Here is a 56,507-nt window from a genome sequence, read left to right on the forward strand (position 1 = left end):
GCCGCAGATCGTGCCAGCCCGACCAGTAGACGAACTCGCTGGACACCACGAAGCTCACCGGCGCGATCCAGCGCACGCCGGGCACCCAGTGCGGTGTCTGGCTGGTCGTCTGGGTTCGGAACGCGGCGACGGCCACCGCGGAGGCCGCGTAGACCAGCAGGTACATGTCGCCCATCACGGCGACGATGTTCTGCCATCCGCCGAACGGCAGCAGGAACACCATGATCACGGCAAGGTTCAGTGCCAGTGCCCGGTGCGGAACACCATGGCGCGGGTTGACCTGCATGAAGAAACGCGGCAGCAGCCCGTTCTTGGCCAGCGCGTAGGTGTGCCGCGCGTCGATCGCCACACCGACGTAGGCCGAACCGCCGGGCGACAGCACAGCGTCGGCGTACAGCAGGCTGGACAGCCACTGGAGATTGAGGATCAAGGCCAACTGGCCGAAGGGCGATTCGAAGTCCACACCGCGCCAGCCGTGACCGAGGAGGTTGTCCGGTACGGAGAACAGGAACGCCAACTGGAGCCCGAGGTACATCAGCAGGGCCAGGCCGATCCCGGTGAGCACAGAAGCGGGAACACTGCGCCGGGGGTTGCGCGCCTCGCCGGAGAAGTCCAGGGGCGCCTGGAAACCGTTGACCGAGTACACGATGCCGCCGCTGGCCAGCGCGCTCAGGCAGGCCGCGTACCCATAGGGCGCGAAGCCGCCATGACCGGTGAGCCGACCGGAATGCCAACCGGAGGCGAACAGCGCGGCCATGGTGACGATCGGGACGAGGATCTTGAATATCGACACGAGGTTGTTCAGCCGCGCGAACATCCGTACCGCGAACCAGTTCAGCGCGGTGAGCACCACACTCAGTGCGATCGCCAGCCCCAAACCCGGCAGAGTCAACCGGTGCCCGTGGTAGATGCCCGGCAGGTAGTGCGCCGCGTACTGCATGATCGCGCTGATCTCCGCCGCGGTGCCGCCCACCGACAGCAGCGCCGACCAGCCGATCAGCGTGCCCACCAGCCGTCCGCTGGCGTACAGCGGCCAGCGCACGGTGCCGCCGCCCTCGGGCCGTGACGCGCCGAGCTCGACCATCACCAGTGCCACCAGGGCGCACAGCGCACCCGCGGCCAGCCAGGACAGCAGCGAGGCCGGACCGGCCGTCTGCGCCGCGTACATGGCGGCGAACAGCCAGCCGGAGCCGACGATGTTGGAGAAGCCGATCGAGGTCAGACCCCAGAACCCGAGATCGCGGCGCAACCGGTGCTCCTGCGCGGCCACGGTTGACGCATCGGCCTCGCCCATCAAGTGTTCCGACACGGAACGGTCTCCTCCGTCGTTGTTCGCGGGTGGTCAAGACTGCCATGGGTGCGGTGCCCCGCCGGGGACCGTCCACGATGAGGACGGCGTTCACGAACCTGATCGGTGGTCAGCTTGGTGGTATCCGGATCCGCCGCTTCCCTGGACATCGCCTCACGGGCGGGCTAACTTCTCCTCTGCCCGTTACGCATACATGACAACCGTTCGGCTATCTGAACGGTCGGCATGGCAGGCACATCGCCGCACCCACCTCCCAAGGAGCGAGATGTCCCGTAACTCCCGTCGGCAGGATCCCAGGAAGCGCCGGACGGCTCTCGTCGCGACGGCGATCGCGACGCTCGCCGCCACGGTCACAGCGGGATCGATGACCGCCGCACCCGCCCGGGCCGCGTCCGGACCCTGGACCGGTCAGTTCACCGGCTACAACTCCTCTGCGTGGCAGCGTTCCTGGGGTTACGCCTCCCAGGGCTCATGGGGCCGGTCCGACCTCAAGGAGGTCTCCGACGCCTCCGCCCCCGGTGACGGCTCGGCGCTAAGGGTGACGTACGGCGCCGGATCGTCCGCCAACTCCTGCTCGGACTGCGCCAATCCGGGCGGCGGCCAGTTCTACACCCAGTTGAGCAAGCTCGGCCGGTCCGATCTGGCGAAGTCCAGCACCCTGGACCTGAAGTACGCGGTGAGGTTCCCCTCCGGCTTCGACTTCGGCAAGGGCGGAAAGCTGCCGGGGCTGTACGGCGGGAAGATCGGCCAGGAGTCCGGTGGCAACCACGGCGACGGCTGGTCCACGCGGTACATGTTCCGCGCCAAGTCCGCGCCCAACGAGGGCGAGGTCTACCTCTACACCCCGACCAACTCCGGGCCGACCGGATACGGCGTCGACCTCGGTCTCGGCGCGTGGAAGTGGGCGGCCGACGGCTCCTGGCACACCGTGGAGCAGCTGGTGAACCGTTCCACCGGCGACATCACCGTCTGGTACGACGGGCGGCGGGTGCTCGGCGCAACGGGTGCCGCCTCGGGTATCTCCGGCATCACGTTCGGCGGTGTGTTCTTCTCCACGTTCTTCGGCGGTCATGACACCAGTTGGGGGCCGAAGAAGACCGAGAGCGCCGAGTTCGCCGACTTCTCCCTCGCCACCTCCGCGCAGCACTGACCGCCTGGCGCGGGGCAGCCCGGCCCGCCCGGGACGGTCACGGCGCGGGTGGCGGTACGGGCGCGGCCAGCCCCTCCAGCAGGGTGCGGGCCGCGCCCAGTACCAGTTCGCAGATCTCGTCCGGGTCGGCGCTGGCCAGCGGTTCCTTGCCGACCACCACCCGCATCAGCCCGATGCCGAGCAGCCAGGACAGCACCAGATCGGCCCGCAGGTCGCTGTCCTCCCGGTCGCTGAGGCCGGCCAGCACCCGGGCGTACTCGTCCCCCAACAGCCTTCCGGTGGCGGCCACTTCGTCGCTGCCGCCGGTGGACCGCAGGAACGCCTCCAGCGAGCGGTCGCCCAGCCGCCCGTCATCGGCCAGCAGCATTCCGCGCAGCGCGGCCTCCAGCAGGCTCTCCGGCGCCGTGGCCTTCAGCTGCTCGCGGCCGTTGCGTTCCAGTACCTCGCCGAACAGGGCCTTCTTCGAGCCGAAGTAGCGGAACAGCAGCGCCTGGTTGACGCCCGCGCGGGCCGCGATGTCCCGTACGGTGGCGCGCTCGAAGCCCCGCTCGGCGAAGAGCGCCGCCGCCGCGTCCAGCAGCGCCTGGCGGGTGGCCTGGGCGTCGCGCGGCCGCTTCGGCTGGATCTCGACCATCTGTGCATCCCTCCCCGGAAGTCCGTCAGGATAGCGGCCCGTCCGGGCCGTTGACTGCCGCCATCGGCGGATCTACGCTCTATGTAAGCACGTGCTTACACTTGGAGGTCCAAGGTGACCACAGCCGACATCGAGCCCCTGACGTACCCCTTCAACGAATCGATCGGCCTCGGGCTCTCCGAGACCTACGAGAAGGCCCGCGCGAGCGACGGCCTGCTGCGCGTACGCATGGCCTACGGCGAACCCGCCTGGCTGGTCACGCGGTACGCGGACGCCCGGCTGGTGCTGGGCGACCGGCGGTTCAGCCGAGCCGAGGCCGTCCACCACGACCCGCCCCGGCAGGGCGAGGCCCGGCAGCATTCCGGCATCCTCAGCATGGATCCGCCGGACCACACCCGGCTGCGCACCCTGGTGGCCAAGGCGTTCACCGTCCACCAGGTGGAGAAACTGAGGCCCGCCGTAAAGGAGTTGGCCGAGGGGTTACTGGACGGGCTGGAGGCGGCGGGACCGCCTGCGGACCTGGTGGAGGACTACGCGCTGCCGATACCGGTCGCCGTCATCTGCCGTATGCTCGGGGTGCCCACCGAGGACCGGCCGCAGTTCCGGGTGTGGAGCGACGCCGCGCTGTCCACCAGTTCGCTGACGGCCGAGGAGTTCGAGGTCCAACGCGAGGAACTGCGCGCCTACATGCGGCAGTTGGTGGAACGCCATCGCGCTGAACCGCAGGACGACCTGATGACCGCGCTGATCGAGGCGCGGGACGTGGACGACCGGCTCTCCGAGCTGGAACTGGTCGATCTGTGCGTGGGACTGCTGGTCGCCGGTCATGAGACAACGGCCACGCAGATCCCCAACTTCGTCTGCACTCTGCTGGATCACCCCGACGAACTCGCCCGGCTGCGGGCCGACATCGACCTGATCCCCACCGCCGTCGAGGAACTGATGCGGTTCGTACCGCTGGGCAGCGGCGCGGGCTTCCCCCGCTACGCGACGGAGGACATCGAGATCGGCGGCACCCTGGTGCGAGCGGGAGAGCCGGTGCTGGTGGCCGTGGGCGCGGCCAACCGTGACGCGCTGCGGTTCAGCGAGCCGGGCAAGTTGGACGTCGCCCGCCAGAGCAACCAGCACCTCGGGTTCGGGCACGGAGTGCACCACTGTCTGGGCGCACCCCTGGCCCGCCTGGAGCTGCAGGAGGCGCTACGGGCCCTGATCACCCGCTTCCCGGGACTGCGTCTGGTGGGCGACATCGAGTGGAAGACGCAGATGCTGGTCCGGGGACCACGGAGCATGCCGGTGGGATGGTGATATGCGATGACCTGGCACATCGAGATAGACAAGCACCAGTGCATGGCCTCCGGGATGTGCGCGGGCATAGCGCCCGAACTGTTCGAGCTGGACGACGACCACGCTCACCCGCTGCGGCCCGACGGGCCGCCGGACGAGCGCGCGCTGGACGCCGCCGACTCCTGCCCGGCGATGGCCATCACCGTGACCGAGGGGGAGGAGGTCATCGGACCGCGGCCCTGACCCGGAACTGCGCTTCGGCGCGGTCCGAGTGACCATGGATCCATGCTGCTGTCTGATGTCGCCCGGACCTCGCAGGAGGTGGCTCAGGCCGCCGCGCGCTCCCGCAAGGTGGAACTGCTGGCCCGGCTGTTCCGTATGACGGAGCCCGCACAGGCCCCGATCGTGATCACTTATCTGGCCGGGCGGCTGCCGCAGCGCCGTATCGGGGTGGGCTGGAGCACGCTGGCCGAGCGGGTACCGGCGGCGGCAGAGCCCCGGTTGGACGTGGCCGAGGTCGATGCCGCGCTCGGCCGGATCGCGGCCATCACCGGCAAGGGCGCACAGGGCGAGCGGCGACGGCAGGTACGGGAGCTGATGTCCGCGGCCACCGAAGAGGAACAGCGCTTCCTGCTCGCCCTGATCGGCGGTGAGCTGCGCCAGGGCGCCCTCGATGCCCTGGCCGTCGAAGGCCTCGCCGCGGCGGCCGATGTGCCGGCACCGGAGGTGCGCCGGGCGGTGATGCTGGGCGGAACGCTGGGCGCGGTCGCCGAGGCGCTGCTGGCCCGCGGCCCCGGCGCACTGGCCGACTTCCAACTGGAGGTCGGCCGCCCAGTGTTGCCGATGCTGGCGCACACCGCCAAGAGCGTGGAGGAGGCACTGGACAGGCTGGGCCCCTGCGCGATCGAGGAGAAGCTGGACGGCATCCGCGTCCAGGTGCACCGCGCGGGCGAGACCGTACGGATCTACACCCGCACCCTCGATGAGATCACCTCACGGCTGCCCGAAGTGGTGAGCGCCGCCCGACAACTCCCCGCCGATCGGCTGGTGTTGGACGGGGAGGTGATCGCGTTGGGCGCGGACGGGCGGCCCAAGCCGTTCCAGGAGACCGCGGGGCGGGTCGGTTCCCGACTGGATGTCGCGGGCGCGCAGGCCGCGCTGCCGCTGTCGCCGGTCTTCTTCGACCTGCTGTCCGTGGACGGCCGCGATCTGCTGGCGTTGCCCACCACCCAGCGCCATGCCGAACTGGCCCGGGTGGTTCCGGAGCCGCTGCGGGTCCGTCGCCTGGTCGCCGACGACCCCGGTGACCCGGAAACGCGGGAAGCGGCAAAGGACTTCACCGCGGCGACACTGGCCCGCGGCCACGAGGGCGTACTGGTCAAGGCGTTGGACGCGCCGTACAGCGCGGGTCGGCGCGGTGCCTCCTGGCTGAAGGTCAAACCCGTACACACCCTCGACCTGGTGGTGCTGGCCGCCGAGTGGGGACATGGGCGGCGCACCGGAAAGCTGTCCAACCTGCACCTGGGCGCCCGGCGGCCGGACGGCGGCTTCGCCATGCTGGGCAAGACCTTCAAGGGGATGACCGACGTCATGCTCGACTGGCAGACGGACCGGCTGCGGGAGTTGGCGGTGCGCACCGAACCCTGGGGTGTGGTGGTGCGGCCCGAACTGGTGGTGGAGATCGCCTTCGACGGCGTGCAGCGCTCCACCCGCTACCCGGAAGGGGTGACCCTGCGGTTCGCCCGCGTACTGCGCTACCGCGAGGACAAGCCGCCCGAGGAGGCGGACACCGTGGAGACGGTGCTCGGATTCCGGGCCTGAGGGCTACCGGCCCGGGGCCCGAGTCCCTGGGCCTTCGGCGGCGGGTGTGGCGGCTTGGCGGCCTGTGGCGGGACCCTGGTCCCGGACACCGATGAGACGCCCCCTGACGTGGTGGTGGTCGGCGGTGCGGGCCCCGAGTTCGACTACCGGGCGCTGAACCGGGCGTTCGGCCACCTGCAGCACGGCGCCCGGCTGGTGGCGATGCACCGCAACCTGTACTGGCGCACCGCCGAGGGGCTCAGCCTGGACACCGGCGCCTTCCTGCTGGGCCTGGAACAGGCGGCCGGGGTCGAGGCGGAGATCGTCGGGAAGCCCGCCGAGGCGTTCTTCGGCACCGCGCTGGCACATCTGGGCGTCGCACCGCGGCAGGCCCTTGTGGTCGGCGACGACATCGAGTCCGATGTGCTGGCGGCCCAACGCCACGGCATCACAGGGGTGTTGGTCAAGACCGGCAAGTACCTGCCGCGCACCCACCAGAACGCCTCCGGGACCCCTGATCATGTGCTGGACTCCATCGCCGACCTGCCCGACCTGCTGGGGCTGCCCGATCGCTGAGGGCGGTACGGCAGGCGCATGCCGTACCGCCCTCAGCCGCAGGTCACTTGATGCCGATCACCATCGAGTCCGGGCCGGCGAGGTGCTCCACCCGGCTCTCACGGAATCCGGCCTCCGCCAGCCACCCCCGGCACTCGGCGCCGGTGTAGTCGAATCCGCCCCTGGTCTCCACCAGCATGTTCAGGCTCATCAGCAGCCCGAAGTCGTTCTCCCGGCGCTCGTCGTCGATCAGCGACTCGAAGACGACGACCGCGCCCGCTTCGGGTAGCGCCGCGTACGCCTTCTCCAGCAGCATCCGCTTGGTGGGCAGGTCCCAGTCGTGCAGGATGTGCCCGAACACCAGCACATCGGCGGTGGGCAGCGGATCGGTGAAGAAGTCACCAGCCCTGAACGACAGCCGGTCGGTGAGGCCAGCCGCGGTCACGTACTCCTCGAAGTGCCGCCGCATCGGCGGAAGGTCGAACCCGGTGCCGGACAGCTGGGCGTGCCGCCGTAGCACCCCGGTGAGCAGCGCGCCCTCGGAACAGCCGATGTCGGCCACCGTACGGTACCTCGACCAGGGGAAGCGCTCGGCGATCCTCGCTATGGGGCCGGACGACAGCCCGGTCATGGCGCGTGAGAAGGTCTTGCTCTGGTGGTCGTCGGCGTAGGCGCCGTCGAAGAAGTCGCTCTGCTTGGCCTCCTCGCACTGCGGCTCCCCGGTGCGCAGCGCCTCGGTCAGCCGCGCCCAGGACGAGTACAGCTGCCCAGCGGCCAATTCCAGCATCCCGCCGACATAGCCCGGCGCCGAGCGCACCAAGTAGCGTGCCGTGTCCGGGGTGTTGGCGTACCGGCCGGTCCCCTCCCGGTCCAGGAGGCCGAGCGCCACCAGGGTGTCGAAGAAGTCCCGTGCGCCACGCGGATGTACACCTGTGCGGGCGCGTAACTCCTCGTAGTCCAGCGGTCCTTCGGCGAGCGCGCCGAAGACGTCCAACTCCACCGCGCTCAACAGCGCCTTGGCGTCCCAGAATCCCAGCCCCACCCGCAGGATCCGCTCCGGTGACCCGGAATCCCGGCGACTGTCCTGGTCCGTTACCTGGTTAACCATCAGTTCGATCCCCTCTCGGACGCGCCCTGCGCCACGCCCGCTGGCGCGACAGGAGTGATTCTGGTGGACGCTACTGACTCCCGCCAGACCGCCTCTCGGTTGCGAGCCGGTCAACGGAATTGAATTTCCGGCATGCGGGATGCTTGTGGGCGCAATGTGGCAGTGGGTGCCCATGCTCACGAGATCACCGCAGTCCAGGGGCTGCGGCTCGGGGCGAAGCGGAGAGAGGATGGAGCGAAGTCTGACGCAGCGCACCGGGGCGCGCGCCGGGCCATGGCCGTCCTCGACGGGCGAAAGGGGTGACCGGGAATGAGTGCGACAGACGCGTTCCCGGCTGGCCTGGGCGGCCCCGAGAGCGCGGACGCCGCCGCCCCACCGGGCGGGCTGCTCGACGTGCTGAGCGTCGCCGCGGTGGTGCTGGACGCCACCGGGCGGATCACCCTGTGGAGCCCCCAGGCCGAGGAACTGTTCGGCTACAGCGCAGAGGAGGCGCTGGGCCGGTACGCGGCTCAGCTGCTGGTGGACGAGCGGAACCGGGAGCAGATCCTCAAGCTGTTCGCCGAGGTCATGGCGGTCGGCCAGAACTGGGCCGGGGTGTTCCCCATCCGGCACAAGGACGGCAGCACCCGCCTGGTCGAGTTCCGCAACATGCGGCTGCAGGACGCCCACCACGGCTTCTACGCCCTGGGGATCGCCACCGACCAGGCGACCCTGCGCCGGTTGGAGACCGAGCTGTCGCTGTCCATGCGGCTGGTCAGTCAGTCGCCGATCGGCCTCGGCATACTCGACACCGACCTGCGGTACGTGACCGTCAACCCCGCCCTGGAGCGGATCAACGGCATCCCCGCCGACCAGCACATCGGCCGCCACGTCCGCGAGGCGCTGCCCTTCCTCGACGTCGACACGATCGAGTCCTCGATGCTCGCGGTGCTGGAGAGCGGCGTGCCGCTGCTCGACCAGTTCGCCACCGGCCGCACCCCCTCCGACCCGGACGAACACGCCTGGTCGGTGTCGTACTACCGGCTGGAGGACCCGGCCGGAAGGGTGCTGGGCCTGGCCACCTCGGTGGTGGACATCACCGAACGGCACCGCGCGGCCATCGCGGCCGCCCAGGCACGCGAACGGCTCACCCTCATCGCCGACGCCACCGTACGCATCGGCACCACGCTCGACCTCGACCAGACCGCCCGCGAGCTGGCCGACGTCTGCGTCCCCGAGCTGGCCGACGTGGCCGCGGTCGACGTGCTGGACTCGATCACCGACGACCGGCGCGGCAACTCGGGCTTCGAGCGCGACCGCCTGGTCTTCCGCGCCCTCGCCGTGGCGGCGGCCTACCACACCGAGGCCACCCGGGCCGCGGACCCCACCGGCGAGGTCGCCGCGTACGACCCGGACCGCTTGGTCACCGAGTGCGTGCGCACCGGTCGTCCGGTCCTCGTGCCCCGGGTGCGGCCGGAGGACCTGCCCCGCATCGCCCGGGATCGGACCGCCGCCGAACTGCTGGCCCGCTGCGGACTGCACTCCTACCTCGCGGTGCCGCTGATCGCCCGGGGCGCGGTCGTCGGCGCGCTGGACCTCAAACGCGCCCGCAACCCGGTGCCGTTCACCGAGGACGACGCCGTGCTCGCCTGCGAGTTGGCCGCCCGCGCCGCGGTGTGCATCGACAACGCCCGCTGGTACCAGACGCAACGCCGGGCCGCCCTGACCCTGCAACGGGACCTGCTGCCGCCGCCCCCGCCGCGCCGCCCCGGACTCGACGTGGCCTACCGCTACCAGCCCGCCGCGGGCACCAGCGAGGTCGGCGGCGACTGGTTCGACGTCATACCGCTCAGCGGCGACCGCACCGCACTCGTCGTCGGCGACGTCATGGGCAGCGGCATCAACGCCGCGGCCACCATGGGCCAGATGCGCACCGCCACCCGCGCCCTCGCCGGACTGGGCCTCGACCCCGCCGACCTCTTCGGCCACCTCGACCACATAGCCGACGGCCTGGGCCGCTCCACCACCTGCGTCTACGTCGTCCACGACCCGCAGCGGGCGCAGTGCAGGATCTCCAACGCGGGCCATCTGCCGCCGGTGTTGATGCGCCCCGGCCAGCCCCCGCAACTGCTGGACCTGCCCACCGGCGCCCCGCTCGGGGTAGGCGGTGTGCCCTTCGAGACCACCGTGCTGGACCTGGCCCCCGGGGACCAACTGGTGCTGTACACGGACGGGTTGGTGGAGACCCGGGACACCTCCATCGACACCCGGCTCGGAGCCCTGCTCGACGTTCTCTCCGGGCCGCCCCGGCCGTTGGAGACCACCTGCGACGTGCTGCTACGGGTGCTGCGCCACCCCGAGGACCACGACGACGTGGCGCTGCTGATCGCCCGCTCAACGGGCACCGCCGAGGACTGACCTCAGCTCCGCACGCCCATCGCGCCGAGCAACAGCGGTAGTGAGCGGTGCAGTTCACGTTGCCAGTAGGGCCAACTGTGCGTGCCGTGGCCGTAGAAGTCGGTGACCAGGCGGTGGTCGCCGAGCGCGTGCAGCCGGTCGGCCACATGGCGGCCCTCGGCCAGGAAGAGGGTCTCGTACGGGCTGGTCACGCCCGGCGGATCGAACGGCCCCGCGGTGCCGTCCCCGCAGGACAGGAAGACCGGCAGCCGTCGCAGCACCCCGGCCAGCGCGTACGGATCGTGCTCGGCCCAGATCTGCCGGTCGGCCACCGGATCGCCCCACAGCGCGTACGGGTCGGCGCCCTGGCCGCGCACGATGGCCAGCACGTTGGCCGGGCCGCCGTGCGGATAGAGCGGATCGGCGACCCCGCTGTAGGAGGCGGCGGCGCGGAACATGCCCGGGTGCCGGGCCGCGTAGGACAGCGCGCCGAAGCCGCCCATCGACAGCCCGGCGACCGCCCGGTCGGGTCCGGCGCCGTAGGAGCGCTCCAGCAGCTGCCGCAGCTCGGTGAGGTGGAAGGTCTCCCAGCGCGGCGTGCCGCCGGTTCCTTGGTTCCACCAGTCGCTGTAGAAGCCGGTCGTGCCCGCCTCCGGCATCACCACCAGTACCCGGCGCAGCGCCGGGATGCTGGCCACATCGGTCTTCGCGGTCCAGCCGGTGTAGTCGTCGCAGCATCCGTGCAGCAGCCACAGCGTGGGCCAGCTGCGGTGCGGCCGGGGCGTCCAGCCGTCGGGGGTGAGCAGCCGGACCTTGGCGGTGCGGCCGAGCGCGGGGGAGGAGACGGTCAGATCGAGTTGCCGGGCGGCGATCCGCCGCTCGGCAACCACCCGGGCCGCTCCACCGACCTGGGCCTGGGCGGGCACGGCGGACAGCGCGAGTGCGGCGATGACGCCCAGCAGGGGCAGTACGCGAACGAGTCGTCTCACCGCTGGTATCCGATCCCCGAGCCGAAGGCGAACAGCGTTCCGCCGCCCGTCACCTGACGCACCGAAACCGGCAGCTTACCGGTCGGCGCGGTGCCGAGCAGGGTGTTCGCCAACGCGGTGACGGAGACCGGCTGGTAGTCGTAGGCGGCCAGATATGTTGTGGCGGTGGGGAAGTAGGCGATGTCGTACGGGCCGCCGACCGAGGCGACCACGATCGGCCGCCCGGTGGCCAGGAGTTGCCGCACCAGGCTCTGCTGGGCGGAATCGCTCCAGGCGTTGTAGCTGGTCACCACGGTGACGTCATGGGCCCTGGCCGCGGCCACAGCGGTGTCGATGGCGTGCTGGTCCGGTGAGCCGGTCCACAGACGGTCGGTGGCCAGCCCCTGGGCGGCCAGGGCGTTCGCCAGGTTCAGCGTCGTGGCGGTCCCCCATCCGGTGACCAGGACCCGCGTCCCGGAGTGCGCTGTCAGCGGCAGCACGCGGCGGGTGTCGCGCAGCAGGGTGATGGAACGGCGGGCGATCCCGGCCATCACACCCGGGGCGTCGAACGGGTTGCGGGGCGCGGCCGGGTAGCGGTGCTGGAGCAGGCCCAGTTGGGCCTTCATCCGCAGGATGCGGTGCACCGACTGGTCGATGCGCGCGGTGCTGATCATGCCGGTGCGCACGGCGTTCAGCACCGCGTGCACCGCGCCCGGCAGGTCGGGTGGCATCAGCAGTTCGTCGTCGCCCGCGCTGATGGCGTCCAGCACCACCTGGTCCGGGGCGATCCCGGCCAGCGCGGCGGCGCTGAGCGCATCGGTGATCACCACTCCGTCGTAGTGCAGCGTGCCGCGCAGCAGGCCGGTGACGATGGGCCGGGAGAGGCTGGCGGGCAGTCCGGACGGGTCGAGGGAGGGCGCCACGATGTGCGCCGCCATGATGGACGGCACGCCCGCCGCGATGGCCGCCCGGAACGGCGGTACGTCCCTGGCCATGATCTGGGCCCGGGTCTCATGGGTGACCGCCACACCGTTGTCGGTGTTGACCGTGGTGTCGCCGAGTCCCGGGAAGTGCTTGGCCTGCGCGCCCACGCCGCTCGCCGCGTAGCCGCGTACCGCGGCGGCCGCGAAGCGGGCGGTCCACCCGGTGCGGTCGCCGAACGCCCTTGGTCCGTCAGCGCTGTTGAGCGGGTTGGTGTTGACGTCCACCACGGGCGCGTCGTCCGTGTTGATGCCCAGCGCCCGCAGTTGCGCGCCGCTGACCGAGGCGGCGCGGTAGGCGGCGGCCGGGTCGAAGGTGGCGCCTATGGCCATGTTGCCCGGCGACACGGCGAGCGGTGCGCCGATCCGGTTGACGGTGCCGCCCTCCTGGTCGGTGCTGATCTGCAGCGGGACGCCGCCGGGGGCGGCGGTCGCGGCGTGCTGTAGTCCGGCGGACAGCGCGGTGATCTGCCGGGGGTCGTTGAGGTTGTCGCTCCAGGAGAAGTAGATGACGCCGCCGAGGTGGTACCTGGACAGCAGTTGCGCGCCGTTGCCCACGTCGGCGCCGTACAGCCGGTGGTTGGCCGCTACGTCCACGGGGTCGGTGGTGGTGGCGGTGGCGCCGTACACCTCGGAGACGAACAGCTGGCTGACCTTCTCCGGTAGCGTCATCCGCGTCATCAGCATGTTGACCTGGTGGTCCGTGGCGGTGGCGAGTGGCGCGGCGGCGGTGCCGACGGTGACCGCGGCGGCCGTCAGCAGAACGGTCGTGACCGCACCAGCACGCATCAGCGCCTCCCGGCGACGAAGTGACGGACCGTGCGCGGCATTGCACCGCGTCGCTGACGCGGTGTCAATATCCTGCGCCGGCAGGCGGATCCCGGCCGCGCGCTCATTGACCGGGACCCGTCACATGCGTACGTTCCCAGGCATGTCACCGATGAGCAGACGCGGGTTCGTCGCCGCGACCGCGCTCGGTGTCGGCACCGTCGGCGCCGCTGCCCCGGCGCACGGCCGGGAGCCGGTACTGACCGGTGCGGACGTACTGGCGGCACAGGGCTGGCGGGCGCTCGCCGGACGCCGGACGGGCGTGCTCACCAACCCCACCGGTGTACTGCGCGACCTCACCCACATCGTGGACGCCATGACCGCCGCGAACGCCCGACCGGTCGCCGCGTTCGGCCCGGAACACGGCTTCCGCGGCACCTCCCAGGCCGGTGGCTCCGAGGGCGACTACACCGATCCGCGCACCGGCATCCCGGTCTACGACGCCTACGGCGCGAGCGCGGAGCAACTGGCCGCGATGTACCGCAAGGCGGGCGTGGACACCGTGGTGTTCGACATCGCCGGCGTCGGCGCCCGTTTCTACACCTACACCTGGACGATGTACGTGGCGATGGTGGCGGCGGTGCGCACCGGCGCCGCGTTCGTCGTGCTGGACCGCCCCAACCCCAACGGCGGCCAGGCATACGGCCCGCAGCTCGACCCGCGATTCGCGACCGGTGTCGGACTCAAACCCGTCGTGCAGCAGCCGGGCATGACCGCTGGTGAACTGGCCAGGATGTTCGACGCGATCTTCGTGCCCGGTGACACCGGCGGCCGACGGCTGAGCAGTCTGGACGTCGTACCGGTGCGCGGCTACCGGCGCGACATGCTGTTCACAGACACCGGTCTGCCCTGGGTGCCGCCCAGCCCCAACATGCCCACCGGCGACACCGCGCTGCTCTACCCCGGAACCTGCCTGTTCGAGGGCACCCTGCTCTCCGAAGGCCGAGGCACCACCCGGCCGTTCGAGATGATCGGCGCGCCCGGCATCGACTGGCACTGGGCGGAGACGCTGAACGCGATGGGCCTGCCGGGCGTGCGGTTCCGGGAGAACTACACGGTTCCCACCTTCGACAAGTTCGCGGGCACCACCTGTGGCGGTGTCCAGGTGCATCTCACCGACCGCCGCGGGGTGGACCCCATCACCACCGCGGCGGCCATGATCGTGACCGCCCGCCGGCTGTACCGCTCGGTCTTCGGCTGGCGGCCCGACCACTGGATCGACGACCTGACCGGCTCCAGCAGGCTGCGCACCATGGTCGACGCGGGCGCCCCGGCCGACGAGGTGGTCGGCGCCTGGCACACCGAACTCGAAGTGTTCCGCGAGCGCCGCGAACCGTTCCTGCTGTACCGCTAGCCCGCGCGCACACCGAACGAGGGGAGAACCGCGATGTTCGCCCGCCGAGCCGCCCTCGCGGCCGTGGCACTGGCCGCCACCGTGGGGCTGGTCGCCGCTACCGCGCCCGCCGGCGCCGTAGCGACTCATCCGGCCCGGCCCCCCGCCAACGGCCGCTTCGACCAGCCGCACCGGGACTTCGCGCCACCGTGGACCGTACTGCGCGGCGGTACCCCCGAGCAGGCCGGGCTCGACCCGGCCCCGATCCGCACCGCACTCGCCGAAGAGGACGCCTGGACCAGGCCCGACCCGGCCACCGGCCACCCGATGTTCTCCGGCCAGGTCACGCTGCTGGCCCACGACGGAGTCGTGGTGGCCGACCACGCCAGCGGCTACGCGCTGCGCTACGCGGACCGCCAGGGCGATCCGCTCCCCGCGGCCCGGCAGATCCCCATGCGCACCGACACCATCTTCGACCTGGCGTCCCTTTCGAAGCTGTTCACCTCCATCGTGGCGGTGCAGCAACTCCAGGCCGGGCGGCTCCAGCTGAGCGCCACCGTCGCCAGCTACCTGCCGGAGTTCGCCAGCCACGGCAAGGGCTCGATCACCATCGAGGAACTGCTCACCCACACCTCCGGCCTGCCATCGGACCCCAGCCCGCCGCTGTGGCAGTACCCCGACATGCCCTCCCGGGTCAGGGCCATCCTGGACACCACCCCGCAGAACCCGCCGGGCAGCACGTACCTGTACTCCGACCTGAACATGCTCACCCTGCAACAGGTGCTGCAACACATCACCGGCGAACCGCTGGACACCCTGGTGCGAGACGGCATCACCGGGCCGCTGGGCATGCGCGACACCATGTACAACCCGCCCGCCCCGCTCCGGACGCGGATCGCCGCCGAGGAGTACGAGGACGGCCCTGGCGAGCCGCAACGCGGGCTGGTGTGGGGGCAGGTGCACGACGAGAACGCGTGGGCGCTGGGGGGTGTCGCCGGACACGCCGGTGTGTTCTCCACCGTCGCAGACGTGGCGGTGCTCGCCCAGACCGTCCTCAACGGCGGTACGTACCGCGGGCATCGGATCCTGAGCCAGTACTGGGTGCGACAGATGCTGACCGACTTCAACAGCCGGTTCCCCGGCGACGGGCACGGTCTGGGCTTCGAACTCGAACAGCGCTGGTACATGGGCCGGTTGGACAGCCCCGCCACCGCGGGGCACACCGGCTTCACCGGCACGACCATCGTCATCGACCCCGAATCCCGCTCCATCGCGCTGCAGTTCAGCAACCGCGTGCACCCCACCCGTGACTGGGGCTCCACCAACCCGGCCCGCCGCGCCGCCGCCGACGGCCTGGCCGACGCGATGGCGATACGCGCACCGCACGGCGTACCGTCCTGGTACTCCGGCATCGGCGACGCCGGCACCGCGACGCTCACCGTCTCCGTCACCCCGCGCGGCGGTCCGCTGGCCATCCGCTACGACACCTTCGTGGACACCGAACCCGGCAGCGACTTCGTCCACCTGGAGTCCAGCACCGACGGCGGCGCCACCTGGCAGCCGGTCCCGGTCACCGTCACCGGCCCGGGCGCACCGCCCGGAACGCAACTGGCACTGTCCGGCGGCACCCGTTCCTGGTGGCGGGCATCCGCCCAACTCCCGGCGCACCAAGGCGCGGTGCTGCTGCGCTGGCGCTACACCACGGATCCGGCCTACACCGGCCGGGGGGTGAACGTCTCCGGTGTGCGGATTCACGACGGCCGCGGGCTGCTGTTCAACGGCGACCAGGACCCGGGCGCGTTCACCCCCGACGCGTGGACGCTGAGCAGCCGCTGAGGATGCGACTCGCCCGATGTGCCGAATAATGTCCGACTGATCGCCATATGTGAGTCTAGGAGGGATATCGGTGGTATCAGGCTGCCGCCATTGAGGAACGAAGAGGGTGAGTGACTGGTGCGTCTGTCGGCTCGCTATACGACGTCCGCCTGTATCGCCGCCGCACTGCTCGGGGTCCAGGGGCTGCTCATGCCCTGGTCCATCGCCGCCGGCGGACCGCTGACCGTACCGCTCGACGATTCCGGGGCCACCGCCGGTTCGCCCTTCTGGGTGGATCCGCGCAATCGCGCCGACGAGCAGGCCGCGGTGTGGCAGGAGCGGGGCCGGGAGGACGACGCGGACCTGCTGCGGCGGATCGCCGACCAGCCGACGGCGACCTGGCTCGGCGAGGGCGATCCGACCGAACGCGTCCGGCGGGTCACCATGGAGGCCCAACTGTCCCGCCGCGTACCGGTGTTGGTCGCCTACAACATCCCCCACCGCGACTGCGGACAGTACTCCGCCGGTGGGGCCGCGGACGGTGCCGCCTACCGCGCGTGGATCGACCGGCTGGCCGACGGGATCGAGAACCGCAGGGCCTGGGTGGTACTGGAGCCCGACGCGGTGGCCCAACTGGTCACCTGCCCCGCCAACCAGGGCGATCGCGAACGGCTCGACCTGCTGGCGTACGGCGTGCGGACGCTCAAGTCGCTGCCCAACACGGCCGTGTACCTGGACGCCGGAAACGCGGGCTGGATCCGCGATCCGCGGCAACTGGTGGACGCGTTGCGCAAGGCCGACATCAAGGAGGCCAACGGGTTCGCCCTCAACGTCTCCAACTTCCAGACCACGCAGGCCAGTGAGGAGTACGGGCATCGGCTGTCCGCACTGCTGGGCGGTACCCACTTCGTCATCGACACCAGCCGCAACGGCGGCGGTCCGCTGGTCCGCGCCCAGCAGGCGGCGGAGCAGGAAGGCGCGCAGTCCTGGTGCAACCCGCCGGACCGGGCGCTGGGCCGCCCTCCGACCACGGCGACCGGCGACCGCCAGGTCGACGCCTATCTGTGGGTCAAGCGCCCCGGCGAGTCCGACGGCGCCTGCCGGGGCGGCCCGCCCGCGGGTCAGTGGTGGCCGGACTACGCCCTCCAACTGGCCCGCAGGTCAGGCAACTGGCCGTCGGTCACCGAACGTGAACCCAGCGGGCCTGCGAAGGAGTCCCGCGCCGGTCGGTGAGGAACAGCATGTACCAACCGGACGGCACCAGCGACGGATCCCGCGGCACGGTGACGGTCACCGAACGGTCGTGCCGCACCAGGTCCAGGGCGATCGAGCGCTGTTCCACATCGGTGACGTGGGTGACCGCGCTCGGCCGCATCAGCCGCGCCGCGCGCACCCCGCCGGCCGACCCGCTGCGGAAGGTCACCGACTGTCCGCGCTCCACTTCCACCGGGCCGGAGCCCAACTCCGGCCTGGTCCGGCCGTAGAGGTACGGCGGGCTGTAGACCTCGATGCGCTGCTCGAAGGGGGCGTCCTCGGTGTTGGCCTTGTCCGCGAACAGCGGGTTGGAGCCGAAGACGGCGATCCGCCCGTCCGGCAGCAGCAGCGCCTCGGAGTGGTAGTCCCGCCCGACGGTCGGCGCGGCGGCCGGACGGAACGTGCCCTGGGCCGGGTCGTAGAACTGCGCCCTGAGCACGTCGCTGGCCTCCTTGCCCCGGTAGTCCAGCGATCCACCCGAGGTGAACACGGAGTCGTCCGGGGTGAGCACCGCGTTGAGGTAGCGGGTGCCCTGCGGCAGGTCGGGGCCGTCCTCGTAGCGCGGACGTTCCTGACCGAGGTCCACGACAGCGGTGCGCCCGGTCGACCGGTGCGACTCGCCCACCCCGCCGCCGCCGAGGATCATCACCGACTGCCGCTGCGCCGGCGGCAGCAGTACGGACGCGGAGGTCTCGGTCTGGTCGGGGTCGTGCAGACCCGGCACCGGGGTGAAGGTGTTGGCGCGCGGATCCCACACGCCGGGGGTGCGGCCCTGGTCGGCCGGACCGTAACCGGCGTTGGAACCGGAGTAGAACAGCTTGCCGCCCTTGGTGAGGAACAGCGCCGGATAGGTGGGGAAGTAGCGCGTCGGCCCCGGCGACCACCTGCGCGTCGCAGGGTCGAAGATCTCGTTCTTGCCGGGGATGATCTGGCCCATGTCGTCCAGGCCGGAGACCGCCATCACCCTGTTGTCCGCCAGTGTGACCAGCGTCGGGTACCAGCGGGCCTCTGACATGGACGTGACCTGGACGTAGCGCTCGGACTCCGGGTCGAAGAGGTAGGACTCCCGCAGTCCCTGGAAGTCCTTCTTGTCCAGGCCGAGTTTGGTCGCCAGGCCGTAGTGGTTGCGCGCGTCGTCGCCCTTGAGGCCGACGATCCGGTACTGGTCGGCGGTGTTGGAGATACCCGCCTCACCATCGCGCACCGACTCGACGTAGACCCGCGCCTCGCTGGCGGTGACGGTGACCTTCTTCTTCGGGCCGAAACCGGTCACCGTCTTCGTGGCGGCCGGTACGGTGATGGGAAGTTGGGAGGCGTACTCCTTGCCGGTCGAGCCGCGGAAGACCGTGCCCTTGGGGAACGTCATCGGGCGGTCCGGGCTCTCGTTCTTGATCACCATCGCGCCGCCGGCCCGCTTGACGTCGCCCTGGAGCTTCTCGTAGCGGGCGGTGCCGCCCGCCACCAGGAGTTGCCCGTCGGGGAGTTGGGCGTGGCCGCCGCAGAACATGTCCTTCGGAGTCGGGATCTCCTTGAAGGTGTTGTTCACCGGGTCCCACAGCACGCTCTGGAACGTGCCGGCTCTGAAGTTCTTCTCGTTGTTGCCCGATCCGGCGATCAGCAGCACCTTGCCGGTGTGCAGCAGTGCGGCGTGGATCGAGTTGATCCGGTACTGCTTGGGCACATCGACCAGGTCCCAGTGGCCGTACATCGCCTTGTAGCCGGGCTGGTTGATCTTGTACTGGTGGTAGGAGTGCTCGGCGAAGCCCAGAGCGGCCGGGCCGTTCATCGCGGCGAGGACGACGAACGCCGCCACACCGATCGCGGTCTTGCGGGTCTGCGGGCTGGGGCGGTACCTCACAGGATCTGTCCTTTGACTGGTGCGTTGGGGTCTAGCTGGTGTGCTGTGCGACGGGGCGGGGTGCCTTCCGGCGCGGCGCCTCCGACCGCTTCCTGGCGACCGTGGTCCGCCACACCAGCACCGGTGCGAGGGCGGTCAGCAGGGCGAGCACGGCCCAGGTGCGCATCGCCACATGGGTGTGGCCGAGGAAGAACGAGGCGATCAGCGAGCCGCCGAAGACCCCCGCCCAGCCGAGATGGGTGGAGAAGGTGGCGAGCCGGTCGGGGCTGGCCGAGTCGCCCTTGGCGGTGACCACGAAACCCGCCTTGCGCCGCAGCAGTGCGCCGACCAGCGATCTGGCGTACAGCGGCGCCGACAGCGCGGACATCACCATGCCGGCCGCGCCGGAGGAGCCCTCCGGCTCGTGCGGGCTGACGTTGTGCCGACGGTTCCACAGGTACAGCCCGATCTGCAGGGCCGCGGCGTCGCTGTAGAGCATCATCCAGATCTGCGACTCGATGTGCACCCCGGAGGCGCCCAGCACCAGGAACAGCACGCAGGAGACGCCGCCGAGCAGCCAGTTGAGCGCCGACATCGGATAGAAGGTCACCAGCAGCGAGTAGTTGAGCAGTCGGCCGGGGGAGAGGGTGCAGTGCGTCTTCCAGAACTGCCGCAGCAGCGTCTCGTAGGTGCCCCGGCTCCAGCGCAGTTGCTGGTTGAAGAAGTCGGTCCAGGACGACGGCCCCTCACCCACCGCGAGGACGTCCGGGGTGTAGACCGAGCACCAGCGGTTGCCGGTGCGCGGATTGCGCCTGCGGTGGATCTCCAGACCGGTGGCCATGTCCTCGGTGATGGAGTCGTACAGCCCGCCGATCTGCCGTAGCGCGCTGATGCGTACGCAGTTGTTGGTGCCCACGAACATCGGTGCGCGGTAGGCGTTTCCCGCGCGCTGGATAAGCGCGTGGAACAGGAACTGCTGGCTCTCCGACGCCTTGGTCACCGCCGTGTCGCAGTTGCCGTACACCTGCGGGCCGACGACGAACGCCACGTCGGGGTCCCGGAAGTAGCCCAGCATCCGCTCCAGGAACTCCGGCAGTGGAACGTGGTCGGTGTCCACGCACGCCATGAACTCGTAGTCGCGGCCGTGCTCGCTCAGCCAGGAGTTGTAGTTGCCGTGCTTGGTCTTGGCCCGGAACGGCCCGCTGGGCCGGTTCCACTTCTCCACGCCCTTGCGGGAGAAGTGCCGCACTCCCAACTCCTCGCACATCTGCCGTACTTCGGGGGCGTTTCCCTCGTCCAGCAGCCAGATGTCGAGCGGACCGTCATGGCGCAGCCGCACCGCTCCCTGCAAGGTGGCGCGCACCATCTCCAGCGGTTCCTTGCCGGGTACGAAGCTGGTGAGGAAGGCCACCCGGGTGCCCGGCTCGGGCCGGACGGGGATCGGGTCGCGGGCGACCAGCGTGGCGTGTGCGTTGGAGACCACGTTGATCACGCGGAAGCTCTCGATCAGCCCGATGGAGACCAGCATCACCGCATCCGCCGCGGACTCCCATGCGGGCACGTAGTGCCGGTGCACCCAGTGCTCCGGCAGCATCAGCCAGACCAGCAGCAGCAACGAGACCACTGGCGCCGCGCCCAGCAGCAGGGCGCTGCGGATCCGGTGCCCTTCGGCGGCGATCAGGCTGCGGTAGCGCACCTGGTACGTGCCGTCGGTGCCGGGTTCGGGTTCGGTGAGGGGGCCGGCGAGTTGGCTGAAGCGTTCGTAGTCGTACTTGTCGGAGTGCCGTGCTCCGCGTCTGCTGGCGGTCCGCGTGCTGGGCTCGCCGCTCGGCGAGCGAGGACCCGGCGCGATGGCCGGGACCGGCAAGCGGGTGTTCGTAGCCGTACGATCGGTCGTCTGCCGGTCACTGTCCTGCGAAATCGTCACAGCATCCCCGTATGCGTAGCGAAGACTGACGCCCCAAAAGTCGCGAATGTCGAATTTCACGCAGAAGATAACAAACGATTTATGGATGGCATGACAGGCGGATCGTCGGCGCGGCGTGCGTTCGTCCGGGGGTGGTCAGGCGATGGATGCCGCCCGGCGGCGGGGGACGAGGTTCTGGATCCGAGCGTCAGTGCCAGGTAGAGGTAGACCGTCGAGGCCCCCAGTGGCCCGCCGCCCGCGGTGTGGCCGATCCAGACGCCCGGCGCGAGGTGCGTGGCGATCGACAGCAGCGCGGTCGGCGCGCCGCCCCTGCGCATCGCTCGGCCCGCACCGTCCAGCCACACCGTGATGGGCCGCGCCCTGGACCACCCGAAGGGCGCCGCTGGCCGGGGTGCCCCTGAGCCGAACGCGAGGTGAGAGCGGAACTCCCCGTTCAGCGCAGTGCCTTGGCCGCCACCCGCAGGTCCGCCAACAGGCCCTGGTACGCCGTCTCCCGGTCGTCTGCGCGCAGCACCGCGGAGGGGTGGATGGTCGCGACGAGAGGCGGGCCGCTGTCCCCCTCCAGCGGGAGCGTCAGTAGGGTGCCGCGTTCCCTGGTCACCCGGAACGAGCCGCCCAGTAGGGCCTTTCCGGCCGTCGCGCCGAGGGCGATGACGACTTCGGGGTCGATCAGTCGCAGTTCGGCGGTCAGCCAGGGTTTGCACGCGGCGACCTCGTGCAGGCTCGGGGCCTTGTGGATCCGCCGCTTGCCGCGCGCGTCCCACTCGAACTTGAAGTGCTTGACCGCGTTCGTGATGCACGTCAGCGCCGGATCGATGCCCGCCTCGTCAAGGGCCCGCATCAGCACGCGGCCGGCCGGCCCGACGAACGGCTTGCCCTGGCGGTCCTCTTGGTCCCCGGGCTGCTCGCCCACCAGCACCACCCGGGCCGAGGCGTCCCCGGAGCCGAAGACGGTCTGGGTCGCATCCCGGTACAGGGGGCAGCCCCGGCAGCCGGCCGCGGCTGCCCTGAGCCCCGCCAGACCCGTGCCGTCGGGCACAAGGGGCCCGGCGTCGTACGCTTCCGGCTCGCCGCTGCGCGCCATGGCGGCCTCCGTCCATCCCGGCGGTCCCTACGGCCCCCTCTGGCCTGCGGCTACCCAGGCGTGCGGATTTCAGGCCGCTACGGAACGGATGCGCACATTCACGTCGGGTGCCTGCTGCCGAGCGCCGGGTGTGAACGCTTGCTGCGCCGCGCGGAGTTGGGCGACGCAGGTGCGGGCGCGGATCAGCGTCTCGCCGCGCTGAAGACTCCCGCCCGTGCCGCTGCCGCGGCGGCTCCGGCGGCGCGGTCCGCGGCCCTCACCGGTCGGACGGACGGCGGGGTGAGGGCCGAGCCCCCGCGGCCGGTCAGGGCGCGCCCGGTCCTGGACCGACGTCGTCGGGCGTGGGGCCAGGGGCTGCGCCGCGGTCGGGAGCCGCGGCGAGGCCGGGTGCGGGAGCGGTGTTGATCCGGGGCAGGGAGTACGGATGCTCGCGCCGCAGCCAGTCGATCAGCCGTTCCCGGATCGTGCAGCGCAGCGTCCAGATGTCGGCGGAGTCCTTGGCGGTGGCCAGCGCCCGCACCTGGATCGTGGAGGGCGTGGTGTCGGTGACCACCAGGCTCCACGCCCGTCCGTCCCAGGCCTCCGACTCCTTGAGCACGTTGTGGAGTTGGTCGCGCAGCAGGTCGATGGGCGTGGCGTGATCGAGGTGGAGGAAGACGGTGCCGGTCATCTGCGCGCTGCCGCGCGACCAGTTCTGGAACGGATGGCTGGTGAAGTAGGACACCGGCATGGTGATCCGCCGTTCGTCCCAGGTGTTGACCACCAGGTACGTCAGCGTGATCTCCTCGACCGTGCCCCACTCGCCCTCCACGACCACCGTGTCGCCCAGGCGCACCATGTCACCGAAGGCGATCTGCAGTCCGGCGAAGAGATTGCCCAGCGTGGACTGCGCGGCGATACCGGCGACCGCGGCGATCACACCGGCTGACGCCAGTACGGAGGTGCCGACCGCCTGCATGGCCGGGATCTGCATCAACATCACGGCCGCCGCGACCACGGCCACGGCAGCGGTGACCACCCGCTGGATCACCGTCACCTGGGTGCGTACCCGTCGGACCCGCGCGGGATCCTGCGAGGTGGCGGCGTAGCGGGCATAGCTGGACTCGACCACGGCAGTGGCGACCCGCATGGCCAGCCAGGCGAGCGCGCCGATCAGCACCAGCGCCAGCACCCGGTTGATGCCGGTCTCATGCCCGTGCCCGATGTGCGCCGCACCGTAACTGGCCAGCAGCAGGCCGACACACAGCGCTATCCGCAACGGCCAACGGCACCGGCGCAGCAGATGCCACAGCGGGCTGTCCGGGCGCCGGGCGCCGATTCTGCGCAGCGTCCGGTCAGCGGTCCAGCTCACGGCCAGCGTGATGACGATGGTGCTTCCTGCGACGATCACCGGTCGCAGCACGGTCTCCATATCAGCCTTCCTCGGACTCGACACGTCGAGCAGTGGCGCGCGGCTGCGGCTGCCACTGCGACCGTAACCGGCACGACTGGTGCGCGTACCCGCCGACCCGCGTGACCAAGCTCACCCTCACCGGCCGTCCGGTCTGGTCCGGGGCCGCAGGATCTTTCGGAAGGACGTCGAGACAGCAGCCGGTCAGCGGCACAACGGCTCCCGCGGCGCCGTGCCAGCGTGTCGGGAGCCGCCCCGCGGGGCGCCGCACGCGGGACCAGTTCGTCGGCATCACCAGCGTGGTAACGACCGGTACGCGGGACGTGGTCAAGCTCACAGCGAAGGCACCCGGACAGCGCGCCTCGTGTGGGCGCGCGGCTGCCTCACTCCCCGCCGCCCGGAGCCCTCAGGGTGGCTCTGGCGTGGCTGATCAGGGCGCGGGCCGCAGGACTGAAGGGGCCGCGAGGGGCCTGGGCGTGGCCGTACTCCCCCGCTCCACGGCCGCCTGGCCCTCTCCTGGCGCACCACAGGCCAACGCGAACCGGTTGACCGCTGTGGCCCGCCACGAGCTGGCCCGCCACCCGGCCACCAACGCCGTCGTGCTCGCCAACCGGAAGATGCACCACGCCGGGCTGTCGGCGGCCGCTCGCGGCACGCCGGACCTCGCCCGCTCCGGGGCACTGGCGGCGATCACCGACACCTACCGGAACACCATCGGCGCGGACGCGGCCATACTCAACGACCGCGCCTCGCTGACCCCGCCCCAACGACGAGAAATACGGCGAGCGTTACATGAGCGGCTCGGCCGACACCGGCTTCGCGCTCGCCCGTTGGACTTCTTCGTTCCCCGGGCCACCCCGCATCCGCTGGCTCGCTGCTCCAACGCAACCGGCCGACCGGCGCGTTGGAAGGGGCTCGGCGACGGGACCACCTGTGGGTCGGCGAGTCGCGGCAGCCCCCGCCCGCGGTCCCACGAGCGGCCGAGCGGCGATCCTGCGTGGCACACGCACGCCCTGCCGACCAGCCACAGTTGTCATGCGCGAAGGGGTGGACGGCCTGCTGAAGACCCCTTTGGATGCGGCCGAGCGGTAACCAGCCGCCGGATCAGGCCGGTTACGGCTGGGAGAACAGCCCGATGCCCTCGGGGACGAGCCGCTCTGTGCCGTCGCACGGATGGTTGCGCACGGTCGCCCGGTCGCTTCCGGGGCCGCGGGCGACCAGGGTGGCCGAGCCGCCGCCGTCCAGGTCCACCGCGTTGTCCGCGCCGATGGCCCGCATCGCGTGGGCGAACTGGGTCAGCGTCATGCCGTGGTGGCCCTGCGGATTGCCATCCAGCGCCAGCAGATACAGCCGGTGGCCACCGGCGCCGTAGCCCGCGCCCGCCCGCACCGCGCTCTGCCGGTCGTCCAGGTCGTTCAGCGGGCGGCCGTCGCGCAGGATCGGTACCGCCCCTATGGCGAACCGCAGCGGCCGGGGCTGAACCCTGGCCAACTGGTGAGACAGGCCCTGCTGTTCACGCTCGGCCAGTTGCCGCAGGACCTGTGCCAGACCGGCCGGAGCGGTGCCCTCCTGGGAGACGGTCTCGGCTGCCATGGTCAACGGCGGTGTGGCGGCGGGGATTCCGGCCTGCTGGTGTTGTACGTCGACCTGGTCGCCGACGCGCAGCTGCTTCAGCGCCTGAGCGCCACCATCCCGGCCGACCAGCACCACGGTGTCACGCGGGATCGACCCCGAACCGGGCTGTGCGGCAACGGAGTCGACCCGGCCGCCGCGCACCGTCACCTCGTACGTCTGCGCACCGCACCCCATGGCGCGCGGGCCGCAGACCGCGCGGTAGCGGGAGGCCTTGCCCCACTGGTCGGTGAAGGCGGAGATGCCGCCCTCGGGAATCGCGTACTGGTTGAAGCCGCGCAGTGCGAGCGCGCCGTGTGCGGTGTTGACCGAACCCGTCACCGACACCCGGTCCAGGCGCGCCACGCCGTCGGTGCCGATGCCGATCACGTCCTCCACCGAGGCGCCCCGGGGCAACCGTGGCCCCATGCGCTGACTGCGCGGCGCCGCGGCCTTGAGCACCTCGCCCTCGGAGATCGCCGGTCCGACGGCGGCGCCGGTCGCGGTCGCCCCCTTTATGTCGAAGAAGTCCCCGTTCACACCGGCCACCGCGCCCTGGGCGTTGGCCATCCGCGACACGGTGTCCCGCGCCGCCACCGCCCCGGGCCGCAGCAGGCCCACCCGTACCCGGCGGTCGTTGAGATCGGCGATCAGCACATGGCCGTAGGCTATGCCGCGCCCGGCGGGCACCGTGAAAGCCCGGTACTCGACGCCAGGCGCGACCTGGAAGCGTTCGGTGAAACGCACCGCGCCATCGGCGGAAGCGTTGATCACCCCGGTTCCGGTGCTCAGCACACCGGTGAGGATCAAGGACACCCAGGCCGCCCGCGGGCGGCACGCACATCTGGCCACGACTTCCCCAAGTGCTCATCGGATACGGGATATCCAGATGAATACCCGTGAATTCGTGCCGATTAGCTGGGATATGCCTACATGGCCGACGGACTCGCCGCGTTTGGCCGCGCAGGAATTGCGGGACAGCGCGCGGTGTGGTTTCTGATTGGCCAACGGTCCGGTTGATCAACGGGATTGGCCGCTGCGGTCCTCGTCGATCAGCGTTTGCGCGCCCGACTGGGCTGTACGCGGGTCGGCTCGCCCTCGACCTTCGGATGGTCAGGCGGATACGGCATGTCGCCCAGGCCCTCGTCACGGGCCTGCCGTTCGGCCAGTTCCAGCAGGGGTTCCAGACCGAAGGCGTGATCGGCCATGTCCGCGTGTACGTCGCCGAGTTCGGCGAACCGCACCGGAACGGTGGCCAGGTCGAAGTCCTCCGGCTCCGCCTCGGACAACTCCTCCCAGCGCAGCGGTGTGGACACCGTGGCGCGCGGCTGGGCGCGCAGCGAGTAGGGCGAGGCGATGGTGCGGTCCCTGGCCATCTGGTTGTAGTCCACGAACACCTTCTCCCCGCGCGACTCCTTCCACCAAGCCGAAGTGACCCGATCGGGCATCCGCCGTTCCAGCACCCGGGCCAGCGCGATCACCGCCTGGCGGGCCTCGGTGAACGTCCAGCGCGGCAGCAGCGGCACATAGACGTGCACACCACGACCGCCGGAGGTCTTCGGCCAGCCGCGCAGCCCGTGCTCCGCCAGCAGCTCGCGCAGCGCGTACGCGGCGCGTACCGCGTCGCGGTAGCCGGTACCGGGCTGCGGGTCGAGGTCGATCCGCAGCTCGTCGGGGTGCTCGGTATCGGAACGCCGTACCGGCCAGGGGTGGAACGTCAGACAGCCGAGGTTGGCCGCCCACAACACGGCGGCCGGTTCAGTGGGACACACCTCGTCGGCGAACCGGCCGCTGGGGAAGGCGATCCTGGCTGTCGGCAGCCACTCGGGCAGGTTCTTGGGGGCCCGCTTCTGGTAGAAGAACTCGCCCTCGACGCCGTCCGGGAAGCGCTGCAACGTCGTGGGCCGGTCGCGCAGACCGCGCAGCACGCCGTCGGCGACCGCCAGGTAGTAGCGGGCCACGTCCAGCTTGGTGAAGCCGCGCTGCGGGTAGTACAGCTTGTCGGGGTTCGACAGCCGTACCGTGCGCCCGGCCACGTCCAGCTCGACGGCTCCTGCCATGGCTCCACGCTAGGTTCTCCTCGCCGTCGCCGCGCGCCGTGGCCCACCCGGCCGCAACATCGGAGTATGCGCCTGCCCGTGATGCCGCCCGTCGCCCCGATGCTCGCCAAGTCGGTGGCCGACATTCCGCCGGGCATGCAGTACGAGGCCAAGTGGGACGGCTTCCGGGCCATCGTCTTCCGGGACGGCGACGAGGTGGACATCGGCAGCCGCACCGGCAAGCCGCTCACCCGCTACTTCCCCGAGGTGGTGGCCGCGGTACGTGCCGAGCTGCCGCCGCGGTGCGTGGTGGACGGGGAGATCGTCATCGCCCACGAGGGGCGGCTGCACTTCGAGGAACTGCTGGAGCGTATCCATCCGGCCGCTTCCCGGGTCCGTACGCTGGCCGAGCGCACGCCCGCCTCGTTCGTCGCCTTCGACCTGCTGGCGCTGGGGGACGACGCGCTGCTTGACACACCGCAGGAGGCCAGGCGGCGGGCGCTGGTGGCGGCTCTCAAGGACGCCGCCGCGCCGGTGTACACCGCACCGGCCACCACCGACGAGGCGCTGGCCCGCGAATGGTACGGCCAGTTCGAGGGCGCCGGTCTGGACGGGGTGGTCGCCAAACCGCTCGATCAGGCGTATCGGCCGGGGGAGCGGGTTATGTTCAAAGTTAAACATGAGCGGACCGCGGACTGCGTCGTCGCCGGGTACCGGTTCCACAAGAGCGGTCCCGTGATCGGCTCTCTCCTGCTCGGCCTCTACGACAGCGGCGGCCGACTGCACCATGTGGGGGTCTGCGCCTCGTTCCCGATGGCGCGGCGGAAGGCCCTGGTCGAGGAGTTGGCGCCGCTGCGGCTGGACGACGTGTCAGGCCATCCGTGGGCCGACTGGGCCGACGAGGAGGCGCACGCCACGACCCGGATGCCCGGTGGCCCCAGCCGCTGGAGCGGCGGCAAGGACCTCAGCTGGGTGCCGCTGCGCCCGGAACGCGTCTGTGAGGTGGCCTACGACCACATGGAGGGCTCGCGGTTTCGCCATACCGCCCAGTTCCGCCGCTGGCGGCCCGACCGCTCGCCGGAGGGCTGCACATATGACCAGTTGGAGGAACCTGTTAGCTATGACCTGTCAGAGCTACTGGGCGGCTGAACGCCCGCCACGCTCGGCGAGGCCGTAGGCGCCGCGAACGCCGAGAATATCCAGGCGTCTGGACGATTTCATCATGGGGACGCTGGCCAGTTGGCTCTCCACCGTGCGGGTGACTGGCTGTGGATGAATGTGATGGTCGGATAACCTGCGGCGTCGCCGTTGCTGTGTCTATTTCCTGGCCCGCTGCTGAGGATCACGTATTCAGGCGGGGCCATCGCGGCCACGGAGAAGAGTCAGACCCGCAAGCGGCCTGGCTCATCGCTTCGGAAGACGAGTCGGTGATGGCCATGGCCGGATGGATCACAGCCGACGGGGCGGCCGATGCGGCCGCCCCGTACGCCCGAGCCGCTGCGGGGCGCCTGCAACGCGGTCGGCGCGTTCACCGGCCAGCCGCTCCGGGCCCTGGCGGGGTGCGCCGTTTTCGGCCCACCCCGCCGACGCGCTTCGGGAAGGCCGTGGATCACTCAGGCCGAACTTGTGCCGCCTGCATGCCTTTTTGACCCCTCTCCGCGACAAAGCTCACGGTCTGGCCCTCCTTCAGGGACTTGAAGCCGTCCGACTCGATGGCCTTGAAGTGCACGAAGAGGTCATCGCCTCCGCCTTGCGGAGTGATGAAGCCGAACCCCTTCTCGTCGTTGAACCACTTCACCGTGCCGGTCTGCCGATCGCTCACGAGGCCGCCAATCGCCGTTTCCAGAGGCCACATGCCCCTACCGAATCGGTCACTCCCCGCTTCGGCCGCCGCTCAACCCTGGAGGGCAGCGATCAAGAACCGCTCGGTGCGTGCGCCCGGCTGCGGCGCGGTCGGGCCAGAATGGAGAAACGACATGTCGATCAATGTTTCTACCGTTGACGTGACGGTGTATCGAGGTCGGCGCGTCCGGCGCCAGCCCACACGTCGCATGCGCGGCTGGACGCTGCCGTTCGTACCCGGCACAACGCGTGCTGGAGGGCCCTGGAGCAGTCGGCCGTGCCGAAGTGTCCTACAGTAATGGGGCTGCGGCCGACCCACTCAACCCGGCAGCAACCCACCGTCTCCAACCGCCTCCGAAAGCCGTCGACTTGTCGTCGCGGGTGAAGGCCGCTGACGCAATCGCCGCACTCACGACTTGACGCGAGTGCGCTTGCGCGCCGAACGCCGCCGCAACACGCGGCGCTCGTCCTCGGACAGACCACCCCACACGCCCGACTCCTCACCGTGCTCCAGCGCCCACTCAAGGCAGACGTCTGCGACCGGGCACCGCTCGCAAACGGTTTTGGCCCCCTTGATCTGCAGCAAAGCCGGGCCAGCCGTTCCAATGGGGAAGAACAGCTCAGGGTCCTCGTCGCGACAGGCGGCCTTGTCGCGCCAGTTCATGATCGCCTCCAATCAACGTGAGCTTCCGTTGGCCTCGGCCCGCCACGGCTCAGGTACGGCGACACAACGCCACAACCCCCGTTCCGTAACGGGACTCCAGTGTTCGCGTGCCCCGATATACCGGGCTGTACCAACCTGTCCCTCGAAGACCTGCCGGGGTAAGCCGGACCCCCGGCCGGAGGCTGATCTGTTGACCTGGCGGTGGTAGGAGATGGCGTCGCTGGCACGGTCGAATCCTCAATCTCCGATGCCCCGGCGCACCATGGCCAAGGTCACTGACGAGCTGGGATCTGCCCACGGCACACGGTGTGAATAACCTGAGAAGCCCCGCGAGCGCGAACGCTACTGCTGCAACAGCGGTGCCCAAGCCGCTACGCCGTCCGGCCCGCCAGCGTGTTGCCGCAGCTGTCTCGAACTGCCAGGAACTGCTGCGTTACACCTAGCCTGAGCAGGCACGCAAGGGGGCCTCAGGGACCGGGGTTTGGGCAGTTTTCTGCGCGGCAGGCTTCACCTATGGGCAGTGAACTGTGGACTGGCTCAAGTGAAAGATTTCGGTTGTCCAGCGTGACGGCATGTGGCCGGACGACGGTGGCAGCGATCGGGGAGGTCGATCTCGACTCCTCGCCGCAGTTGAGCGCCGCACTCGATGTGGCGGTGTCAGATGGCGCTGACCGCGTAGATGTGGACTTCAGCCGGGTGACGTTCTGTGACTGTGCCGGGTTGAATGCCCTGCTCGCAGCTCGTTGCCGGTGCTGGGGAGCCGGGGTCGTGTTCGGCGTTTTCGGTCCCGTCTCGCCTGTTGTGCTGAGGCTGTTCCGTGTGACGGAGGTGATCGAGACGCTGCCGGTTCGGTAGGCGGCCTGAAGTATCCGCGTGGGACCCCGGAGCTTCACCACGCTGTGAAAGGGACGCTCACCCGCGGGAAAGGCCTCCCGCCGGACGAAGGCACGCTCTGACGAGCTGAGCGATGCCTCCGACCTCGATGCCTGGGGTGACACCGTCGAAGCGCCGCGCGGCGCCAGGCGACACAACCACCTCTGTAGGCGGCCGAGTTCCATTGGACGAGCGCGAGCTGTAGCGGGCATGGCCGCGGACTTTGTCCCACGGTCAGCCGCCGGGGCAACAGTATGATCCGCGGCCCCTCGCGGCCTGTGACTGGACTGACTGTCTGTTGGGCGGTCCGTGATGGCCGTCCCCAGTCAACTGTGCGCTATGGCCACCTACTTCAAGCTCGCAGTGGTCACGGAAGTCATGGAATGGTCAGCACAGCCTTGCCCGTGAACGCGCGTCCGGTGAACGCGGCGAGGGCGTCGGGCAGGGCGTTCCAGCCGTCGATGTAGCCGATCGCGGGATGGAGCCGGCCATCCCGGAGCAGGGCGACGAGGCGCTCGAGATCCGTGCCGAAGGCGCCGCTGGCGTATGAGAGGAAGGACTGCAGGCGGGCGCCTTCGTGTCCGATGAAGTCGTAGATCGAGACTGTGCCGGGCTCGCCGCTGGTGGTGCCCAGCAAGACGATGGTGCCGCCGGGCTCCACCTTCGATACTGCGGCGTTCAGCGCCGGGCCGCCGACGGATTCGCTGATCAGGTAGTAGAGGCCGTCCGCGGCCGCTATCTCGGGCAGCACCTCGACCGCGCCCAGAGCACGGAGGGCGGCCGCATGCTCCTTGATCCTCGCGGCGCTGGCCGAGCGGCCTCAGCGCCACAGCGAACTGCGGCGGCTGATCGCGGGCGTGAGCCAGAAGATGCTCACCCAGACTCTGCGGTCGCTGGAGCGCTCGGGTCTGGTCTCCCGCACCGTGACGGCCAGTGTGCCGGTGCGCGTCGACTACGCTCTGACCCCCCTCGGTGCGAGCCTCTTGCCGGTGGTGACGGCGGTGAAGGAGTGGGCCGAGGAGCACATCGACCACGTCCGGGCCGCACAGCAGGAGTTCGACACCGACCACCACTGACCGGCTGTCACCCGCACTCTCCCGCAGCTCCGAGGTTCGCGGCCGTCCCCTGCACCGACACCCCCTCAACTCGCGGGTCCCCTAAGTTGGAACGGTCGTTCGTCGGATCGGCTCTCACCGGAGGCGGCGGCAGCGTCGAGGAGTTGGGTGCACACCGGTAGGAGGCGGTCGAGGAAGTAGGCGTGCAACGTTTCCAATCCGGCGCTGTCGGGATCGTGCCCATCCCGACACCGGCCTTGGCCGCGATGTCGCGTACCGGCGCGTCCACGCCCGAGGTGACGAGGACCGCGGCGGCCGCGTCCAGCAGGGTCTTTTGGTTGCGCCGGGCGTCCTTGCGCTTGGATCCGGCTGCGCTTCCCGTGCACTGGCCGCTGTCGTTCATCGCGGCACCTCCTTCCCTACCCGGCCTTGCAAAGTGGAACGCCGCTCCGTATCGTTGGCGGAGCAAGGTTCCGTTTCGCCCATGATGGCAGACCAGGGGCCCGCCTAGCAGGCCGTCTATCGCCGTCACGCTTCACCTGGACGGAAGAGCACACGCGATCGCCGACCCCCGGCGTCGGAGTGGCCGCGAGAAGCGCGCCTCCCTCCACGCTCGCCCCGGCCCGCGGCGCCACCGGCCGCCGGACCCACCGACCCATGAGTGCGAAGACACTGAACGGAAGGCACTTCCATGTCCGATTCCAACATCGCGACCGCGCAGAAGGTCGCGGGTGCGCCCACCATTGTGGTGTCCGCGAAGCCGGTCGTCCTGTCCGCCCCGGGCCGCGGTGAGAACCTCCAGGTCCGCGTGTCCGCTCCCATGACCGGCGGCGATCTGCCCGTCATCGTCTTCTCGCACGGCTACGGCTGGTCGATGAACGGCTACGCCCCGCTGGCGGACTTCTGGGCCGCTCACGGCTTCGTCGTCCTGCAGCCCACTCACCTCGACTCCAGGACGCTCGGCCTCCCTGCCGAGGACCCTCGTACGCCGCGCATCTGGCGGTTCCGTATCGAGGACCTCAAGCGCGTGCTGGATGGACTCGACGCTCTGGAAGGCTCCTTGCCGGGCCTCAGCGGGCGTCTCGACCGCGGCCGCATCGCTGTGGCGGGCCACTCCTGGGGAGCCCAGACGGCCAGCACGCTACTGGGCGCGCGCGTCCTCGACTCCGACGGCGCTCCCGGCGAGGACATGTCCGACCCCCGGGTCAAGGCGGGGGTGCTGCTCGCCATCACCGGCCTGGGCGACGACTTGACCCCGTTCGCCGCCGAGAACCTCCCCTTCCTGAAGCCATCCTTCGACAACATGACCCCGCCGGCCCTCATCGTCGCCGGGGACCACGACCAGTCCGCGCTGTCCACTCGCGGACCGGACTGGTTCACCGACTCCTACACCTACAGCCCGGGAAGAAAGAGTCTGCTCACGCTGTTCGGGGCAGAGCACTCGCTCGGAGGCATCCCGGGGTACGAGGTCGCCGAAACGACAGACGAGAGTCCTGCCCGTGTCGCTCTGATCCAGCAGCTCACCTCGGCCTTCCTGCGCAGCGCCCTCTACCCCGAGGACACCGGCTGGCAGGCGGCGGCCACCGCACTGGAGGAAGTCCCCAACCCGCTGGGCAAGTTGCAGAGCAAGTAAGCGAGCCTCACCAGGACTCACCGCGCGTGTCCCGTTGAGGCCACGGTAAAAGGAACGTCACAGGCCCTCACGGCATGGGACAGTAAATCGTTCGGCTCTGTTCCGTAGTCGGTGGTGACGCTGCGTCCGCGACTGCGATCATGAGATGTGGATGAGGCCAACTCCCTTGTGAATGTGGTGATTTCCGGGCTATCGGCGCTGGTCGTCGAGGATGTGGCGGACGACGGTGAGGTAGTCCGGGTGACAGCCCGGACTCGGGATGTCCCGGTGCCGTGTCCGGTGTGCGGGGTGCCGACGCCCGCATGCGGGAGCCCACCGGCGACCGCCGCGCACCCCCTACAAGCCCACGCTCGTCAACCCCTACCGCGACCACCTGCGCCCCCGACGCGCCGCGAACCCGGCCGTCCCCGTCAAGCAACTCTTCCGGGAGATCCGGGAGATGGGATACACCGGCGGCCTCAACCTGCTCTACCGCTACATCACCCAAGGCCGTGCCGAGGGCGAGCGGCCGGTCACCACCCCGCAGCGCTTCTCCCGCCTCCTGCTCACCCGCCCCGAGAACCTGCGCGACAAGGACACCGCCCTCCTGCGGGAACTCACCAGAACCTGCCCCGAGATGACCGAACTTGACCGGATCAGGTATTGGAGCCCCACACGACTCCGTCTGTGATCCAAGCCCTCACTTGGATCCGGTACGGGAACGGGTATCGCTTGCGTACGCGGCGAGACCGTCAGCCATGCGCTGCATGAAGCGGGTTAGGTACCAACGCCAGAACCGGCCGGAGAACCGAAGCTTTGGCTCAAAGCTTCCGGACCACGTGATGTCGGTGCCACCTTGTGTTGCCGGTGTGAGTTCGACGGTACCTCGATAGGACCGGAAGGGACCGCTCAGGTTCTCGTAGACAAACCGCCGGTGAGTGATCAACTCGACGATTGTCTCCCGGGAGATGACGCGGCCGGTGCGAAAAATCCTGGTGTCGCCGACCTTCTGCTGACCCTCGGGGTCGCCGCCATCCGCGATCGCCGCCGCGTCGATCGGTGACCACAACGGCCACGTGGCTGCGCAGGTGAGCGCCGCGTAGACGGCGTCGGGGTTCGCGCGCGAGTGCGAGGCTACGGCATACGTATACGGCACCATCCCATACTACTCTCGGACTTACGGGTGCTGGCCTTCGTGTCAGTGCTGTGAATTGGAACCCCTAGGTCGCACGCCGAGGGCATCGCCACCCGCCACGCGGCGCTGGCGCATGACTTTGAGTGCCGAAGTTGGATCAAGTACCTAAAAGAACAGCCGATCTGACGGCCCATCGGGAGCCGCTCCCGTCACGCCCGACGAGTCCCACTCCGGATTTGGCCGTCCTGGCAGGTTGGGGAACACAGAACCACTCTACGGCGCGTGCGACGCCTGGAAGCCGGTAGTCACCACCAGTCTTGGCTGTTTCGAGCGGCGGACCCTTCTGTGGCGTTGGCCAGTCGGCACTGCGCAAATATGCTTTCGGGCACCGGCACCATCCACGTCAAAAGGATCGTGTATGAACTGCGGTTCGGCCTCGGACGTCGGCGCACTGTCCGACCCCGCTCGAGGCGATGGGCAGGGGGCGATCCCGTCAGAGCCGGCAGGCGGTCACCGCGAACCGCCGGCCCTCAGACATGACCAGGAGCCCTATGTCCGAGAATGAGGCCACCTGGTGGCCAAGCCACGACTCGTTCGACCTCCCGGACTCCGAGCCGACCGCCTGGCTGTCGGACCAACTGACCACAACTACCGTGAGTCAGGTCCGAGTCAGTTCGCTCAACCTTGATTTCACCTTACGAGACGACCCGGTAAATGCCGAACACGTGCAGATACTTGCCGGGGTCGGTGACGAGTTGCCACCGATCGTCGTCCACGAGCCCTCCGGCCGGGTCATCGACGGAATCCACCGGGTCAGGGCCTCGTTGTCGCAGGGGCGGAAGTACATTTCGGCGATACTGTACGAAGGTTCGGACGAGGACGCTTTTGTCATCGCCGTCCGGCTCAACACGGCGCACGGCCTGCCACTGTCGCGCGCTGAGCGGTCCGCTGCCGCCGAACGGATTCTGCGAACCCACCCGCAGTGGTCGAACCGAATGATCGCCTGGATCACCGGCCTGTCCGAGGCCACCATCAGGGCGCGGCGCCACGACGCCGTCGAGCCTGGACTCCAGTCACGCAACAGGATCGGGCAGGATGGCCGGATCAGACCGGTGAACGCCACCGAGGGGCGCATGCGGGTCAGCCGACTGCTCGCCGAACGACCGACCGCGTCGGCTCGGGAAATAGCGAGGCAAGCCGGTGTCTCGCCGAACACCGTGCTGGACGTTCGGCGCAGGCTGGCCCAGGGGCAGGAAGCGGTGCCGATACGGGCTCGGGCCGGCGGCAAGGACGAGGCCGGGCGGGCGAACCAGTCGACGACCGCCGCGGCACCGCTGGCGGTGCCGCGCGACCTTGAGAAGATCACCGAGACCATCCTGGTCAGCCTGATGGCGGATCCCTCGATCCGGCTCAGTGACCGCGGCCGGTTCCTGATCCGCTGGATGCGGGCCAATCGGGAGGCGCTGAACAGCAGAACCGACGTCGTCTACGCGATCCCGGAACGCTGGTCCGTCCCGGTGGCCAAGTTGGCTCGGGCTTATGCGGTGTTCTGGCAGGACCTGGCTCGCAGGTTGGAGGGCCGGCCGGAGGATTCCGCTACCCACGTCGTCGGCTCGGAGGCCGCTGCGAGGCCACTGGGGCACAACGACACCGACTTGAACCTCTCCGCCAACCGTAGACATCCCGAAAGCGCGCAGACGTTTCACCGGACGGCGATCACCGACGGGAGTTGATCCGACGCAGAGCCGGTGCACAGCAGGTAAGTCAGGCCAACGAGCGCAACAAGGCGGTGATCACCGCCGGTTCGCTGTCCGAGTCCAACCGCCGTACCAGGCCGGACAGTTCGCCGACTGCCGCGTCGTCCACCGCACGTCCCGCGTTCATCCGGAACTTGGTGGTCAGTTCCTCGGGCGTCAAAGGGTTCTCCGGGCCGCCCCGGTTGTGCCTGACCCGTTCCTCGAGTACGTCTCCGTTGGCCAGCCGCACGGTGAGCACGGCCGGAAACTGGTGCGGAAAGATTCGGGTGCACTCCGGGTCGGCCAGCGGGTACACCCGCGCGGCCAGGGCCAGCCGAGCCGGATCGGCCACCGCGCGATCGGTGAAGTCCTCGTGGGACACTCCGAGACCGCCCCCGCCGAGCAGAGCGGCGGCCACCGTGTACGGACCGCTGAACGCGCCGTGGTAGCCGGACAGTGGCCGACGTTTGTCCTCGATCGGCTCGGCGATGGTGCGCAACACCGGTTCGGGCACGCCGAGGGTGATCTCAGTGATGGCCGACGGATCGAGTCCGGTCCGCCGGAACCGTAGTGCGGCGTCCACACCGGCATGGGTGAAGTGGTTGCAGGGGTAGGGTTTCACGAAGATCCGGTCGCTCTCCCATCGCTCACCGAGATCCCGGGTGACAGCGTCGATGTCGAACTGGTCGCCGCAGAACGCGCGCAGCAGGCCGAAACGTCCCTCCAGCACGGTGGGTGGTCCGGTCAGCCCGTTCCGGGCGAGAGATGCGGCCACAACACCGGCATGTGCCGCCCAGCCGCAGTGGACCCGTTTGACCGTGCCGCCGGTCCGGTTGGCTTCGATGACCCCTGACCCCATGCTGCACGCGATGCCGACGGCAGAGGTCAGTTGCGCGGCGGTCAACCCGCGGAGCATGCCGGCAGCCACTGCGGCGCCGACCGTGCCACAGATCGCGGTGGCGTGCTGGCCACGGTCGAAGTACACCGAGTTCGCGTGCTGCTCGTCGTAGCCGGCCATGCCCAGTCGGCAGGTCACCTCGACACCGACGGCCACCGCGTCCAGAAAGGACGGTCCGGACGCGTCGGTCGACTCCGCGACGGCGAGTGCCGCCGGGACAACCGCGGCCGATGGATGCAGTACCGACGGCATGTGTGTGTCGTCGAAGTCCAGGGAGTGCGCGAGCGTTCCGTTGACCAACGCCGCCGAGGGGGCGGGCAGCCGGGTGGCCGAGCCGATCGCGGTGGCGTCCGGCGCGCCGCCCCATTCACCCACCGTCGCGGCGACCACCTCGGCCGGTCGCTCGGACAGCGCGGCAAGGCAGTTGCCGAGCAGATCAAGTACCCGACCGGCGACGTCCGCGCGCAGTCTCGCCGGCAGTCCGTCCCTCGCGACGCGCTCGGCCAGCGCGCCCAGTTGTTCGGCCGGGGTCGGATTCACGCGCCCACCACCGCGATCGGCCGGATCGGGGAACCCGTGCCACCGGTGATCCGCAACGGGGCCACCACGATGGGGAATTCGGTCAGACCCTGCGCCGCGGCCTGCTCCAGGTTGAGGTGTTCCATGATGTAGATGCCGTGCTCGACCAGGAGCAGGCGGTGCACCGGCAGTGTTCGGTGGCCCTCGCCCGGCGGGATGCGTTCGTAGGCGGTGGTGTCGGCCCCGGTGGCGACGATGCCGTACGCGGCCAGCCAGTCGGCGGCGTCCTCGCAGATCCCGGGAACGCCGGTCGCCTGGCCCAGATAGGTCTCCGGGTGGGGGAAGTTGATGGCCCACCCCGTCCGTACCAGGACCACGTCGCCGGGGCCCGGCAGTACGCCGGTGCGCTCGGACGCGTTCACGAGGTCCTGCCGGGTCACCCCGTAACCGGGCTCCAGCACGTCCACTCCTCGTGTGCCGGCCACGTCCAGCAGCACCGCCCTGGCGACCAGCGGTGGAATCCGCTCGGCACCGTGCTCGGTGAACGCACCTCCGCGCTGGGCTGTCTCCGCGTCCACACCTCCGTGCAGCTTTCCGTCCTGGCTGACGTGCGCCAGTGCGTCGATGTGGGTGCCCACGTGCCCACCGGTGATGATCACCTCGTTGCTGGCCGAACCACCGTCAGGCCGTCGGGTGTCACCATGCCGGCGGGCGAGGGTCATCCGAAACCCCGGATGGTTGGGTGAGCAGGGCATTCCGGTGAACAGCGGCTGGCCCAACTCCACAGTGCGCACTCCCTTGGCCAGCGCGGCCAACAGCGCGCTGGTCTGCGCGTCCGTCATACATCTCCCCGGTAGCTCAGCAGCTTCAGCGGATCGGCTCGGCATCCTGCACGCTCAGGCTGCGGGCCACGAGTTCGATGACGTCCGTACTCCGGTCGACGAGGAAGAAGTGGCCGCCCCGGAACACCTCCAGCTCGGTCGGCGCTGTGGTGTGCTTCGCCCAGGCCCGTGCCTCGTCGAGCGTCACCCGGGGGTCACTTTCACCGACGAGCACGGTTATGGGGCGGTCGAGCCGGGCTTCAGGATCGTGCTCATACCGCTCGATCGCGCGGTAGTCGCTGCGAACGGCAGGCAGGACCATGGCGAGCAACTCCGGGTCGGTGAGCATGGCCTGGTTGGGCCCGCCCAGCCCCTGGAGTTCTGCCACCATCTGCTCGTCCGAGCCCTTGTGCACCTGCTCGTCCCGGTAACAGGACGGGGCGCGCCGACCGGATGCGAAGAGTCGCGCGGGCGAGGGTAGTCCGGCTTGACGCATGCGGATCGCCACTTCGTAGGCGAGTATCGCGCCCATACTGTGCCCGAAGAGCGCCAGAGGCCGGTCGTCCAGGTGTCGCAGCACCGCGAAGATCTGATCCGCGTACTCGGGGACGTTGTCGATGCCGGGCTCGTGACGCCGAGCCTGACGGCCCGGGTACTGGACCGCCATGACCTCGACGGCGGGACCGAACGCCTTGGCCATGGGAAAAAAGAAGCTCGCCGAGCCGCCAGCGTGGGGTAGACATACGAGTCGTACTGAAGCAGCCGAGGCCGGATGAAAAATTTTCACCCATTTCTCGAAGTGCGCAGATGAACTCGGCACGGCGAATCTCCTTTGGGCGGCGCCCCTTGTCCCGCACGTCGGGAGATTACACCGCCGCAGGCGGTGGTTGGCATCCTCCGACCTGATAGTTTCGACCTGCGGTGCCGACGGCCGCCGAGCCCACCGCTCCAACGTGACCACTCCGCGGCCGGCAATCCCAACTTCACCCGCGGCCAGCCCGCCTACGCCGTCGAAAGCCGAACAGCAGGCTGAGAACGCGGAGTTCTATTTGCGGGCCACGGGTTCGGCACCGTGCCTCCCGCTCTCAGCGATCGAATCAAGTCACGAGCTATCTGATGGCACACGCCATAACTGGCCGCAATCTGAGGGCATTTTTCGTTTCGCGTCGAGCGGGAAGTGATTCGGGTTTCCGTATCGGACGCATCCGGCGGATGTCCCGCCCGACGACCGGACCGGACCCCCGGGACCCGGGTCAGTCGAGCCACTCCGGGCGGCATGAGCCCCGGGGAACCAGGACGGTGCGGTAGTGGCCCGGGGTGGCGGACATCCGGATCTGCTCGGTGACGCCCTGGTAGTGGCCGAGCGGGGTGTCGGCGGTGAACAGCTCCGGGTCGTGGTAGGCGTGCTCGGGGCCGCGCCCGGCGGTGGTGTGCGCGTACTCCCGGTCGAACACACCCAGCCCGAGGATCCACAGCGCGGCTCGGGTCAGCGACACGTGCACCCGGTAGCTGCCGCCGTGCACCGCGCGCCGGCACAGTGCCTCCACCGCTCCCGCAGCCATCAGCCAGGAGACGATGTAGTCGTTGACCACCAGGATCGGCGGCAGCGCGGGCTTCGATCCGGCTGAGCCGTTCGAGCCCAGCCCGCCCTCCAGGTGCATCATCCCGGTCAGGCTGCCCGCCGTCTGGTCGAACCCGACCCGTCCGGCCCACGGCCCGGCCGGACCGTTCAGCGAGGCGCTGACGTGCACGATCCCCGGCCGCAGCTCGGCTGCCTGCTCGGCGGACAGTCCTATGCGCTCCAGGTAGCCGGGCCTGCGGTTGGCGTAGAAGACGTCCGCTCCGGCCAGCAGCTCGCGCAGTGCCGTCGCGTCGTCCATGGCGCGCGGGTCCAGCACCGTGGAACGCACCCCGACGTTCGCCGTGGCGTAGGTGACCGGGTGTTCCAGCTCCTGCGGGCGCCACACGTTGAGCACGTCCGCGCCGTGCAGCGCGAGTGCCCGGCCCGCCCCGGCGCCGGCGATCACGTGCCCCATGCCCAGCGCACGCACCCCGGCCAGCGGGGTGGGCGCCCCGGGCGGCAGTGGCTCGGGTTCGGACTCGCCTATGCGTTCCACGGCGACCAGCGGCAGATGTGCCAGGTGGTCGCGGTAGTGCGGCTCGGCGAACAGCTCGCCGGTGGCGCGCAGCATCGGCAGCACGCAGCCCGCCTCGGCGGCGGCTTCTTCCAGTTCCCGACCGGTCCATTGGGCCACGGCGGCACGTACCGCGTCCGCGTCGTCCGGTACGCCGAGCAGCTTCTGCGCGGCGATCTTGATCTTGGGGTACGGGTTGAGCGGCATCACCCAGCGGTCGTCGGCGGTGCGGTAGAAACCGAACGCGAACGCCCTGCTGCCGGCGTTCGCGGGGGAGCCGAGCAGGCGGCCGTTGATCGTCTCCCAACGCTGGTCGTAGAACGGGCACAGCCGGTGCGGGGTGACCCGCAGGTCGACCGCGATGTCCTGGCCGTCGCCGCCGCGCAGCCGCCACAGCTTGGCCACCGCCACCGACTTCGCAGCCAGCGCGATCGCCGCGGCCCCGCCCAGGCGCAGAGTGCTGGGCACCACCGGGTCGGCCCCGGCGAACTCGATCTGCCCGCCAGTGTCCGCCGGGCTCATCCCGATCCCGGCCAGCACCTCGGCCAGCGCGGCGTGGGGGTCGAACTGGTCGTGCGCCACCGGATTCGCCACCGCCGCCGCGACCCGCCCGGTCAGCTCCGCGTCCTGGCTCAGGTTCGTCATCGTGCGTTCCCTAAAGTTGAGTTGTTCGGGGTGAGCGCCCCGGATGCCCCGGGCGATGGGTGGCGCTGACCGTAGTTTTGTCGCGAAGCGACTCCAGGAGCTTCGTAGGGACCTGCGCCGACTGCTCCCCAACTGGCCTACCAAAAGCAGCAGTTATCCGTACCTCGGCAGCGCGGTCGCGAGAGATGATGCAGAGGCAGGCACGGACTCGCTCGGTGATCAACGGATTCGAACACCCACTTGACTATCCGAGCCCGGTTCCGCGCTGTTTGCCAGGCAGTCAAAGGAACATGGCGTCACGTCATACCCGAAGCCCGAGCATTCGTGATCACGCAATGACCGTGCCCGTGGACCGTGGAGACATCGATCGGGCCGGGCTTCTTCCCGGCCCGATCTCCCTGTCCGAGATCTGGATCAGCGCACCGGTGCCGGGGTCAGCGAAGCGGTCAGCCGGTCGAAGCCGCGCAGGTTCCGGGTCGGCTTGCGGTCGCCCTCGTCGAGCAGGGTCAGATCCGGGAAGCGCTGGTAGAGCGCACGCAGCCCCACTTCGCCCTCCATCTTGGCCAACGCGGCACCCAGGCAGTAGTGGATGCCGCTGGAGAACGCCAGATGCTTGCCGGCGTTCGCGCGGGTGACGTCGAACCTGGCCGGCTCGGTGAACACCAGGGGGTCACGGTTGGCCGCGCCGAGCATCACCACCACGATCTCGCCCTCGCGCAGCGCGACCCCCGCGATCTCGGTGTCCTGCAACGCCCGCCGCGAGATCCGCTGCACCGGGGACTCCACCCGGAGCATCTCGTCCACCGCGTTCGGCCACAGCTCGGGACGCTCGGCCAGCAGCGCGCGCTGGTCCGGATACTGCTCAAGCAGAGCGATGCCGTTGCCGATCAGGTTCACCGTGGTCTCCAACCCGGCCGCCAGCACCAGCATCGCGGTGGCCAGCAACTCGACCTCGGTCAGCTTCTGGCCGTCGGTGTCCGTCGAGTTGACCAGGTCGGAAAGGATGTCCTGGCCGGGGTTGCGGCGCAGCTCGGCGAAGTGCCCGCGCAGCCAGTCCAGCAGGGCGTCGATGTCCTTCTGCGCGGCCAGGAACTGCTGCCGCGACATGCCGGGGTCGAGGTGGCTCGCCGCCGCGTCGCTCCAGATCAGGAACTGGTCGCGCATGTCGGTCGGAGCGCCCAGGATTTCGCAGATCACGACCGTCGGCAGTTGCGAGGCATAGTGCCGGACCAGGTCGACGGGCTGCTGCACGTCCAACTCGGTGAGCTTGTCGAGCAGTTCCACAGCCACCTGCTCGGTCCGCTCTCGCAGTGCCGTCACGGCCTTCGCGGTGAACGCGCGGGTGACCAGCTTGCGGTAGCGGCTGTGGTAGGGCGGGTCCACGGCGACCATGGAGGGCGGCTCGAACACGCCGCGCGCCGCACCGGTGCCGGAGGCGGCCAGGATCCGCCGGATCAGGCCGGGCGCACCGCCGAACGTCGCGGCGCCCATCGTCGCGACCCGCAGCACCTCGGTGGCCACGTCATGGCGCACCGTCACTTTGCTGGCCAGCCCGCCCACGAACGGCTCGTCCGTGCGCAGCGTCTCGTAGTGCGGGTACGGGTTCGCCCGCACCCGCGGATCGGTGACGCGGCGCGTGGCTGGATTGTCCCGGGCGGCCTCCCTGCGCATCACGAGCCTGATCAGCCCGTGGGTGAGTGCCCAGCGCGCAGTGTCCGGCAGATGCAAAGTCGCCTCCCCGGTCGGAAACCGTCATGCGAGCAATGTATTTGCCGCGCCGGGAGCGAGCCAGCTGTCTGAGTGGGCCGTGCGTCCGGTCATGCCGACGCGGTGGCGAGTAACGTGGTCGAGGCCATGCGCCGGGCGACCGACCGGCGCCCAGTGTTCAACCGCGCGGAAAACGCAGTCGAAAACCGGGTTGCGATCGGCAACGGCCCGCCACCGGCGGTGGTCCGGAGCCCCCCGCGCACGACCTTGACCTGCCTCGGCGAGCCTACGTAAGTTCGCCGTGATCCGGTGGCGAACTCGTAAGGAGGGGTGTCCGCATGGCGAGCCTGACGCCTGGTCACGGGCAACTGCCGGATCACGCGGGGTTCACCCACCGGCAGATCCTCTTGGTCCTCTGCGGACTTCTGATGGGCGTCTCGCTCAGCGCGCTGGACCAGACGATCGTGGCGACGTCCATCCGGACCATCGCCGACTACTTCCACAACTATTCGTTATTGGCGTGGGTGACGACCGCCTACCTGGCGACCTCGACGATCGTCACGCCGCTGTACGGCAAGCTGTCCGACCTCTACGGCCGCAAACCGTGCTACGTGGTCGCCATCTCGGTGTTCGCGCTCGGCTCGCTGGGCTGCACGTTCGCGTCCTCTCTCTACGAACTCGCCGTGCTGCGCGCCGTCCAGGGCATCGGTGCCGGCGGCCTGATGTCCCTGGCGTTCACCATCCTCGGCGACATCGTCGCGCCCCGGCAGCGCGCCAGATACCAGGGGTACTTCCTGGCAGTGTTCACCGGTGCGAACTTGGTGGGCCCGCTGATCGGCGGCGTACTGGCCGACACCCAGAGCATCCTCGGCATCGCCGGCTGGCGCTGGGTCTTCCTGCTGAACGTGCCGCTCAGCCTGGTGACGCTGGCCGTTGTCGTGCGTGTGCTGAACTTCGATCCCACGCAGCGGACCGGGGGCCGGGTGGACTGGCTCGGCGGTCTGCTGCTCACCGTGGGCATCACACCACTGCTGATCGTCGCCGAACTGGGCCGGTCCTGGGGATGGGGATCGACCCGGTCGCTCGTGTGTTTCGCCGTGTTCGCGGCCAGCATGTCGGCGTACGTGTGGGCCGAGAAGCTGGCCGGCGAGAGGGCGTTCACCCCGCTGCGCATCTTCGCGAACCGATCGTTCGCCAAGGGGTCGGTCGTCTCGTTCGTCGTCGGCTCGGTGATGGTGGGCGTGATCAGCATCATTCCCCAGTACTTCCAGGTGTCCCAAGGGGTCGATCCGATGGCGGCCGGTTTCCGCCTGCTGCCGACGATGCTGGGCGCGATTGTCGGCACCCTCTGCTCCGGCCAGCTCATCGCACGCACCGGGCGGTACCGGGCGCAGGCCATCGCCGGCGGGGTGCTGACCGTGGCGAGTCTGCTGGGACTCTATTTCCTCACCGATGTCTCCGACTTCTGGCTGCTCATGCTGCTGTTGTTGGCCCTCGGGCTGGGTGTCGGCATGTTCAACCAGCCGCTCACCCTGGCGATGCAGAACATCCTGCCGCCCGCCGACATGGGGGTTTCGACCGCGGCGGTGACCTTCTTCCGGCAACTCGGCGGCACCATCGGATTGGCCTTCTTCCTCTCGCTGTTCTTCGCTTACGCGCCAACGGCGATCGCTGGGGAGGTGAAAGCCGCTGCCGGTCAGCCAGCCTTCCGGGCCGCCGTGGCACAGACCATCGCCTCGGCGAGCGATCCGGCCGCACGTGAACTCGCGACAGGGCTGCAGGCGAACGACACCGCTGTCGCGACGAGTGTGGTGGTGCACGACAGCGCGGTGATCCAGTCGCTGCCCGCGGTCGTGGCGCGTCCGTTCCAGCTGGCGTTCGCCGACTCGATGGGGCTGGTGTTCGTGACTGCTTCCGGAGTGAGCCTCATCGGCCTGCTCCTGCTCGTCAGCTGGCCGCCGGTGCCGCTGCGCGATTCGGCCGGTGCACAGGGAACCGCGCCCAGGAGGCCACTGGGGACCGGCCAGAGCGAAAACTCCGTTTCGCCGCACGAATGACCGGGACTCCGCGAGGGTTCGCGCGGCAAAACCGAACAGGGAAGGTCCACGGTGCCAAATACTCCCTTACCCTTGGCCGGTCTCACTGTGATCGATGCCTCCACACTGTTCGCGGGGCCTTTCGCGGCGAGACTGCTCGGTGACTTCGGTGCCGAGATCATCAAGGTGGAACAGCCCGCGGGCGATCCGGTGCGCCGGTACGGCCACGCGTACAACGATGTTCCGCTTCTGTGGAAGATGCTGAGCCGCAACAAGAAAAGCGTTGTGCTCGACCTGCGTGAGGCCCGGGACGCGGACCGTTTCGTCGGTCTCGCCATCAAGGCCGACGCGGTCATCGAGAACTTCCGGCCGGGCACGCTGGAACGCTGGGGGCTTGGTCCGCAGGTGCTCACCGAGGCCAACCCGCGACTCGTGCTGGCCAGGGTGACCGCGTTCGGGCAGGACGGGCCGTATGCGGGCCGTCCCGGCTTCGGCACCCTCGCGGAAGCGATGAGCGGGCTGGCGGCGATGTCGGGAGAACCTGACGGCCCGCCCGCGCTCCCGGCGTTCCCGCTCGGCGACGCCGTGGCCGGACTGCACACCGCCCTCGCGGTGCTGATCGCATTGCGCGCCCGCGACCTGATCGGTACCGGCCAGATCGCGGATGTCGCGATCACCGAGACCCTCATCGGCGCGCTGGGCGCCCAACTCACCGTCTACGAACACCTTGGCATCAAGCCCGACCGGGTCGGCAACCGGTCGAACAACAGCGCACCGCGAAACGTCTACCGCTGCGCGGACCAGCGCTGGGTCGCTTTGTCGGCACCGGCGCGCTCGGTCGCCGAACGCGTCGTCCGGCTGGTCGGCCGACCCGACCTGTGCGCCGAGCCATGGTTCGCCACCGGCGTCGGGCGGGCCGCGCATCGCGAAGTGATCGACGACGCGATCCGGCCGTGGATCGCCGCCCGGGGCCGCGACGAGGTCGTCGCCGCTTTCGAGACGGCCGAAGCGGCGGTCGCTCCCATCTACGAGGTCGACGACGTGCTGACCGATCCGCAGTTCCGGGCACGCGGCCTCACAGTGGACGTGCCCGACGCCGAACTGGGCACGGTACGGATGCCGGGCGTCCCGTTCCGGCTGTCGGCCACACCGGGACGTATCGACTGGGCCGGGCCCCCGGTCGGATCACACACCGAGGACGTGTGCGGCACCCTCGCGCGAGCCGAGACGGCCCACTCCTCGACAGGAGAGGCCGGGGCATGAGCGACGATCAGCGCAGGCACCAGGTTTTCCGCAGCTGTCTGTACGTGCCCGGCCATCACCCGGACCGGATCGCCCGCGCCTACGCCACCGAAGCCGACGCGGTGATCCTCGACCTGGAGGACGCCGTACCGGCCGCGCAGAAGCTCGAAGCCCGGGAGATCGTCGCCGAGGCGATCACCTCGCCCGCCTCGAAACCCACCTACGTGCGGGTGAACTCGATGTCGTCGGGGCTGTGCGAGGACGACGTGCGCGCGGTGGCCGGTACCGGGCTCGCCGGGATACGCATGGCCAAGGTGGGCTCACCCGACGAGGTCCGGCGCGTCGCCGACATCCTGCGGGAGCTCCGTCATCCCGCGAAGATCCATGTGCTCATCGAGTCGGCCGGCGCGCTGGAGCGCGCTTTCGCCCTGGCCACCGCGTCTCCCGCGGTGACCATGCTCGGCCTCGGCGAGTCCGACCTGCGGGCCGACCTCAACACCACCGCGGAAGGCCCGACCATGGACGCCAGCCGGGCCCGGGTGATCACCGCCGCACGCGCCGCCGGCCTGCCCAACCCGTGTCAGAGCGTCTACGCCGAGCCCCGCGATCTGCGCGGGTTGCTCGTGACCAGCAAACACGGTCGCCGGCTTGGATTTCTCGGCCGGATGGCGATTCACCCCGCGCAGATCCCCATCATCCACGACGTCTACACCCCGACGATGGACGAGATCGACGACGCCCTGGAGATCTGTGCGGCCGTGGATCTCGCCGCCATGGAAAGCAGATCGATCATCATCACGGCGCAGGGGAAGATGGTGGGGCCTCCCGCTCTCGCCAGGGCGAAACAAGTACTGGAACTGGCCAACGCGCTCAATCTGATCACGGGTTTCGCGTGGCCGGTGGACCAGGGAGAGACATCGGAATCGGTGAGCAACACCCGAAACAAGGGAGGTTCTTCATGACCGGCGTCATGGCCGACAAGCGGTGGGCGGTTCTGGACCCGGCGGTCCGCCCGGCCGACCCCGAGGAATACCTCAGGACCGCCCTCGAATGGCATTTCGGCGCCGACACCGGTTCGCGGTTCTGGCTCGAACGGGCCAAATCGCTCGACTTCGATCCGGTGCACGATGTGCGCACCTACGACGACCTGAGGCTCTTTCCCAACATTGTCGACGAGTTGCGGGGCATCCCCGTGGAGGACCTGGTCCCGCAGGGCTACGGCCCCAACCCGCCGGCACCGAAGGTGTTCGAGACCGGCGGCACCACCGGTGCGCCCAAGCGGGTCATCCTGATGCCCGACTGGTTCGAGAGCTCGATCAACAGGATGCTCGCCGGGCCGGTGTTCGCCGGGCGGGAGCCCGGCAACATCCTGATCGCCGCGCCGACCGGGCCGCACAAGATCGGCGGTCAGTACGACGACGTGGTGAAGCGGCAGAACACCATCAAGTTCACCATCGACGTCGACCCGCGCTGGGTCAAGAAACTGATCAGCCGGGGCGAACACGACCAGGTCAAGGCCTACGTCGAGCACGTGCTGGACCAGATCGAGCACGTGCTCAGCAGCCAGCACGTCGGCCTCCTGGTGATCACACCGCCGCTGCTGCGGGCATGTTCGGGGCGCCCCCGGCTCGTCGAACTCATCAACGCCAAGGTCGCCGTGGTGTTCTGGGGCGGCGCGCACATGACCGCGGACGAGCGGTTCGAACTGTCGCACCTGCACTTCCCCAACGTGCGGATGGTGAGCCGGTACAACAGCGCCATGATTTTGGAGGGGGCGTCGGAACGCGCCGGAACCGGCGACGGCGACCACATCGTCTACGACCCGTACACCCCGGTGGTGACGTTCCACGTGGTCGATCCAGAGAAGCGGGAGACCGTGGAATACGGCCGACGTGGACAGGTCGTGATGAACCACATCAGCAAGGGCATGTTCCTGCCCAACAACCTCGAACGGGACTCGGCCGTCCGAGTGCCGGGCCCGGAAGGCCAGTTCGGCGATTCGGTGGCCGACCCCCGGCCGGTCGAGAAGTTCGGCGGCGAGCGGGTGATCGAAGGCATCTACTGAACGTCGATGAACCCACGATCGTGCTCGACGACAACTGCGTTTGTTGACTGTCCCGGGAAAGGACGAGGGTCATGTCGATTCTGCTGAGCGACGAACGGGAAATGTCCGACGAATCGGGGCAGGAACCGTGGCTGTACGAGTTGACGGTGTCGGAGGCGGCCGAAATCGACGGCGCACTGGCCGCGTTGGTCGATAGCGGGAAAACCGATTTCGCGGCCAGCCCGGCCGACTTTCCCCTGCCCAAGGTGGGGCCGAAACTACGGCGCATCGTACGGTCACTGGAGGACGAGCCGGGATTCGCGCTGATCCGCGGCATACCCGTCAACGGCAAGACCGAGGAGGAGGTCCGCCGACTCTACTGGGGCCTCGGCATGCACGTCGGCGTGCCACTGATCCAGAACAACGCCGACGCGAGCATCGTCGACATCCGCGATGAGGGCCGGGCCGGACGGCTGCGGGTGCACACCTCGAACCAGCACATCGGATTCCATATCGATTCGACCGACATCGTCGGACTGCTGTGCCGGCGCGCCGCCTCACACGGGGGCACCAGCCTAGTGGTCAGCGCCGAGGCGGTGCGCCGGGAGTTGTCCTGGGTGTACCCCGATCTGCTGACCGCCCTGTACGAGCCGTTGCCGTTCGCCGATGTCGCCTCCCCGGACGAGAACCACCCGGACTTCTTCATGTGTCCCGTCTTCGGCCGCCATGAGGGACGCACCACGTGCCGGTTCTACATCCGCCGGATCCTGCGCAGCCAGGACAATCCGGCCGCGCCGAGGCTGACCGACCGGCAGCGGCAGGCCATCGCCGCGGTCGAGGAGATCGCCGCCCGACCGGATCTGGTGACTCCCATGCAGTTCCAGCCAGGTGACCTGCAGTTGATCAACAGCCATCTGGTGCTGCACGGCCGGACAGCGTTCGACAGCGACGAGTCCGAGGCGGGGCGCCATCTGCTGCGGATGTGGTTCTCCGTGCCGTCGAGCCGCCTCCTGCCGCCGGAGTTCGAAGCCGCATGGGGCACCAGGCAGCCCGGCACGCTGCGCGGCAGCGCGCTGCGCTGGCAGTTGCACGGGGAGTTCGGCGAGTTCCAGCGGCGGCAGGCCAAGGAGTTGGGTGTGGTGATCCCCGGCTGAGCCGGCGCACCGTCTCCGGCGTGGACAGCGAGGATCGCCTGAGAGGGGACAGATCGGGCGGCAACGCGGTTGACGGCGCTGCCGCCCGTTCGTCCGCTCGACGTTCCGGTCGACTCGGCACACGTCGTGGTGGTCGGTATGGTGTTCGGCGCGAACCGACGAGGAGAAGCAATGGCAGTGCTCGGAAAGTTATTGAAGAACCGGCGGGCGGGGAATGCCGACCTCGCCTGGAACGCACCGAACCTGGCCGGTGGAGACGAACTGACCCTGACCAGCCCCGACTTCGCACACGAGGCGACGATTCCGGTCGTGCACGCTGGCAAGCGAATCGGCGGCGAAGATCTGTCCCCCGCCCTGAGCTGGGCCACAGTGCCGGAAGGTACGGCACAGTTGCTGCTGGTCATCGAAGACCCCGACGCGCCCACGCCGAAACCGTTCATCCACGGGGTCTTCCTGGTCGAACCCTCGGTGACCAGTCTCGGCCGGGGGGCGCTCGATGCGAAAAACCCCGTGGCAGGTGTGCGATCACTGCGATCCGGTAGAGGCCGCGGCTACCTGGGACCGGCGCCCATCAAGGGACACGGCCCGCACCGGTACGTGTTCCAGCTGTTCGCGCTCGCGAAGCCGATCACCGTGGTGCCGGGCAGCACGGACCTGGACTCGGCCAAGCCGCGCGCCGTGCTCGCCGCCGCCACTGACGTCCTGGCGCGCGGTCGAATCGACGGTATCTACGAGAACCCCTGACCAGCGGGCAGGCCGCTCGCAGGGGTGACCCACTCGGCCGAAGCCAGCCCCGTGGCGCGAACGCGATTCCCACGCCACGGGGCTGTCGCTGCGCTCAGTTCGATGGTGCGGCGATCCGGTGCGGTGTCTGCTGCTCCGGTGACCACTGCGCCCAGGGCACGTGCCCGTCTCTGGCCAGTGCGAGCAGTGCCGCCTGCTCCAGCGCGCCGACGGCCCGGTCGTCATCCGTGCCGACGTCTCCCTCCGGGTCGAGGAACAGCGAGGCCACGTCGGCCCCATGAACCGGCCTCTTCGCCACGGCGGGGTAGGCCAGCGCAGTCTGCCAATTGGTGGAAGGCGCGTAGTCGAACTTCTGCGCCCACCCGTGCCCGCCGCCCTTGTGCTGGGCGGCCAACAACTCCCTGGCTGGTCCCACCCAGCGAATCTCGGACAAGACCCTGATCTTCTCGTCATGGTCCACCGATTGATCGGCGTCGGGCAGCACGTGCGAATAGGCGTGGTCGACCGCGTTCCAGCAGTCCCACACCCCGGCCTCTTCCGCGACGTTCGACACCAGCAACGGAACGTCGGCCATGAGCCCTGCCTCGAGCGAGTCGAGCGGCGCTTGAGGAAGGACGTCCCCGTCGACGAAAGGTCCATATCGGACGATGACCGGGCCGTTGGCGCGGGCGGTGCTCTGCCGGAGCAGTCGCCGGTGGATGGTCCGCAGGCCCACGTTGGGCAGCTGGACCAGGTCGGCCGGCGTGGCGGCCAGTGGTCCCGCGGCCGCGAGAAACTCCTCGGCGAACTGCACGGCGTCTTCCTCGGCCATCGGAGCCTGGGCGCCACTGTAGAGGGCCGCCTTGTGGAACAGCCCCTTGGCCGCCGGTGCGCCCAGCAGGGCGCCCAGGTCGGAGGCGCCGGAGGACATGCCGAACACAGTGACGTTGTCCGGGTCACCGCCGAACCCCGCCACGTTTTCCCGTATCCAGCGCAGCAGCATGACCTGGTCGAGAATGGTCAGATTGGCGCTGTCCTTGAAATCCGGATCCAGCGCACCGAGATAGAGCCAACCCCAGGGCCCCAGACGGTAGTTCGGCGTCACGATCACCGCGCCGTGGCGAGCGGCGAAATGCCAGACGTCGATCGTCGGCGTGCTGCCGCTGCCGTACGCCCGGCTGCCGAAATGCAGCCAGACCAGGACCGGCCGACGCGCGTCCGGGCTCGGATCGGGCGACCAGAGGTTGAGGTTGAGGCAGTCCTCGCTCTCGGCGACGTCCGGGAAGACCGCTGAAAGCGTCTTACCGGTCATAATCGGAAGCTGCCAGCAGACCGGCCCCCAGCGGCGCGCGTCAACCTGCTCGACCGGGGTGACCGGCACAGGCGGCCTAAAACGCTGCTCAACTCGGCCGTACGGCACGCCGCGCCAGTTCGGGACCCCTCGATCCAGGAACCCCTGCACCGAGCCGGACGATGTCTCCACCACCAGATCGCGGTCAGTAAGGTCACGCATGATTTGCCAGCTCCAAATCCTGAGGGCGGACTTCTCACCTTCCGCGCCGCGCTGTTCGACGCAGGAGAGTTGAAGGCAGTCACAGGAGCGCTCATGGCGCCCACCGCGACCACCGAACGCCAGCGCACTTGTGGCACACCAACGACGCGAATGGTGGGGCGCTCGGGAAACCTGGTCGGGGGAGCGGACACCGTCGGTGGCGGCGCCGTTCTGGACGGCGTAGCACCGGTTGATGATTTCAGACCATTCTCGGTCGGGGAACCACTAGTGCTGGTGGTCGTGCGATTGCGGATCAGTCTCGTGTAGGGAGGGAGCCGGTTCGCCAGGCGTTCACAGGTATGACCGGACTACCAGGTTGAGGAGTTGTTGTCGCTGATCACCGCGCTAGCTTTGCTCTGTCCTGTCGATTTGCGGCGTCGTCACGCCCGCACGATCCGGCGTGTCCGATCGTCTTCGCCTGCGAGGTGAGTTGGACGGACTTGGCGCGGTGAAGATGGTTCGTCCCGAGCGTGGTTTTGCGGCTCGTCAGGAGAAAACCCTCGACCGGAGGTACTCGATGTGTCCTGTGCGCTCTGAGTGGCCCATTGATTCCGAGCCGTTCGACGAACGTGTGGCAGTGGTGGGACTGTCGTGCCGACTACCCATGGCGCACGACCCGAACGCCCTCTGGACCTTGCTGCACTCGGGCGCGTCCGCGATCACCGATGTTCCAGGAGACCGGTGGCCCGGCCCAGGTCTCCGCGATTCCCGGTGGCGTGATGCCGTCCGTCGCGGCGGTTTCCTGAACCAAGTCGACCTTTTCGATCCTGGTTTCTTCGGGATTTCGCCACGCGAAGCGGTCGAGATGGATCCGCAGCAGCGGTTGGCGTTGGAGTTGAGCTGGGAAGCTCTGGAGGACGCGGCTATCGTCCCGAGCACGCTGCGAGGCGATCAAGTCGCGGTCTACGTCGGCGTCATGGCGGACGACTACGCCAAACTGCGCCTGTCCGCTGATGCCAGGGACATCGATCAATACACCCAGGCCGGGACCCAGCGCGCCCTGATCGCCAACAGGATCTCGCATTTCCTGGGATTGCACGGCGAAAGCATGGCGGTCGACACAGGGCAGTCCTCTTCTCTCGTCGCCGTGCACATGGCCTGCGAAGCTGTGCTGAGCGGAAGGTCGACGACCGCCCTCGCGGGCGGTGTGCACCTCAACCTCATCGAAGAATCCGCGGAGATGGCGGCGAAGCTCGGCACCCTTTCCGCGGACGGTAACTGCTACACCTTCGATGCGCGAGCGAATGGATACGTCCGGGGCGAAGGTGGTGGCTTCGTCGTCCTGAAATCGCTGTCTCGCGCGATCGCCGACGGAGACGACATCTACGCCGTCATTCGAGCCACCGCTGTGAACAATGGCGGCTCGACCCGGGGGTTGTCCGTCCCCAGTGCGTCAGCGCAGGAGGCAGTGCTGCGCGCCGCATATGACCGCGCCGGGGTGGACCCGCGCCGAGTGCAGTACGTCGAACTGCACGGAACCGGAACGAAGGTCGGTGACCCGATCGAGGCCGCGGCGCTGGGCGCCGTTCTGGGAAGGAACAGAGAAGAGAGTCGTCCCCTCCTTGTGGGGTCGGTGAAGACGAATCTGGGCCACCTGGAAGGCGCAGCGGGAATCGTTGGCCTGCTGAAGACGGTGATGATGATCCGTCACCGCAGTGTTCCCGCGAGCCTGAACTTCCAATACCCCAATCCAGAAATCCGTTTCCGCGAATGGGGTCTACGGGTCCCTCGCGAGGCGATGTCCTGGCCGGAGCAGGACGAGCAACTACTCGCGGGAGTCTCCTCGTTCGGCATCGGCGGCTCCAACTGCCACGTAGTAGTCACCTCTCCTCCGAAGTGCGATGGCCAGGTTGGGTCTGCGGCGTATCAACCCGTCGGCGCTGGTGTTTTCGGTGTGGGTGGTGTGGTGCCGTGGGTGTTGTCGGGGAAGTCGGTTGAGGCGGTGCGTGCGCAGGCGGCCCGGTTGTTGGAGTTTGTGGGGTCGGATTCGTCGTTGCGTGCGGTGGATGTGGGGTGGTCGCTGGTCAGTTCGCGTGCGGTGTTCGATCACCGTGTGGTGGTGGTGGGCAGTGATCGTGATGAGTTGATGGCCGGGCTGCGGGCGGCTGCTGCTGGTGAGACGCGTCCGGGTGTGGTGTGTGGTAGTGCGCGGGCCGGTGTTCGGGTGGGTGTGTTGTTTACCGGTCAGGGTGCTCAGCGGGTGGGGATGGCTCGTGAGTTGTATGACCGGTCGCCGGTGTTTGCGTTGGCGGTGGACGCGATTGCGGCGGAGTTGGATCCTTTGCTGGATCGCCCTTTGCGTGAGGTGATGTGGGGGGTTGATGCGGATGTTTTGGATCGGACGGGGTGGGCGCAGCCGGCGTTGTTCGTGGTGGAGGCGGCGCTGTTTGAGGTGTTGCGTGCCTGTGGGGTGAGTCCGGATTATCTGCTGGGGCATTCGATTGGTGAGGTGACGGCGGCGTATGTGGCGGGTGTGTGGTCGCTGGGGGATGCGTGTCGGGTGGTGGCGGCGCGGGCGCGGTTGATGCAGGCGCTGCCTTCGGGTGGGGCGATGGCCGCGATCCCGCTGCCCGAAGCCGAAGTGAAGGATCTGTTGCCGGAGGGTGTGTCGATCGCGGCGGTTAACACCGCTGATTCCGTGGTGGTTTCGGGGCCGCAGGGCGAGGTGGACCTTGTAGAGCTGGTGGTTACCCGTGGTCGCAAGGTGACGTGGTTGCGGGTGTCGCATGCGTTTCATTCGGGGTTGATGGATCCGATGTTGGAGGAGTTTGCGGGTGTGCTGGGGACGGTGTGTTTCCGGTCGCCGCGGATTCCGGTGGTGTCGAATGTGACCGGGCGGGTTGCTACGGCTGAGCAGTTGTGTTCGGTGGGGTATTGGGTTCGGCAGGTGCGGGATGCGGTGCGGTTCGCTGATGGGGTGCGGTGGCTGGCCGATCAGGGTGTGACCGCGCTGGTGGAACTGGGCCCGGACGGGGTGCTGTCTGGCCTGGCGCAGCACAGCTGCGCACCGGGCACCCTCGTCACGCCGGTGTTGCGGCACCAGCACCCTGACGCCGAGACGTTGTTGTCGGCGGTGGGGCGGTTGTATGCGCAGGGTGTGGCGGTGGACTGGGCTGGGATGTTCGCCGGGCGTGGCGCTACGCGAGTTCCGCTGCCGACGTATGCGTTCCAGCGGCAGCGTTTCTGGCCTGAGGTGGTGCCGACTGTCTCGTCTACTGCTGGGGATCGGGCTGATCAGCGGTTCTGGGCGTCGGTGGAGCAGCAGGATGTGCAGGCCTTGGCGGGGGAGTTGGGGGTTGATAGTGGTGTGGCCGCCTCGGTGATGCCAGCTTTGGCATCGTGGCGTATTCAGCACCGTGAAGAGTCCCTTATCCCGAGCACTTTGCTGTCCGACCTGCCGGAGGTCGTCCAGGCGCCGGAGGCCTCGAGCCAGGACACAGCAATATCCGGTGGTCTGCGGCAGCGGTTGGCTGGCCTGGCCGGTGCGGAACGCGAACAGGTCCTGCTTGATCTGGTGAGGGATTCCGCCGCGGCCGTGCTGGGACACGCTTCGAGCACACAGATCGATAGTGACCAGCCCTTCAAGGAACTGGGCTTCGACTCCCTGACCGGAATCGAGCTGCGCAACCTGCTGCAAGGCAAGACGGGTTTCGATCTGGCTCCCAGCGCGGTCTTCGACTACCCGACCGTTACGCGTTTGGCGGGCTATTTGGCGGGCGAGTTCGGTGAGCCGCAACCCACTGGGGCGGCTGTGGTGTCGGCGTTGGCCTCAGCCAACGGTGATCCGATCGTTCTGGTGGGGATGGCGTGTCGGTTTCCCGGTGGGGTGTCGGGTCCGGACGATCTGTGGCGGCTGGTGACCGCCGAGGCCGATGGCATAATCCCGTTCCCCACTGATCGTGGCTGGGATCTGGATGCGCTACTGGGTACCGACGGACCCGGGTCCGGGACCTTGGCGACAGGTGAGGGCGGATTTATCGACGGTGTCGACGAGTTCGACGCGGCGTTTTTCCGGATCTCGCCGCGGGAGGCGTTGGCTACTGATCCTCAGCAGCGGTTGTTGCTGGAGGTGTCGTGGGAAGCGTTAGAGCAGGCAGGGATTGATCCTGCTTCGTTGGCGGGCAGCCCGACCGGAGTCTTTGCTGGCGCTTACCAGTCCGGATACGCGGATCTGGTCTCTCGTGAGCAACTACAGGGGCATTTGCTCACTGGCGGCGCGGGTAGCGTGATCTCTGGCCGTGTGGCTTACACGTTGGGCCTTGAGGGGCCTGCGGTGAGTGTGGACACGGCGTGTTCTTCGTCGTTGGTGGCGATGCACCTGGCTGCGCAGGCGTTGCGGTCGGGCGAGTGCACGCTGGCCCTGGCCGGCGGTGTCACAGTTATGGCCACACCCGACATGTTTCTCGAGTTCACGGCGCAAAGTGGGCTGTCTGCTGATGGCCGTTGTAAGTCGTTCGCCGACGCTGCTGATGGCACTGGGTGGTCTGAGGGTGTCGGTGTGGTGGTGATGGAGCGTTTGTCTGACGCTCGCCGTCATGGCCACGAGGTGTTGGCTGTGTTGCGGTCTAGCGCGGTCAACCAGGATGGTGCTTCGAACGGGTTGACGGCGCCGAATGGTCCGTCGCAGCAGCGTGTGATTCGTCAGGCGTTGGCGGCGGCTGGGCTTTCTCCTGCTGCGGTCGATGTGGTGGAGGCTCATGGCACGGGGACTCGGCTGGGTGACCCGATTGAGGCTCAGGCGTTGCTGGCCACGTACGGCCAGGATCGTGCCGAGGGGCAGCCGTTGTGGCTGGGTTCGTTGAAGTCCAACATCGGTCACACCCAGGCCGCGG

41 protein-coding genes and 3 pseudogenes (1 of these 44 running past the window's edge) are annotated in these 56,507 nt (G+C 69.2%); 22 read left to right on the forward strand and 22 right to left on the reverse strand.

What is annotated here, in order from left to right:
- Positions 1 to 1,294: the 5' portion of an APC family permease gene (locus P3G67_RS31450; protein WP_276096574.1), read on the reverse strand. Its footprint begins 299 nt before the window's first position; the window shows 1,294 of its 1,593 coding nt (coding positions 1–1,294); its start codon is at positions 1,292 to 1,294; the stop codon falls past the left edge of the window.
- Positions 1,295 to 1,574: 280 nt separating this feature from the next.
- Between P3G67_RS31450 and P3G67_RS31455 the strand changes: the two genes are divergently transcribed.
- A complete protein-coding gene (locus tag P3G67_RS31455) occupies positions 1,575 to 2,459 on the forward strand; it encodes a polysaccharide lyase (protein WP_276096539.1) in 885 nt (294 codons plus the stop codon).
- Positions 2,460 to 2,496: 37 nt separating this feature from the next.
- On the opposite strand, the gene P3G67_RS31460 is transcribed toward P3G67_RS31455, so the two are convergent.
- Complete coding sequence (locus tag P3G67_RS31460; protein WP_276096540.1) at positions 2,497 to 3,093, reverse strand: TetR/AcrR family transcriptional regulator; 597 nt, start codon at positions 3,091 to 3,093, stop codon at positions 2,497 to 2,499.
- 114 nt (positions 3,094 to 3,207) lie between these two features.
- Here P3G67_RS31460 and P3G67_RS31465 point away from each other — a divergent pair, with 114 nt between their 5' ends.
- The 4 genes and pseudogenes from P3G67_RS31465 to P3G67_RS31480 all read left to right on the forward strand — a co-directional run.
- Positions 3,208 to 4,398, forward strand: a complete 1,191-nt coding sequence (locus P3G67_RS31465) for a cytochrome P450 (RefSeq protein WP_276096541.1) — start codon at positions 3,208 to 3,210, stop codon at positions 4,396 to 4,398.
- Positions 4,399 to 4,404: 6 nt separating this feature from the next.
- Entirely contained in the window at positions 4,405 to 4,620 is a 216-nt protein-coding gene (locus tag P3G67_RS31470; protein ID WP_269854654.1) for a ferredoxin, read from the forward strand.
- Positions 4,621 to 4,662: 42 nt separating this feature from the next.
- The gene (locus P3G67_RS31475; RefSeq protein WP_276096542.1) at positions 4,663 to 6,198 is read left to right on the forward strand and encodes an ATP-dependent DNA ligase; all 1,536 of its coding nucleotides are present in this window, start codon (positions 4,663 to 4,665) and stop codon (positions 6,196 to 6,198) included.
- Positions 6,199 to 6,294: 96 nt separating this feature from the next.
- Positions 6,295 to 6,753, forward strand: a pseudogene (locus P3G67_RS31480) (HAD hydrolase-like protein); the annotation flags it as partial.
- Between the two features lie 43 nt (positions 6,754 to 6,796).
- Here the strand turns inward: P3G67_RS31480 and P3G67_RS31485 are convergent.
- Entirely contained in the window at positions 6,797 to 7,840 is a 1,044-nt protein-coding gene (locus P3G67_RS31485) for a methyltransferase (protein ID WP_276096543.1), read from the reverse strand.
- A gap of 309 nt (positions 7,841 to 8,149) precedes the next feature.
- Here P3G67_RS31485 and P3G67_RS31490 point away from each other — a divergent pair, with 309 nt between their 5' ends.
- On the forward strand, positions 8,150 to 10,237 hold the full coding sequence (locus tag P3G67_RS31490) for a SpoIIE family protein phosphatase (RefSeq protein ID WP_276096544.1): 2,088 nt from the start codon (positions 8,150 to 8,152) through the stop codon (positions 10,235 to 10,237).
- A 2-nt stretch (positions 10,238 to 10,239) separates the two neighbouring features.
- On the opposite strand, the gene P3G67_RS31495 is transcribed toward P3G67_RS31490, so the two are convergent.
- A complete protein-coding gene (locus P3G67_RS31495; RefSeq protein WP_276096545.1) occupies positions 10,240 to 11,205 on the reverse strand; it encodes an alpha/beta hydrolase in 966 nt (321 codons plus the stop codon).
- Positions 11,202 to 12,953 (reverse strand): glycoside hydrolase family 3 protein, encoded by a 1,752-nt coding sequence (locus tag P3G67_RS31500; RefSeq protein WP_276096546.1) that lies wholly within the window; start codon positions 12,951 to 12,953, stop codon positions 11,202 to 11,204. The genes P3G67_RS31495 and P3G67_RS31500 overlap by 4 nt, the downstream gene beginning before the upstream one ends.
- A 151-nt stretch (positions 12,954 to 13,104) precedes the next feature.
- Between P3G67_RS31500 and P3G67_RS31505 the strand changes: the two genes are divergently transcribed.
- From P3G67_RS31505 to P3G67_RS31515, 3 genes are all read left to right on the forward strand, one after another.
- The gene (locus P3G67_RS31505; protein ID WP_276096547.1) at positions 13,105 to 14,346 is read left to right on the forward strand and encodes an exo-beta-N-acetylmuramidase NamZ family protein; all 1,242 of its coding nucleotides are present in this window, start codon (positions 13,105 to 13,107) and stop codon (positions 14,344 to 14,346) included.
- A gap of 33 nt (positions 14,347 to 14,379) precedes the next feature.
- The gene (locus P3G67_RS31510) at positions 14,380 to 16,161 is read left to right on the forward strand and encodes a serine hydrolase (RefSeq protein WP_276096548.1); all 1,782 of its coding nucleotides are present in this window, start codon (positions 14,380 to 14,382) and stop codon (positions 16,159 to 16,161) included.
- A 123-nt stretch (positions 16,162 to 16,284) separates the two neighbouring features.
- A complete protein-coding gene (locus P3G67_RS31515) occupies positions 16,285 to 17,373 on the forward strand; it encodes a glycoside hydrolase family 6 protein (RefSeq protein ID WP_391858389.1) in 1,089 nt (362 codons plus the stop codon).
- Here the strand turns inward: P3G67_RS31515 and P3G67_RS31520 are convergent.
- The 6 genes from P3G67_RS31520 to ligD all read right to left on the reverse strand — a co-directional run bounded on the left by P3G67_RS31520 (position 17,321) and on the right by ligD (position 27,303).
- Positions 17,321 to 19,252, reverse strand: coding sequence for a galactose oxidase early set domain-containing protein (locus P3G67_RS31520; protein WP_276096550.1), 1,932 nt, complete (start codon positions 19,250 to 19,252; stop codon positions 17,321 to 17,323). The two genes, P3G67_RS31515 and P3G67_RS31520, sit on opposite strands and share 53 nt — an antisense overlap.
- A 31-nt stretch (positions 19,253 to 19,283) precedes the next feature.
- Positions 19,284 to 21,098 (reverse strand): glycosyltransferase family 2 protein, encoded by a 1,815-nt coding sequence (locus P3G67_RS31525; RefSeq protein WP_276096551.1) that lies wholly within the window; start codon positions 21,096 to 21,098, stop codon positions 19,284 to 19,286.
- 493 nt (positions 21,099 to 21,591) lie between these two features.
- Positions 21,592 to 22,242: a UdgX family uracil-DNA binding protein gene (locus tag P3G67_RS31530; RefSeq protein ID WP_276096552.1), complete on the reverse strand. Its 651-nt coding sequence runs from the start codon at positions 22,240 to 22,242 to the stop codon at positions 21,592 to 21,594.
- Positions 22,243 to 22,546: 304 nt separating this feature from the next.
- On the reverse strand, positions 22,547 to 23,653 hold the full coding sequence (locus P3G67_RS31535) for a mechanosensitive ion channel family protein (RefSeq protein WP_276096553.1): 1,107 nt from the start codon (positions 23,651 to 23,653) through the stop codon (positions 22,547 to 22,549).
- Positions 23,654 to 24,745: 1,092 nt separating this feature from the next.
- Positions 24,746 to 26,038, reverse strand: a complete 1,293-nt coding sequence (locus P3G67_RS31540; protein WP_276096554.1) for a phosphodiester glycosidase family protein — start codon at positions 26,036 to 26,038, stop codon at positions 24,746 to 24,748.
- A gap of 257 nt (positions 26,039 to 26,295) precedes the next feature.
- Positions 26,296 to 27,303 (reverse strand): non-homologous end-joining DNA ligase, encoded by a 1,008-nt coding sequence (gene ligD / locus P3G67_RS31545; protein ID WP_276096555.1) that lies wholly within the window; start codon positions 27,301 to 27,303, stop codon positions 26,296 to 26,298.
- A 66-nt stretch (positions 27,304 to 27,369) separates the two neighbouring features.
- Between ligD and P3G67_RS31550 the strand changes: the two genes are divergently transcribed.
- Positions 27,370 to 28,431: an ATP-dependent DNA ligase gene (locus P3G67_RS31550; RefSeq protein ID WP_276096556.1), complete on the forward strand. Its 1,062-nt coding sequence runs from the start codon at positions 27,370 to 27,372 to the stop codon at positions 28,429 to 28,431.
- A 460-nt stretch (positions 28,432 to 28,891) separates the two neighbouring features.
- Here P3G67_RS31550 and P3G67_RS31555 read toward each other — a convergent pair whose 3' ends face one another.
- Entirely contained in the window at positions 28,892 to 29,137 is a 246-nt protein-coding gene (locus P3G67_RS31555; protein WP_449343266.1) for a cold-shock protein, read from the reverse strand.
- 396 nt (positions 29,138 to 29,533) lie between these two features.
- On the reverse strand, positions 29,534 to 29,788 hold the full coding sequence (locus P3G67_RS31560) for a WhiB family transcriptional regulator (RefSeq protein ID WP_269854633.1): 255 nt from the start codon (positions 29,786 to 29,788) through the stop codon (positions 29,534 to 29,536).
- A gap of 513 nt (positions 29,789 to 30,301) precedes the next feature.
- Here P3G67_RS31560 and P3G67_RS31565 point away from each other — a divergent pair.
- Positions 30,302 to 30,643, forward strand: coding sequence for an STAS domain-containing protein (locus tag P3G67_RS31565; protein ID WP_269854632.1), 342 nt, complete (start codon positions 30,302 to 30,304; stop codon positions 30,641 to 30,643).
- A gap of 394 nt (positions 30,644 to 31,037) precedes the next feature.
- Here P3G67_RS31565 and P3G67_RS31570 read toward each other — a convergent pair whose 3' ends face one another.
- Positions 31,038 to 31,412, reverse strand: a complete 375-nt coding sequence (locus tag P3G67_RS31570; RefSeq protein WP_276096557.1) for a zinc-binding dehydrogenase — start codon at positions 31,410 to 31,412, stop codon at positions 31,038 to 31,040.
- 37 nt (positions 31,413 to 31,449) lie between these two features.
- On the opposite strand from P3G67_RS31570, the pseudogene P3G67_RS31575 reads away from it, so the two are divergent.
- Positions 31,450 to 31,737: pseudogene (locus tag P3G67_RS31575) on the forward strand (winged helix-turn-helix transcriptional regulator); the annotation flags it as partial.
- 83 nt (positions 31,738 to 31,820) lie between these two features.
- Here the strand turns inward: P3G67_RS31575 and P3G67_RS31580 are convergent.
- Positions 31,821 to 32,119, reverse strand: a pseudogene (locus P3G67_RS31580) (hypothetical protein); the annotation flags it as partial.
- 288 nt (positions 32,120 to 32,407) lie between these two features.
- Between P3G67_RS31580 and P3G67_RS31585 the strand changes: the two are divergent.
- Both P3G67_RS31585 and P3G67_RS31590 read left to right on the forward strand, forming a co-directional pair.
- A complete protein-coding gene (locus P3G67_RS31585; RefSeq protein ID WP_276096558.1) occupies positions 32,408 to 33,349 on the forward strand; it encodes an alpha/beta hydrolase family protein in 942 nt (313 codons plus the stop codon).
- Between the two features lie 259 nt (positions 33,350 to 33,608).
- Positions 33,609 to 34,019, forward strand: coding sequence for a hypothetical protein (locus P3G67_RS31590; protein ID WP_449343267.1), 411 nt, complete (start codon positions 33,609 to 33,611; stop codon positions 34,017 to 34,019).
- Positions 34,020 to 34,028: 9 nt separating this feature from the next.
- Here the strand turns inward: P3G67_RS31590 and P3G67_RS31595 are convergent, their stop codons facing one another.
- Positions 34,029 to 34,487 carry an SRPBCC family protein gene (locus P3G67_RS31595; RefSeq protein WP_269854629.1) on the reverse strand — a complete coding sequence of 153 codons (459 nt, stop codon included), beginning with the start codon at positions 34,485 to 34,487 and terminating at the stop codon, positions 34,029 to 34,031.
- Positions 34,488 to 35,014: 527 nt separating this feature from the next.
- Between P3G67_RS31595 and P3G67_RS31600 the strand changes: the two genes are divergently transcribed.
- Positions 35,015 to 36,196: a ParB/RepB/Spo0J family partition protein gene (locus tag P3G67_RS31600; protein ID WP_276096559.1), complete on the forward strand. Its 1,182-nt coding sequence runs from the start codon at positions 35,015 to 35,017 to the stop codon at positions 36,194 to 36,196.
- 31 nt (positions 36,197 to 36,227) lie between these two features.
- On the opposite strand, the gene P3G67_RS31605 is transcribed toward P3G67_RS31600, so the two are convergent.
- The 5 genes from P3G67_RS31605 to P3G67_RS31625 form a co-directional block, all read right to left on the reverse strand.
- On the reverse strand, positions 36,228 to 37,637 hold the full coding sequence (locus P3G67_RS31605) for an MmgE/PrpD family protein (RefSeq protein ID WP_276096560.1): 1,410 nt from the start codon (positions 37,635 to 37,637) through the stop codon (positions 36,228 to 36,230).
- Positions 37,634 to 38,458, reverse strand: a complete 825-nt coding sequence (locus P3G67_RS31610) for a cyclase family protein (RefSeq protein ID WP_276096561.1) — start codon at positions 38,456 to 38,458, stop codon at positions 37,634 to 37,636. The genes P3G67_RS31605 and P3G67_RS31610 overlap by 4 nt, the downstream gene beginning before the upstream one ends.
- Before the next feature lie 25 nt (positions 38,459 to 38,483).
- Positions 38,484 to 39,257, reverse strand: a complete 774-nt coding sequence (locus tag P3G67_RS31615; protein ID WP_276096562.1) for a thioesterase II family protein — start codon at positions 39,255 to 39,257, stop codon at positions 38,484 to 38,486.
- Between the two features lie 433 nt (positions 39,258 to 39,690).
- Entirely contained in the window at positions 39,691 to 41,217 is a 1,527-nt protein-coding gene (locus P3G67_RS31620) for a CoA transferase (RefSeq protein WP_276096563.1), read from the reverse strand.
- A 414-nt stretch (positions 41,218 to 41,631) separates the two neighbouring features.
- Positions 41,632 to 42,945 (reverse strand): cytochrome P450, encoded by a 1,314-nt coding sequence (locus P3G67_RS31625; protein WP_276096564.1) that lies wholly within the window; start codon positions 42,943 to 42,945, stop codon positions 41,632 to 41,634.
- Positions 42,946 to 43,262: 317 nt separating this feature from the next.
- Between P3G67_RS31625 and P3G67_RS31630 the strand changes: the two genes are divergently transcribed.
- From P3G67_RS31630 to P3G67_RS31655, 6 genes are all read left to right on the forward strand, one after another.
- Positions 43,263 to 44,981: an MDR family MFS transporter gene (locus tag P3G67_RS31630; protein ID WP_276096565.1), complete on the forward strand. Its 1,719-nt coding sequence runs from the start codon at positions 43,263 to 43,265 to the stop codon at positions 44,979 to 44,981.
- A 72-nt stretch (positions 44,982 to 45,053) separates the two neighbouring features.
- Entirely contained in the window at positions 45,054 to 46,223 is a 1,170-nt protein-coding gene (locus tag P3G67_RS31635) for a CaiB/BaiF CoA transferase family protein (RefSeq protein WP_313881694.1), read from the forward strand.
- On the forward strand, positions 46,220 to 47,164 hold the full coding sequence (locus tag P3G67_RS31640) for an HpcH/HpaI aldolase/citrate lyase family protein (RefSeq protein WP_276096567.1): 945 nt from the start codon (positions 46,220 to 46,222) through the stop codon (positions 47,162 to 47,164). Before P3G67_RS31635 ends, P3G67_RS31640 begins: the two co-directional genes overlap by 4 nt.
- Positions 47,161 to 48,267 carry a phenazine antibiotic biosynthesis protein gene (locus tag P3G67_RS31645; RefSeq protein ID WP_276096568.1) on the forward strand — a complete coding sequence of 369 codons (1,107 nt, stop codon included), beginning with the start codon at positions 47,161 to 47,163 and terminating at the stop codon, positions 48,265 to 48,267. Before P3G67_RS31640 ends, P3G67_RS31645 begins: the two co-directional genes overlap by 4 nt.
- A gap of 71 nt (positions 48,268 to 48,338) precedes the next feature.
- Positions 48,339 to 49,400, forward strand: a complete 1,062-nt coding sequence (locus tag P3G67_RS31650) for a TauD/TfdA family dioxygenase (protein WP_276096569.1) — start codon at positions 48,339 to 48,341, stop codon at positions 49,398 to 49,400.
- A gap of 69 nt (positions 49,401 to 49,469) precedes the next feature.
- On the forward strand, positions 49,470 to 50,144 hold the full coding sequence (locus P3G67_RS31655; RefSeq protein WP_276096570.1) for a YbhB/YbcL family Raf kinase inhibitor-like protein: 675 nt from the start codon (positions 49,470 to 49,472) through the stop codon (positions 50,142 to 50,144).
- A gap of 94 nt (positions 50,145 to 50,238) precedes the next feature.
- Here P3G67_RS31655 and P3G67_RS31660 read toward each other — a convergent pair whose 3' ends face one another.
- Positions 50,239 to 51,636, reverse strand: coding sequence for a carboxylesterase family protein (locus P3G67_RS31660; RefSeq protein ID WP_276096571.1), 1,398 nt, complete (start codon positions 51,634 to 51,636; stop codon positions 50,239 to 50,241).
- A gap of 643 nt (positions 51,637 to 52,279) precedes the next feature.
- Here P3G67_RS31660 and P3G67_RS31665 point away from each other — a divergent pair.
- A partial coding sequence (locus P3G67_RS31665; protein ID WP_276096572.1) for a type I polyketide synthase occupies positions 52,280 to 56,507 on the forward strand: 4,228 nt, incomplete at its 3' end.

This window comes from Streptomyces silvisoli (assembly GCF_029269905.1).
GTDB classification, from domain to species: domain Bacteria; phylum Actinomycetota; class Actinomycetes; order Streptomycetales; family Streptomycetaceae; genus Streptantibioticus_A; species Streptantibioticus_A silvisoli_A.

Excerpts from the sequence above, each read along its gene's own strand:
- P3G67_RS31550 (WP_276096556.1), top strand. The coding sequence starts at position 27,370 with ATGCGCCTGCCCGTGATGCCGCCCGTCGCCCCGATGCTCGCCAAGTCG.
- P3G67_RS31460 (WP_276096540.1), bottom strand. The coding sequence starts at position 3,093 with ATGGTCGAGATCCAGCCGAAGCGGCCGCGCGACGCCCAGGCCACCCGC.
- P3G67_RS31640 (WP_276096567.1), top strand. The coding sequence starts at position 46,220 with ATGAGCGACGATCAGCGCAGGCACCAGGTTTTCCGCAGCTGTCTGTAC.
- P3G67_RS31485 (WP_276096543.1), bottom strand. The coding sequence starts at position 7,840 with ATGGTTAACCAGGTAACGGACCAGGACAGTCGCCGGGATTCCGGGTCA.
- P3G67_RS31585 (WP_276096558.1), top strand. The coding sequence starts at position 32,408 with ATGTCCGATTCCAACATCGCGACCGCGCAGAAGGTCGCGGGTGCGCCC.
- P3G67_RS31650 (WP_276096569.1), top strand. The coding sequence starts at position 48,339 with ATGTCGATTCTGCTGAGCGACGAACGGGAAATGTCCGACGAATCGGGG.
- P3G67_RS31535 (WP_276096553.1), bottom strand. The coding sequence starts at position 23,653 with ATGGAGACCGTGCTGCGACCGGTGATCGTCGCAGGAAGCACCATCGTC.
- P3G67_RS31630 (WP_276096565.1), top strand. The coding sequence starts at position 43,263 with ATGGCGAGCCTGACGCCTGGTCACGGGCAACTGCCGGATCACGCGGGG.
- P3G67_RS31660 (WP_276096571.1), bottom strand. The coding sequence starts at position 51,636 with ATGCGTGACCTTACTGACCGCGATCTGGTGGTGGAGACATCGTCCGGC.
- P3G67_RS31610 (WP_276096561.1), bottom strand. The coding sequence starts at position 38,458 with ATGACGGACGCGCAGACCAGCGCGCTGTTGGCCGCGCTGGCCAAGGGA.
- P3G67_RS31645 (WP_276096568.1), top strand. The coding sequence starts at position 47,161 with ATGACCGGCGTCATGGCCGACAAGCGGTGGGCGGTTCTGGACCCGGCG.
- P3G67_RS31590 (WP_449343267.1), top strand. The coding sequence starts at position 33,609 with ATGTCCCGGTGCCGTGTCCGGTGTGCGGGGTGCCGACGCCCGCATGCG.
- P3G67_RS31455 (WP_276096539.1), top strand. The coding sequence starts at position 1,575 with ATGTCCCGTAACTCCCGTCGGCAGGATCCCAGGAAGCGCCGGACGGCT.
- P3G67_RS31555 (WP_449343266.1), bottom strand. The coding sequence starts at position 29,137 with ATGTGGCCTCTGGAAACGGCGATTGGCGGCCTCGTGAGCGATCGGCAG.
- P3G67_RS31620 (WP_276096563.1), bottom strand. The coding sequence starts at position 41,217 with ATGACGAACCTGAGCCAGGACGCGGAGCTGACCGGGCGGGTCGCGGCG.
- P3G67_RS31500 (WP_276096546.1), bottom strand. The coding sequence starts at position 12,953 with ATGCGTGCTGGTGCGGTCACGACCGTTCTGCTGACGGCCGCCGCGGTC.
- ligD (WP_276096555.1), bottom strand. The coding sequence starts at position 27,303 with ATGGCAGGAGCCGTCGAGCTGGACGTGGCCGGGCGCACGGTACGGCTG.
- P3G67_RS31475 (WP_276096542.1), top strand. The coding sequence starts at position 4,663 with ATGCTGCTGTCTGATGTCGCCCGGACCTCGCAGGAGGTGGCTCAGGCC.
- P3G67_RS31510 (WP_276096548.1), top strand. The coding sequence starts at position 14,380 with ATGTTCGCCCGCCGAGCCGCCCTCGCGGCCGTGGCACTGGCCGCCACC.
- P3G67_RS31565 (WP_269854632.1), top strand. The coding sequence starts at position 30,302 with ATGGGCAGTGAACTGTGGACTGGCTCAAGTGAAAGATTTCGGTTGTCC.
- P3G67_RS31560 (WP_269854633.1), bottom strand. The coding sequence starts at position 29,788 with ATGAACTGGCGCGACAAGGCCGCCTGTCGCGACGAGGACCCTGAGCTG.
- P3G67_RS31530 (WP_276096552.1), bottom strand. The coding sequence starts at position 22,242 with ATGGCGCGCAGCGGCGAGCCGGAAGCGTACGACGCCGGGCCCCTTGTG.
- P3G67_RS31600 (WP_276096559.1), top strand. The coding sequence starts at position 35,015 with ATGTCCGAGAATGAGGCCACCTGGTGGCCAAGCCACGACTCGTTCGAC.
- P3G67_RS31595 (WP_269854629.1), bottom strand. The coding sequence starts at position 34,487 with ATGGTGCCGTATACGTATGCCGTAGCCTCGCACTCGCGCGCGAACCCC.
- P3G67_RS31490 (WP_276096544.1), top strand. The coding sequence starts at position 8,150 with ATGAGTGCGACAGACGCGTTCCCGGCTGGCCTGGGCGGCCCCGAGAGC.
- P3G67_RS31470 (WP_269854654.1), top strand. The coding sequence starts at position 4,405 with ATGACCTGGCACATCGAGATAGACAAGCACCAGTGCATGGCCTCCGGG.
- P3G67_RS31505 (WP_276096547.1), top strand. The coding sequence starts at position 13,105 with ATGAGCAGACGCGGGTTCGTCGCCGCGACCGCGCTCGGTGTCGGCACC.